Raw genomic sequence first — 41,382 nt, 5'->3', positions numbered from 1 at the left:
CAAGACGACGTATAGGGTCTGACGCCTGCCCGGTGCCGGAAGGTTAAAAGGAGGTGTGCAAGCACCGAATTGAAGCCCCGGTAAACGGCGGCCGTAACTATAACGGTCCTAAGGTAGCGAAATTCCTTGTCGGGTAAGTTCCGACCTGCACGAATGGCGTAACGACTTCCCCGCTGTCTCCAACATCGACTCAGCGAAATTGAATTGCCTGTCAAGATGCAGGCTTCCCGCGGTTAGACGGAAAGACCCCGTGCACCTTTACTACAGCTTCGCACTGGCATCAGGCACAGCATGTGCAGGATAGGTGGTAGGCTTTGAAGCAGGAACGCCAGTTTCTGTGGAGCTACCCTTGAGATACCACCCTTGCTCTGCTTGATGTCTAACCGCGGTCCGTTATCCGGATCCGGGACCCTGCGTGGTGGGTAGTTTGACTGGGGCGGTCGCCTCCCAAACAGTAACGGAGGCGCGCGAAGGTTGGCTCAGAGCGGTCGGAAATCGCTCGTTGAGTGCAATGGCAGAAGCCAGCCTGACTGCGAGACATACAAGTCGAGCAGAGTCGAAAGACGGCCATAGTGATCCGGTGGTCCCGCGTGGAAGGGCCATCGCTCAACGGATAAAAGGTACGCCGGGGATAACAGGCTGATGGTGCCCAAGAGTCCATATCGACGGCACCGTTTGGCACCTCGATGTCGGCTCATCTCATCCTGGGGCTGGAGCAGGTCCCAAGGGTACGGCTGTTCGCCGTTTAAAGAGGTACGTGAGCTGGGTTTAGAACGTCGTGAGACAGTTCGGTCCCTATCTGCCGTGGGTGTAGGATACTTGAGAGGAGTTGCCCCTAGTACGAGAGGACCGGGGTGAACGATCCACTGGTGGACCAGTTGTCATGCCAATGGCAGTGCTGGGTAGCTATGATCGGAAAGGATAACCGCTGAAGGCATCTAAGCGGGAAGCCCCCCTCAAAACAAGGTATCCCTGAGGACCGTGGTAGACCACCACGTCGATAGGCCGGAGATGTAAGCGCAGCAATGCGTTCAGTTGACCGGTACTAATTGTCCAATAGGCTTGATTTGATCCAGTGGAAGCGAGGTTCGCTTTCCTGACAGAAGCCAGCTTGGCTTGGACCTGATGGTCTTTTCTCGGTTTGGTGGTCATAGCACGAGTGAAACACCCGATCCCATCCCGAACTCGGCCGTTAAGCACCGTTGCGCTGATGGTACTGCGTCTTAAGGCGTGGGAGAGTAAGTCACTGCCAAACCTAGTAAAGACCATTCCCGTATCTCTCTGACGATGCGCCTCAGATCCTGTTTCTAGACGACCTGAGGCGCGACATGGTTGGCGCGGGATGGAGCAGCCCGGTAGCTCGTCAGGCTCATAACCTGAAGGTCGTAGGTTCAAATCCTACTCCCGCAACCAGATTGAGGGCCGTCCTGTTGGGGCGGCCCTTTTTTTGGTCACAAGCAGCCATGCGAGATCGCTCAAGGTGACAGGTGGGTTGCATTTCCGTGGAGAGCCGATGTTCAGCATCTCGTCCAAGGCCAGCAGCCCGTCGAGTTGCTGAGCTGAAAGTGGGTCGGATGGCGCTGCGGGCAGACGGTAGTCCGCCGAGGAGTACGGTTAATGTTCTTCATATGTTCTCAACCTGTGATACCATAGGGCCATGCAGATTCCATTTCCCTTTGAGGATCGTTCGAAGCGGCTGGCCAAACTTCACGAGACGCTTGCCCGATGTTTTGGTCCGATCGCTATTTCGTCGCCGTTTGATCCTGTAACCCAGCTTGTCTGGGGCATCCTGAGTGGACGGACCTATACAGAAGTCACCTTGGCTACGATCGACGCGGTGCGCGCCCGCTTCAAAACGTGGGAAGCCGTTCGCGATGCACCTGTGCGCGAGATCGAGTTGGCAATCCAGCCCGTGACGTTCTCTGAAGTGAAGGCGCCGCGGCTGAAAGAGGCCCTGGCACAGGTTTCGGCGGAACAGGGCCGGCTGTCGCTTGATCATCTCAAGCAGATGCCGGTGGACGCCGCGTTGTCATGGCTGGAAAGGCTACCGGGCGTGGGACGCAAGGCGTCCGCTGCGACGATCAACAACAGCAGCCTGCGAATGCGGGCACTAGTGATTGACAGCCATCACCTTCGGATTCTGAAGCGCTTGCGGCTGGTGAAGACCGCGGCGACGATCCGGGATGCCTATGAGATGATGATGGATGAGCTTCCACAGCATTGGGATGCGGTGATGCTGGATCATCACCATCAATACATGAAGCGTCTCGGGCAGACGATTTGCCGGCACGGGCTGCCCAATTGCCGGGCCTGCCCCCTGAGGACCTTGTGCCCGACCGGGCAAACGCCTCGCGAACGGAAGAGGGCAATACGGCAAGGGGCGCGCAGGCAACTCCCGGATCGGCCGATGGACCGGCGGATGCGACGCTAGTTGATCACCCCGATGACGATCACCATGACGATGGAATAGAGGGCGATCCCGCCACCGATCAGGAAATAGGGCCAGTTTCGCCCGACGGTGGCGGTCGCCATGCTGCGCATCTGGTGGATGAGGTCAGGCCAAGTGTAGCTTACGAAGTCACCCTGCGTGAAGACGGCCTTGATCCGCCCGTCTTCATCGACGACAGGAAGACGGCGGAAACGTTCGTTCGACATGATGCGCAGCCAGTCGACCATGTCGTCAGTTTCTCTGGCGAGGCGCGGTTCGGAGGTCATGATTTCACTGAGCTTGGTCGTCGTGGCGTCCCGTCCGGCGCCGACGATCTTTCGCATGATATCCCGTTCGGTGACGACGCCGATCACCTTCTCGTCGCCGTCACAGATAATGACTGAGCCATAGTTCTTGTCGCTCATGGCGGCGACGGCTTCGGAGACGGTTGCATCAGGTCCACGGGTCAGCGGCCGCGGCTTGGATTTATATTCGGGCCGATCCATCAGGCGGGTGCCTGGGCGTTCACCTTCTTCGGGCATGGGAGCCTCCCTACTGGTCACCGTGACGCAGTTACCTAGGTCAGGTTTTCCGGGTGGCAAAATGCGCCTCCTGTGCACCAGTGCACATCAGGCAGAGATTGCGCCGCTCGTTGAGGGGATTAGGGTGCCCGCAAGGGAGAGGAGCATCACCATGCCGCCGATCGTATCCGTGGACAGCCTAACCAAGACATACGGGTCGGGCTTCGAGGCGCTGAAGAGCGTGTCGCTGGCGATTGAAGAGGGTGAGATCCTTGCGCTGCTTGGTCCCAACGGGGCAGGCAAGACGACCCTGATCTCGACCATCTGCGGGATTACCGTCCCGACAAAGGGACGGGTGACGGTCGGCGGGCATGACATCCTTGAGGATTACCGGGCCGCGCGGAGTCTGATCGGATTGGTGCCGCAGGAGATCAACCTCGAGCCGTTCGAGCGGGTGATCGACACGGTGCGGTTTTCGCGCGGATTGTTCGGGAAGGCGCCGAACGATGTGGAGTTGGACCGGATCCTCGACAAGCTGTCGCTGACGGACAAGAAGACCTCGAAGATCATGGAGCTGTCGGGCGGCATGAAGCGGCGGGTGATGATCGCGAAGGCCTTGAGCCACGAGCCGCGGATCCTGTTCCTGGACGAGCCGACGGCGGGCGTGGATGTCGAGCTGCGGCGCGACATGTGGGAGACGGTGGCGGAGCTGAAGGCCGACGGCGTGACGATCATCCTGACCACCCATTACATCGAAGAAGCCGAGGCTATCGCGGATCGCGTGGGTGTTATCAACAAGGGCGAAATCTTGTTGGTCGAAAGCAAGGCCGAGCTGATGGCGCAGATGGGTCAGAAAGAGCTGAAGATCTCTCTCGCCGAACCCACGGAGGCGATCCCGTACATATTGGCGGAGTTCGATCTGCGCCTCAGCGACGGGGGGACCTGTCTGATCTACACCTATGACCGGCGGGCGGAGCGGACGGGGATCACCAAGCTTCTGTCAACGTTGCAGCAAACGCCGCTGGAGCTTGACGACATCCAGACGCAGCAAAGCTCTCTTGAAGATATCTTCGTGGGGCTGGTGAAGGAGCAGCAGGCATGAACCTTCAGGCGATCAAGGCCATCTACAAGTTCGAGATGGCGCGGTTCTTTCGCACGCTGACGCAGAGCTTCATCTCTCCCGTAATCTCGACGGCGCTTTACTTCGTTGTCTTCGGGGCGGCGATCGGTGGGCGGATTCAGGAGGTGGATGGCGTGGCCTATGGTGCGTTCATCGTGCCCGGGCTGATCATGCTGTCGGTGATGACGCAGGCGACGGCGAATGCCTCTTTCGGGATCTACTTTCCGAAGTTCATCGGGACGATCTACGAACTGTTGTCGGCGCCGGTGAACTTTATCGAGATCGTCATCGGTTATGTCGGTGCGGCGGCGACGAAGGCTCTGTTCATCGGGTTCGTGATCCTTGGGACGGCTTACTTCTTCGTCGACCTCGATATTCAGCGACCTTTGGTGATGGTGGCCTTCCTAGTGCTGACCTGTCTTAGCTTTGCGCTACTGGGGTTCATCATCGGAATCTGGGCGGGGAACTTCGAACAACTGCAGCTGATCCCGCTTCTGGTGATCACACCGCTCGTTTTCCTTGGCGGGTCGTTCTACTCGATCTCGATGCTCCCGCCGGTCTGGCAGACGATCACGCTGTTCAATCCGGTGGTCTATCTGATCTCTGGCTTCCGCTGGGCGTTCTTCGGGCAGGCCGATGTGAATATCTGGCTGTCGCTTCTGGCTATCGCCGGTTTCACCGTGTTGTGCCTTGGCGTCATCTGGTGGATCTTCAAAACCGGCTGGCGGATCCGTCAATAGCGGGCGGTTGTTCCTTCCGGGGCCGCGGCCTATGTGGGACGGGATGAGACGCTGGATCCCTTTCGTGAAGACGCCGCCTTCGGTGTCGGTCATTCGTTTGTCGGGCGCGATCGGGATCGGGTCCCGTGGCCTCGACGGTACTGTCATGCGCCCCGTGATCGAGAAAGCCTTTCGCGGGAAGCCAGAGGCCATTGCGCTTGAGATCAACTCACCTGGGGGAAGCGCTGTGCAATCCTCGCTGATTGCATCGCAGATCCGTCAGATGGCCGAAGAGAAGGAAATCCCCGTTGTTGCCTTCGTCGAGGATGTGGCGGCTTCGGGTGGATATTGGCTTGCGACAGCGGCGGACGAGATCTTTGTCGATCACAGTTCGGTCGTCGGATCGATCGGTGTGATCTCCGCCAGCTTCGGGGCACATGAGTTTATCGGCCGGTATGGGATTGAGCGCCGGGTTTATACGGCGGGCGAGAGCAAATCGATGCTGGATCCGTTCAAGCCCGAGAAGGAGGAGGATGTCGCCCGGCTGAAGCGCATCCTCGACGAGATCCACGAAACGTTCAAAGAGCAGGTCCGCAGGCGCCGGGAGGGCAAGCTGAACGGGGAGGACCTGTTCACCGGCGAGATCTGGGTGGGCCAGAGAGCTATCGAGGTTGGCCTTGCCGACGGGATCGGGCACCTCCTGCCGGAGATGAAGACGCGCTACGGCGACAAGGTAAGGATCCGGCGCTTCGGCCGGCGACGGCCGCTTCTGGGGCGCCTGGGGGCTCAGCTTGTGGATGACACCGCTGCGATGCTGGAAGAACGTGCGGCTTATGCGCGGTTCGGTCTCTAAGTGATCCTCAAGATCGTCACTCTGTTTCTGATCGGCATGGGCGTCCTCGCGATGTTCGGCCGGTTACGCCTGCCCGGTATGCGGTCGGCCAAGTGCAAGGCGTGTGGCCGTCCGCGGATCGGCCGCGGCCCCTGCCCTTGCGGGAAAGCCTGATCATGCTACCGGACGGCCCCATCCTCGACTGGTCGATGACGATCCTCGGGCTGTTTATCCTGATCCTCGCGGGGGACGCGCTGGTGAAAGGGGCGGTCAACCTGTCGCTGCGCCTCGGCGTTCCCGCGCTGATCGTGTCTCTGACGATCGTGGCTTTCGGGACGTCGGCGCCGGAGCTTCTGATCTCGATCAAGGCGATCCTGGATGGCGTTGCGGGCATTGCGCTGGGCAATGTCGTCGGCTCCAACACAGCAAACATCCTGTTGGTCCTCGGGGTACCTGCGCTGATCGCGACCATGCACACTTCGACGTGCGAGACGCGGCGAAGCTACCTTCAGATGATCTTTGCGTCGGTGCTTTTTATCGCACTTTGCTTCTTCGCGCCGATCACGTGGTGGCACGGGCTGATCCTCCTCGCTGGGCTTTCGATCATGCTTGGCAGCGCCTTTCGGGCAGCGCGGGCGCATCGCCGGGACGTCGCCAATGAAGTGCCGGACGAAGAAGACGAGGAAGTTGAGGGGGCGGATCCGTCCATGCCCGGCTGGCGGATTGCGATCTATCTGGTGCTCGGGCTCGCTGGCCTTCCGCTGGGGGCCGAGTTGCTGATCGATGGATCGATCAATATCGCGCGTACCTTCGGCCTGTCGGAAGAGGTCATCGGCCTGACGCTCGTTGCGATCGGAACGTCACTGCCCGAGCTTGCCACAACGGTCATGGCGGCAATCCGGCGGCAGGCGGACGTGGCGTTGGGCAACGTCATCGGGTCGAACATGTTCAACCTGCTGGCCATCATCGGGGTGGCGAGCCTGGTGGGGCCGATCCCCGTTGATCCAAAATTCCTGAGCTTCGATCTGTGGGTGATGTTGAGCGCATCGCTGCTGCTCATTCCGTTCGTGTTCCTGCGGCGGGATATCACGCGGCTCTGGGGGGCTGCGCTGACGGCGCTTTATGCGGCCTACCTCGTAATCGTGCTGGCCTCATGAGGGCGCTTGTCACAGGAGCGGGCCGGCGGCTGGGCCGGGCGATGGCGGAATATCTGGGTCGCCGCGGTTTCGACGTCGCGGTCCACTACAACGGGTCGCGTGACGGTGCCGACGCGGCGGTCAAGGCGATACTGGCGATGGGACGCCAGGCGATCGCGTTGCAGGCGGATCTGTTGGACGAGGACCAGACCGGGGTGCTGTTGGGGCAGGCGGCGGAGGCGCTGGGTGGGCCGGTCACCTGCCTGATCAACAACGCCTCGATCTTCGAGCCGGATACGATTGAGACGGCGACGCTGGAAAGCTGGAACCGGCATATCGGCTCCAACCTGCGGGCACCCTATGTGCTGATTCAAGCGCTGGCGGAGCAGATGCCGGAACCGGAGATCGACGCGAATGGCGAGCCGGTCGCGCGGGGGCTGGTGATCAACATGCTTGACCAGCGGGTGCGGAAGCTGACGCCGAATTTCTCGACCTACACGATCGCGAAGATGGGGCTTTGGGCGTTGACCAAGACGGCGGCGCAGGGGCTGGCGCCGCGGATTCGGGTGAATGCAATCGGCCCGGGGCCGACCCTGCAGGGCGACCGGCAGACCCGTGCGCATTTCGAGGCGCAGCGGCAGGCGACGATACTGGAGCGGGGGGCAGACCCGGAGGGAATCGTTGCGGCGCTAGGGTACTTCTTGGACGCGAGGGCTGTGACAGGGCAACTTCTTTGCGTCGACGGGGGGCAGCATTTAGCCTGGAAGACGCCGGACGTTCTGGGGCCAGAGTGAACTGACCAGTTTTGCACCGGCTCACCAATCCGTTACACTTCGTTCATAAAATCGTAATGTTTTCAGGTGTTTGCCTTTGGGCATAAAAAATGATCAAGAGAAACAATGGCTTAGATTATTGCTTAAAAAAAAGGCGGATCACAGAAATTGCGCCGAGATAAGGGAAAAACCGGCATTCCAAAAACTTGCCCACGTAGTTGTCCACAGAAGTCGTGGACTCTATTGCCCTTGTCACTCCTGCGTCAGGATTGCAGCGGCTGGTCGAGAATCATATCTCCGAGGCCATGGGGCATAACAACCATCTTTCCGCCGAGCAGGAGGCCTTTGGTACAGGGCCGAAGGGGTATGCGTGTATTGCAGCCTATGTGAAGCAGCTTGATGCGTCGCCGGGCGTCTACCGTATGCTCGATGAGCAGGCACGGGTGCTCTACGTCGGCAAGGCACGGAACCTGAAGGCGCGGGTGACGAGCTACTCCCGGCCGTCGAACCAGCATTCGGCGCGGATCACGCGGATGATCCGCGAGACGGCGTCGATGATGTTCCTGACGACGAAGACCGAGACCGAGGCGCTGCTTCTCGAGCAGAACCTGATCAAGCAGTTGAAGCCGAAATACAATGTGTTGCTGCGGGACGATAAGTCCTTTCCGAATATCCTGGTGGGCCGCGAGCATTCTTTTCCTCAGATCAAGAAGCATCGGGGAGCGAAAAAGGAGAAGGGGGATTATTACGGGCCCTTTGCGTCGGCGGGCGCGGTGAACCGGACGATCAATCAGCTGCAGAAAGTGTTCCTGCTGCGGAACTGTTCGGACGCGACCTTCGACAGCAGGACCCGGCCTTGTCTGCTTTATCAGATCAAGCGGTGTTCGGCGCCGTGTGTCGGGTATGTGTCGGAAGACGAGTATGCGGGGCTGGTGAAGGACGCGGACCGGTTCTTGCAGGGCAAGACGACAGCAGTTCAGGCGCAATTGGCGGACGAGATGCGGGCGGCATCCGAGGCAATGGAGTTTGAGCGTGCGGCGGCTTTGCGTGACCGGATTCGGGCGATGACGCAGGTGCAGTCGGCTCAGGGCATTAATCCGCAGGGGGTGGCCGAGGCGGACGTAATTGCGCTGCACCAGGGGGGCGGGCAGGCCTGTGTGCAGGTGTTCTTTATCCGGGCGAATCAGAACTGGGGGAACCGGGACTATTATCCGCGTGTCGGCGAAGATGTGGACGCGTCTGAGGTGATGCAGGCCTTCCTTCTGCAGTTCTACGGCGACAAGGAGCCGCCGCGGCTGGTGTTGCTGTCGCATGGTGTGGATGACGAGGACCTGGTTTGCGAGGCGCTCGCACAGAAGGCGGGGCGGAAGGTGGAACTGGCGGTTCCGCAACGGGGGGAGAAGGCGGAACTGGTCTCTCATGCCTTGCGGAATGCGCGGGAGAGCCTGGCGCGGAAGATGAGCGAGACGGCGACGCAGGCGAAGTTGCTGCGCGGCCTGGCGGAGGCGTTTGATCTGGCGGAGCCGCCGGGCCGTGTGGAGGTCTACGACAATTCTCACATCCAGGGGCAATATGCCGTTGGCGCGATGGTCGTCGCCGGGCCGGAGGGGTTCGAGAAGGGCCAGTACCGGAAGTTCAATATCCGGGGAGAGGAGCTGACCCCGGGCGACGATTTCGGGATGATGAAGGAGGTGCTGACCCGGCGGTTCAAGCGGCTGCTGAAGGAGGATCCGGACCGGCAATCGGGGACCTGGCCGGATCTGCTGTTGATCGATGGGGGCGCCGGGCAAGTGAGCGCCGTGCATGAGATCATGTCGGAGTTGGGCGTCGAGGACATCGCGATGATCGGCGTCGCGAAGGGAATCGACCGGGATGCAGGGAAGGAAGAATTCCACCGAACGGGAAAGCGGCCGATGGCGCTGAGGCATAACGATCCGGTTCTCTATTTCGTGCAGCGGCTGCGGGACGAGGCGCACCGGTTTGCGATCGGCACGCATCGGGCGAAGCGGGCGAAGGCGGTGGGTGCGACGCCGCTCGACGAGATTGCCGGTGTGGGGGCGGCGCGGAAGCGGGCGTTGCTGGCGCATTTCGGCTCCGCCAAGGCGGTGGGACGAGCCAACCTCGCCGATCTGAAGGCGGTGGACGGGATCTCGGAAAGTCTGGCGCAGAAGATCTACGACCATTTCCACGAGGGGTGAGGCTGCCAGATTGAGGCGCGCAAGCGCGCCTCGGTGTTCTGGCCGCCCGGCATCGCTGTTGCCTTTGCCCGATCGGTTGGTGTTCCTGGCGGAGCTGGCAGGTGCCTCCGGCGGGAGTATTGATGGCCAGATGAAGAGGTGATGCTGTCCCTTCCGTGTTTGGTGGGGAGGGGGTAGAGGGGGACATGACCTGGACTTTACCCAATGTGCTGACGACGCTGCGCCTTTTGGCGGCGCCGGGGCTCGTCCTGCTGTTCCTCTTTGTCTCGCGGCCCTTGGCGGATTGGCTGGCGCTGGTGTTTTTTGCCGGCGCGGCGGTGACGGACTGGTTCGATGGCTACCTCGCGCGGGCGTGGAAGCAGGAGAGCAAGTTTGGTGCAATGCTCGACCCGATTGCGGATAAGGTGATGGTGGCGATTGCGCTGTTGGTGCTGGCGTCGTTTTCGACGCTGGTCTTTTCGATCGTGCTGCCGGCGGTGCTGATCCTCTTTCGGGAGGTATTCGTGTCGGGCCTTCGGGAGTTTCTTGGGGCGACGGCGGGGACGCTGACGGTGACGAAGCTCGCCAAGTGGAAGACGACGGTCCAGATGGTCGCGATCGCGGCACTGTTCTTTCATGGGGTGATGTTTCACTACGCGGCTGAAGCGTCAGTGGGGATGGATCCGGAGACCATCACCGCTGTCCTTGAGGGCGGACTGGATCCGGCTGGTCTGCGCTGGAAGTCGGGCCTTCAGGACCTGGCGCGCTGGATCGGGATCGCGCTGTTGTGGCTGGCCGCCGCGTTGACGCTGATCACCGGATGGGACTATTTCCGGAAGGCGCTGCCGCATCTGAAGGAGGGCAAATGACACTGGATCTTCTTTATTTTGCCTGGGTCCGGGAGCGGATCGGGTTGCCTAAGGAGCGGGTCGAGACGGAGGCCGCGACCGTCGCGGACCTCGTCGATGAACTGCGGGGTCGCGAAGAGCGCTATGAGGCGGCGTTTGCGGATACGACGGCATTGAAGGTGGCGCTCGATCAGGAACTCGCGGAGTGGGGCAGCCCGCTGGAGGGCGTACGGGAGGTGGCCTTTTTCCCGCCAATGACGGGGGGGTGAGCGCTGTGAATGTGCGCCTCCAAGAGGAGCGGTTCGCGGCGGGGGAGGAGCTGGATGCTTTCACGGCTGCGCAGCGGGGCGCCGGGGCCGTCGTGAGCTTTACCGGGATCACGCGCGACGTCGCAGGCAGCCTGGCTCATATGGAGATCGAGCATTATCCCGGGATGACGGAACGGGCGATCCGCGGGATCGTCGACGAGGCCAAGGGGCGCTGGCCCTTGACCGGGGCGCTTGTGATCCACCGTTATGGGCGGCTTGCGCCGGAGGAGCCGATCATGATGGTCGCGACAGCCTCGGCCCACCGGGTTGCAGCGTTCGAGGCGGCGGAGTTCCTGATGGATTACCTGAAGTCGCGTGCACCCTTCTGGAAGAAGGAAGTGACGGCGGATGGCTCGGATTGGGTGGCTGCCAAGGACGAGGACGAAGCCGCGCTCGACCGGTGGTCCTAGGTGGTGCTGCTCTGGCGTTCGATATAGGCGCGCAGCTCTTCCGTTTCCTGGCGTGCGTCGCGGAGGCCGTCCATCGCCGCCCGTAGTTCCGCCTCGGTCTGGGTCAGCTGGTTTGTCATCTCGGCTTCGCGCTGCTGGAGGTAGGTAATCGCCTGATCGCGCGTTTCTTCTGCTTCGTGGAGAGACTGGGCGAGCCGGTCGAGTTCGCTGATTTCGGCCTGGCCGACACGGGTGAAGCGGTGGATGAGCCAGTTGGCAAACCAGCCGAGGCAGAACGCGACGAAGAGGATCACGGCCGTGGCGAAGATAAATTCAGTTCTGTTCATTCTCGGTTTCTTCCTCGGCGGGCGGATCTTCTGAGGGTGTTTCTTCTGTTGTCGCGCCTTCATCAGGTGCGGGGTCTGCTTGGTCGTTCGGCGCCGCTTCCGCCGGATCCGAGGCTTCCTCAAGGGGAGCTTCCATTTCCTCTAGCGCTGTCGTCTCTTCGGTCGATTCCGGTACGATGAGGCGGAATTCAATCCGTCTGTTGGCTTCGCGCCCTTCCTCGGTGCCGTTATCGGCAATGGGGTCGGCCTCGCCATAGCCGATTGCGGTGAAGCGGCGGGTCGGTACGCGACGTTCGCGCAGGGCGTTCAGGACTGCCTCTGCCCGTTCCTGGCTGAGCTGCTGGTTCATCACCTCGCGGCCCTGGCTATCGGTATAGCCAGCGACCTCGATCCGCTTGTCGGCGCAGGGCTGCAGGATGGCCGCGATATCGTCCATGATCGGCTGGGCGGTGCTGTCGAGCGTGGCCGAGCCGGGTTCGAAGGTGATCTTGACCTCTTCGACGACCGCTTCGATCTGTGCGATGCACTCCTCGGCCGTCGGCAGGCCGGCAATGGGATCGAGTTGTTCGACATAGGTGACGTCAATCTGGAAGTCCTGACCATCGCCGAGCTTCTCGGTCAGGAGCGCTGCAATCTGGGCGCTGGCCTGTTGATCGCCGGTATTGCCGCGGATCGTGATCAGATCGGGTTGAACGGTGACGGCGCCATTCGAAAGCTCTGCCAGCGCCTCGATCCCGGCGAGAACGCGGACGGACCAGCCTGACGGCAGGTCTTCGCTGATGCGGGTGCCCATCGCCAGGTCGGGGGCACCGAGGCGCGCGCGCGCATAGTTTTCAGCCGTCGTGTTCATCAACTCGTCGCTGACCTTGCCGCGGAGTTGCACGAGCCCCTCGGGAGAGCGAATGGCGATGAATTCCGGGATCTCGACGGAAGCGTCGGGCGGTTCGGGGAGGACGGCCGTCAAGGCGTAGACCTCAGGCAGGGCGTTCTCGAACTCTCCAACGACATTGTCGAAGAGGCCTTGAGCCGTTCCTTCCGCGGCGACGAGCGAAACGTCGGTATCCGTGAAGGTCAGCGCGCCGCCGCCCAGATCGCCGAGTGCGGCGATGCCCATTGCGACGGCTTCGCCCCAGGTTTGGGAGGGCATACCGAGCCCCTCGGTACAGGCGCGAGTGCCTTGCCAGCCGATGGCCCTGGCGGCTGCTTCGATCATCTCTTCTGTGGTGTCCCCGTCAACGGAGCATGCATCGAAATGCGGGCCACGGTCGTCGATCACGAAGCGGAGCGTGAAGGGCGTGATGACCGGGCGGGGCGCGGAAATGTCGAGTGCGACCTCGATGTTCTCGGGAACGCGGCGGCGGAGCTGGTTTTCATATTCGCGTTTCTGCTGGGGGCTTTCGCTGATCGCGGTCGCTTCCACTCGGCCAGCTTCGACCGAAATCTTGGAGCGCGGCAGTGTGTCGAGCGCGCGGAGCGCGTAGGTCAGGGCGGGTTGCCATCCTTCGGGGGCGGGGTAGTCCGCCGTTTCCAGAAGATCGGTGACGGGCAGGCCGTCCGCCGCGCTGGCGACTTCTTCGAGGATCGCATCACGATCGTCGGATGCGGGGATCAGGCCGATCAGAGAGATCTCTGAAGTGTTTCGCAGGATTTCGATCGAGAAGCGCGGCGGTTCGATGGCTGCGGCATCTGCGACGAACATTTCATTCCGGACGCGCGCTGCATCGACGACCTTGGAGGCCGTGGTGATTGCGCGAAACATCGTCGCTTCAGTAGGCGCGGTGCCTTCGATGATGACTTGCAAGCCGTCAGTTTGAACGGACGCCCAGTCGAGCCCTTCGAGGGTCATTTCGCGGTTCACGGAGGAGGCGGACAGATCCTCGACCGTTTCCACCGTAAGGCGCGCGGCGAGAAGCGATCCGCCGGCGGCGGTGCCGAAGACGGCAAGCATGATCAGGGCTGAGGACAGACGCATCTCGTCGATCGGATGGTTTCGGATTGCGCCTATCTAGGCTGCGGGAGAGGGGGGTGCAATCAGGCCGCGAGGGCAGCGGCGAAAAAGAGCACGGGGATGAAGCCTGTCGTCCGGTTCAGGCGGAATAGGTACAAGAGCTTCGGATTGTCTTCCGCATCGAACTGACGCAGCTGAAAGGCGAGATGCCAGCCCATTGCCCAAGGCCCGCAGAGCGCAAGGAGCAGGGCGGCGGGCGGCTTTTCGATTGCGACGCTGAGGACGGCGAGGGCCATCAGGGTCACTGTGATGATGAGGAACCGGCGAAGCCATGCCGGTGTCTTGTCGCCGAAGAGACGGGCGGTGGATTTGATGCCGATCAGCGCGTCATCTTCTGTGTCCTGATGGGCGTAGATGGTGTCGTAGAAGAGCGTCCAGGAGATGCCCGCGAGATAGAGGATGATCGCGGGGAGATGGAGTGCGCCCGCATGTGCCGTCCAAGCCAGGAGGGCGCCCCAGTTGAAGGCGATGCCGAGGAAAACCTGAGGCCACCAGGTGAAGCGCTTTGCGAAGGGGTAGATTGCGACGGGGATGAGTGCGGCGAAGCCGAGCAGAATTGCGGGTGGATTGAAGGTCAGCAGGATGAGGAGCGCGAGGAAGGACTGGACCAACATCCAGATCAGTGCGGCGCGGACGGTGACCTGGCCGGCCGGAATGGGCCGGGACTGGGTCCGGGCGACGGAGGCATCGAAGTCGCGGTCGGTGATGTCGTTCCAGGTGCAGCCCGCGCCACGCATCAGGAAGGCCCCGATGGCGCAGCCCGTGGCGATCCAGGCGTCGTGCCAACTGGCGTCTTCGGTCGCGAGCATTGCGAGGGTCAGGCCCCACCAGCAGGGCAGCAGCAGAAGCCATGTGCCAATGGGACGGTCGGCCCGGCTGAGACGCAGGAAGGGGCGCGTGGACTCGGGCGCATAACGGTCGACCCAGTTGCCGGGCACCGCATCGGCGACCGTGCCGCCCGTCTCTGGTTTCTCCCCGGCCTCGGTCATAAAGATGTGTCCATGGCTTCTGCGATCCGTCTCTTTGTAGATCACCCTCTTAGAGAGGGGCAACGGGTCCCGCTGACGCGGGATCAGGTGCATTACCTGACGCATGTGATGCGGCAGCCGGTCGGGGCAGAGGTTTTCGTCTTCAACGGCAAGGACGGTGAGTGGGCGGTTTTGCTGGATGAGGTAGGCAAACGGTCGGGTGTTCTGGCGGTTACGCAGCAGACCAAGCCGCTTATGCCGCCTCCGGACCTTTGGCTGCTCTTTGCGCCGATCAAAAAGGCCCGGACGGATTTCATTGTCGAGAAGGCGACTGAGTTGGGGGTTGCGCAGATCATTCCCGTTCAGACGGAACGGACGAATTCCGAGCGGATCAGGCGGGACCGGTTGCAGTCTCATGCGGTCGAGGCAGCGGAGCAGTGCGGGGGTACGTACGTGCCCAAGGTGACGGAGCTTCAGAAGCTGTCTGTCGTGCTCGATGACTGGCGCGCCGATCGCGCGCTTTACTTCTGCGATGAAGAGCTTGCGGGACATGGTGGCGTCGCCTTCGCCGAGAGAGCACCAGGCGAGCCGGCCGCGATTCTTATCGGTCCCGAAGGTGGCTTCACGACGGGGGAGCGGGAACGGATCGGCCGTATCGCCCGCCCGGTTTCGCTGGGTCCTCGCATCCTGCGGGCAGACACGGCCGCTGTCGCCGCCTTGGCTTTGTGGCAGGCGCGCCAAGGGGATTGGATGTGATCCGCCCGGAGATCCTGGAGATCCTGCGCCGCTGGCGTGAGCCCCTTCTGGCGGGTGGGGCTTTGCTTTTGGGTCTTTGGTTCATCGCGCTGCCGGGGGTCGGGTTGACCATTGTCGGCGGAGCGCTGTCGGTTGCGGCGGTTGGACTGTTGATTCCGGCGATCCGGCGGGTGCGGTTGCAGCAGGGGCAGGACGGGGCCGGGGTGGTGGAGATTACCGAGCGGCAGTTGACCTACCTGGCGGCAGAGGGTGGCGGCTTGCTGTCGCTTGACCTGATCACCGATGTTCGGCTGGCAGATCGCGTCTGGCATCTGGCTGACAGTGCAGGAAACCGAATTGCCGTTCCGGCGGACGCGCGGGGTGCGGATGCGCTTCTCGATGCGCTTCTCGTCTTGCCCGGCATTGATGCCGGGCGGGTTGCCCGCGCGCTTCAGGACGGGGGCGATCACATTCTCTGGCGGCAGGATCCGGCGGACACGCCCGCATTGACACCCCCGGCCTGAGCGGCCACCTACGGGCGACGTCGCGGCAACGATCGGAGCGCCTTCCATGTCCATCCCTCAATCCGGCGGCGGTCCCATCGAACGTCATGAGCAACTGGCGGAGTATCTAGCCTCAGGCTGCAAGCCGAAGGAGGCGTGGCGGATCGGGACCGAGCACGAGAAGTTCGGGTATTGCCGCGATACGCTGAAGCCGCTGCCCTATCACGGGGAGCGCTCGATCCGGGCTATTCTGGAGGGGTTGCGCGAGCGGTTCGGATGGGAGCCGCTGCTTGAGGGCGACAATATCATCGGGCTGCAGAAGGACGGAGCGAATGTCTCTCTTGAGCCGGGGGGGCAGTTGGAGCTTTCGGGCGCCCCCCTCGAGACGATCCACGAGACCTGCGACGAGGTGAACGCGCACCTGCGCGACGTGCAGGCAGTGGCGGACGATATCGGGGCCGGATTTATCGGGCTCGGTGCCGCGCCGCATTGGCGACACGAGGACATGTCGATGATGCCGAAGGGGCGGTATCGGCTGATGACCGAGTATATGCAGACGGTTGGAAGCCACGGTCTGCAGATGATGTACCGGACCTGCACGGTGCAGGTGAACCTCGACTTCGCGTCCGAGCCGGACATGGTGAAGAAGCTGCGGGTCGCTTTGGCCTTGCAGCCCGTCGCGACGGCTCTGTTCGCGAATTCACCCTTCCTGGAAGGCAAGCCGAACGGGCACAAATCCTGGCGGTCGCGTATATGGCGCGATTTGGATCCAGCCCGGACCGGGATGCTGCCGTGGGTCTTCGAGGATGGGATGGGGTTCGAGCGCTGGGTGGACTATGCGCTCGATGTGCCGATGTACTTTGTCTATCGCGACGGTAACTATGTCGATGCAACGGGGCAGTCGTTTCGGGATTTCCTGAAGGGCGAGCTGCCGGCCTTGCCGGGGGAGAAGCCGACGCTGTCCGATTGGGCGGATCACCTGACGACGATCTTCCCCGAGGCGCGGATCAAGAAATTCATCGAGATGCGCGGGGCCGATGGCGGGCCATGGCGGCGGTTATGTGCGCTACCGGCACTATGGGTCGGGTTGCTTTATGACGATACCGCTCTGGACGCAGCTTGGGATCTCGCGAAGGGCTGGGATGCCGAGACGCGGGAGGCCTGGCGGGTCGAGGCGAGTGTTCAAGCACTTGACGCCAAGGTTGGTGGTCAGAAGATGCACGACCTTGCGCGTGAGGTGTTGCACATCGCGGATGCCGGACTTCGCGCACGAGCCCGTCCGGGTGCCGGCGGACTGGTTCCTGACGAGAGTCACTTCCTGAATGCACTGAAAGAAAGCGTCGAGACGGGGCGTGTCCCAGCCGATGAGCTTCTGGCGAAATACGAGGGGCCTTGGAAGCAAGATGTGACGCAGGTCTTTGCAGAGTACAGCTACTAGGCTTGACCCAGACGCTCAGGTCGACCCAACCTCTTCACGCATTTGCGATAGGAGGGTCTTGCGATGCGTGATTTCTTCATCAACGCGTTGGAAAAACTGATTGCGGTTGTGATTGTGTTGCTCAGTCTGGGCGTTCTTGCTGCCTCGATAGGGATCATGTTTGCCCCAGCGCAACCCGGTCAGCCATCGGGAGTTCTTCCAGGATTGCTGGTTCTGGTCCTTGGGGCGGTTTACGTGCTGTTTGTCGGCGGCTTCATGTATCTGGGGCTGGGCATCTACCAGAACACCCGGAAGACCGCCGAAGCTGTTGCCAAGCTCGTTGAGCGTGGCGCTGTTTAAAGTGGAAGAAGTCCAAGCACGAAGGCGCGGACTTTAGCTTCCGGCATTTCGCAAGGTTTGAGCACCGGGCCCGACGCCAGGCGGTAGAGGTTTGCGCTGATGTATCCCGCTCCGCCGAGTTCGTGCGCAACGATCTTCTGGCTCCGTCCATTGGCGAAGCGGGTTTCTCGAATGATCCATCGGCGCCCCTTGTACATCCCTTCGAAGCTGCCTTCGGGGAGGGCGTCGAAGGCCACGATGAACGGATCACTCAGCTCTTGGCTCCAATCTTGGGCTCGGTTCCTTCGCGCAGACGTTTGATGTTGGCGCCGTGGCGCCAGTAGACGAGGGCGGCGAGGACGATCAGGAGGACGATCCCATCCGTGTATCCCGTGAGGAGAGCGAGAACCGGGGCCAGTCCGGCGGCCAGAAGTGCGGAGAGTGATGACCAGCGCGTGATGACCGCCGTCAAGAGCCAGATCGCACAGGCTGCGAGTGCGGTTATCCAGGACAGAGCGAAGAGAACGCCAAGAAAGGTCGCCACCCCCTTGCCGCCCTTGAAGCCAAGCCAGACCGGGTAACAGTGGCCGATGAATGCGGCAAGCGCGGCGATCTGGGCTACGTCCTCCCCCGCGATGGCGCGTGAGACGAGAACAGCGACAGCGCCTTTGAAGGCGTCGAGGATGAGCGTCGCCGCGGCTGCGCCCTTGTTGCCAGTCCGCAGGACGTTGGTCGCGCCTATGTTTCCGGAGCCGATATTGCGGAGATCTCCGAGGTTCATGGCCTTGGCGATCACCATGCCGAAGGGAATGGAGCCTGCAAGATAGGCGAAAGTCGCGACGAGCAGATAGAGGAAGCCGTTGTCGAAATCAGGCATGTTCCCTCCGATAAACCTCGCGGCCCGCCACCCACGTACCGAGGATGCGCCCCTCCATCCGCTGGCCGTCGAAAGGCGTATTCTTTGACTTCGAGTGTAACTTGAAGCGGTCGAGGACGAAGGGAGCGTTGGGATCGAAGAGCACGAGGTCGGCGAGAGCGCCGGGGGTCAGGGACCCGCTGTCGAGGCCAAGGAGCCGTGAGGGGTTGAATGAGAGTGCGCGCCAGAGCGTTGGTAGATCCAACTGGCCCGAATGATAGAGACGCATCGCGGCGGGGAGAAGGGTTTCGAGGGCAACAGCGCCGCTGGCCGCTTCTTCGAAGGGCAGGCGCTTGCTCTCTTCGTCTTGTGGGGTGTGCATCGAGGAGATGACGTCAATCAGGCCGCTTGCGACGGCGTCGATGGCGGCGAGACGATCGTCTTCGGAGCGGAGCGGTGGTTTGACCTTGAAGAAGGTTCGGTAGTCGCCGACGTCGAGCTCGTTCAGTGTCAGATGGTGGATCGAGACACCTGCCGTGACGTCGAGGCCATTCTTTTTGGCGCGCTCCAGCGCCGGCAGGGCGCGCGCGGTTGTGATCTGATCGGCGTGGTAGCGGACACCTGTCATTTCGACGAGGGCGATGTCTCGGTCGAGGGCCATCCGCTCCGCCATAGGCGAAACGCCGGGAAGCCCCCTAAGCGAGGCGAACTTGCCTGAGGTCGTGGCCGCGCCACGGCTGAGACCCGGTTCCTGGACATGGGAGACAACCAATGCGCCAAGCGCACGCGCATAGGTGAACGCCCGGCCTGCGACCTTGGTATCCGCGACAACGCGATCTGCATCCGAGAAGGCGATGGCGCCGGCATCCATCAGAAAACCGATCTCGGTCATCTCGCGACCACTGCGCCCCTTGGTTAGGGCCGCCATCGATAGGACGCGGACGGGGCTGTCCTCCGCCGCACGGCGGGCGACGAATTCGAGGACTTCGGGGGTGTCGATGGCGGGGAGGGTATCCGGGCGGGTGACGATGGTAGTCACGCCGCCAGCCGCAGCGGCACGGCCAGCGCTGGCAAAGCTTTCCTTGTGCCGCTCGCCCGGTTCGGAGACCTTCACCCCGATATCAACGATCCCGGGTGCGAGGCATTTGCCGCCGCAGTCGATGACCGTTGCGCCTTCGGGTTCGGTTTCGACGATAAGGCCGTTGTCGATGAAGAGGGAGCCATCGCGCTCTTCCCCGGTTTCCGGGTCGATCAGGCGGGCGTTGTGGAAGGCCGTCTTCACGCGCGTTTTCCGTTCTCAGATGCAGCCTTGCGAGCCATCGCGGCAACCTGGTCCGCCCCGTCGATGAAGCGGAAGCCGGAGCTGTTCAGAAGCTTTGTGAAGAAGAACCAGTAGCGGGACAAGGCCGACAAGCGTCGGCCGGTTTCCATCGGGATGCGGGTGGCTCCACGTCGTTTGTCGGTCAGGTAGACGCTGCCGAACTTGAGGTCATGATCAACTCGTAGCGATCGATTCAAGTCGTAGGTATAGGCCCCCATAAGGGGGGAGGCGTCGAGGATGATCGCCCGGCGGTCAGTTAAGCGGTAGAAGGTCTGCTGGCGGTGCAGCATGTCCACATAGGGCACGCCGAGCAGGAAGTAGAGCGCATGGGCGAGGACGTAGAGAAAGCAGAACAGGAGCCAGGCCGCCACGAGCCCAGGGGTGCCATTGAGGTCGACGAAAAGCCCGAGAGACAGCATGATGAGCATGAACGTACCGAGCATTCCATAAAACAGATGGAGCGGCCCGTACCGGAAGCTGGTATCCGGGCGGCCTTCCCACAATGTCGTCTCGCCAGGAAGGTAAGGGATATTGAAGCCCGGTGCCGTCTTCATTGCGCTACCCAGACCATGAGCCCAACGAGCAGGAAAAGAACCAGAAGGGCGAAGGTAGCAACGCGCCCGCCGATCTTGCCATGAGACCGTGCTGATGCATCACCCTTGAGCGTGCCTTCCGCCGCGTCTGACCGGAGAGGTTCCACCGGCGTCGCTGTCCGCGGACCCGAATAGCGGCCAATAAAAGTCAGCTCTGGCCCCGGATTAAGGTTTTGAGCAACACCTTGGAAAGCGGTAGCGTGGACCAGAACGACATGACCTTCAAGCGCGTCGAGACGCGCCTTGTCGGTAAGAACCTGAGCCGCTTCTGCCCCATGTCCTTCTATCAGAAGGCCGGACAGTTCCAGGCCGGCAATTTCTTTCAGCGCGACGATGTCGACGCCGTTCGGATCGAGCGTTGTCGCGCCAAGCGCGTCTTTAAGGGGCCAGTTTTTCTGGTTGCCTTCCGTGAAAGTGGGGACGTCTTCCGACGGCAGATTCAGGGCGAAAACAAAAACCGTATCGTGGATATGGGGTGCGATCTCGAGCGAGCCGGTCATTTCTGGTCTCCTGTCCTGGCGCTGATGACCTGTCGGACAGGCTGCGCCTCCCGCAGGTAACGCAGGAGGAGGATCTTTCCGTTCCGGTCGCGGAGCTGAAGCGCCGTTCCCTCGGGTTTCATTCCCTTGATCTCTGCACGGCTCGACCCGGCGAGAACTGTCTTCTCACCGCGCTCAAGCATATCTCTTGAGATGCTCAAAGCTCACGCCACGACCACCTTAGGCTGGCTGCGTCGCGCGCGCATCAGAAGGTCCATCGTGGCCATCCGGACGGCGACGCCCATCTCAACCTGTTCCTGGATGACAGAGCGGTTGATGTCGTCGGCAATCGTTCCGTCAATCTCTACCCCGCGGTTCATAGGCCCCGGATGCATAACGATGGCGTCTGACTTGGCGTATGACAGCTTGTCGCTGTCGAGACCGTAGCGGTGGTAGAACTCGCGTTCTGAAGGGATGAAGCCGCCGTCCATTCTTTCTTTCTGAAGGCGTAGCATCATCACGACATCCACGTCCTTGAGCCCTTCCCTCATGTCGTCGAACACTTCGACGCCGAACTCAGCGATCCCCGTGGGCATCAGCGTTGGCGGGCCGATCAAGCGAACGCGGCTTTCCATCTTGTTGAGCAGCAGGATGTTCGAGCGCGCCACGCGGCTATGGGCGATGTCGCCGCAGATCGCGACGGAGAGGCGATGCAGCCGTCCCTTAGTCCGTCGGATCGTCAAGGCATCGAGAAGCGCCTGTGTGGGGTGTTCGTGTCGGCCGTCGCCCGCGTTCAGGACGGCGCAGTTAACCTTCTGGGCGAGCAGGGCAACCGCACCGGAATGGGGATGTCTGACGACGAGCAGATCGGGGTGCATGGCATTGAGGGTCAGCGCCGTATCGATCAGCGTCTCTCCCTTCTTGATGGACGACGCCTGCATCGGCATCGACATCACGTCGGCGCCGAGGCGCATCCCCGCAATCTCGAAAGACGCTTGGGTGCGGGTCGAGTTTTCGAAGAACATATTGACGAGCGTAAGACCGGCAAGCGCGTCGCCATGCTTTTGTCCCGACCGGTTCAGACGAACGTAATCATCGGCGAGGTCAAGAAGCGTTGTGATCTCGTCCGGAGCCAGATGCTCGATCCCGAGAAGGTGACGGTTGCGAAAGGTCATGCTTCCTCATCACACTTTTTGTCGCAGTGGTCCACGGGTTGAGGGGGTGGGCCGAGCGGACTATCTGCGCGCACAGTCCGTTAGAGGAAGGTGTGTATGCTTATCGTGATTTCCCCTGCGAAGACGCTGGATCTGGAGGCCGGTTCCGGTCCCGCGATGACGGATCCGGTCTTTGCTCAAGACGCCTTGCGCCTTGCTAAGCGGGCGCGCCAGCTTTCGCTGGCGGAACTGAAGCGGCTGATGGGGCTGAGCGACGCGCTGGGCCGTCTGAACAGGGAGAGGTTTCGAGCATTTGAAACCACACCAAAGGCGGAGGCGCTGACGCCCGCCGCGTTGACGTTTGCTGGGGATACATATCAGGGTCTTTGGGCACGAGACTTTTCCGATGATGAGTGGGCTGTCGCGCAACGAAGGTTACGCATCCTTTCGGGGCTCTACGGTCTGTTGCGGCCACTCGACGGGATACAGCCCTACCGGCTTGAGATGGGGGCAAAGCTGCAGAATCGCCGGGGTCGTAACCTCTATTCCTATTGGGGAGATCAGATCGCACAGCATCTGAACGCGGAGGCCGATGCGCTGGGCACTGATATTCTGCTCAACTGCGCGAGCCAGGAATACTTTCGAGCGGTGGATCGGGTGTCGCTCAAGCTTCGGGTCATTACGCCTGTCTTCCTCGAAGAGCGTGAGGACGGGGACAAGGTCATCAGCTTCTTTGCTAAGCGGGCGCGGGGCGCCATGGCCCGATTTGCGATTACCGGAGGTGTCTCCCGCCCTGAGCATCTGCTGGAGTTCGAGGGGCTCGGTTACCGGTATCGGCCGGACCTCTCCGAGGAAGACGCGCCTGTCTTTTCGAGATCGAGTGAACCCGGATAAAGTTCGAACCGCGTTAGCGGTTCGCGCCTGGTACCCAGAGCACGTCCGCCCGCCCATCGTCATTCGCGATGCGGGCGGCAACGAAAAACCAGTCGGACAGCCGATTGAGATACGTGATCGCCGCCTCGTTGACAGCTTCCATCGTCGCAAGCTCCATCGTCAGGCGCTCGGCCCGCCTTGTCACGGTGCGGCAGAGGTGTAGGTGGGCAGCTAAGGGTGAGCCGCCTGGCAGGATGAAAGAGCGCAGCGGTTCCAGTGCATCGTTCATCTCGTCGATCTCCCGCTCCAGACGTTCGACCTGAGATGAGGCCATGCGCAGGGGCGGGTACTCGGCCTCAGCGTCCCTTTCCATGTCGGGCCGGCAGAGGTCTGCGCCGAGGTCGAAGAGGTCGTTCTGGATCGCGGCGAGTTGCGAGTCCGTTGTTTCGGCCGTATGCAGCCGTGCGAGCCCGACTGTCGAATTGACCTCATCGACTGTTCCATACGCCTGAACGCGAAGCGAGTGTTTTGCCACGCGTACACCGTTGCCAAGCGCCGTCTCACCCGCGTCTCCGGTTTTTGTGTAGATCTTGTTGAGAACGACCATCTCAGGCTCCGCTGCGGCGAATGAAGACAAAAAGCAGGATCAGTGCGACAGCGACGAACTGGGCATAGATTCTGTAGCGCATGAGCTTATTGGCCCGCTTGGCGTTTTCGACACCGCCTTTGCCGAAGGTGCCGATGCCGCGGGCGAGGATCAGGGCAACAAGGAGGACTGCCGCCAGTACGACGAGAAACAGAGGGTCTTGGAACATTGGGTTTCTTTTCTTCTTTTGGTCCCTACGAAGGTAGTCTGGGAAAGCGAAGCGGAAAGCCTAGAGACGCCCTGCGATCGCATCGACGGCACGGGTGGGCAGCAGGCGTTTGAAGGCTGCCATCATGTAGGTTGGCGTTGTAACCAGGTACCTGGGCCTCGGGTTCGGAGCCTCCAGAGCATGAATCAGCTTTTTCGTCACGGCCTCGGGTGGGAGTTCAAACGTGTCAGGACCATTCGACCCGTAGAGACGCTTGAGCAATGTCTCCTCATACTGGTGCGCGCGGGCGGAGCCCTTCCAGTCCACCCATTTCTCGAAGTGGGGGATCGAGTTTTCGCGGATCTTTGTCGTGATCGGGCCAGGTTCAATGAGGATCACATGGATGGGTGTGTCGCGCATCTCGAGCCTGAGTGTGTCGGTCAGGCCTTCCATCGCGAACTTCGTCGCGTTGTAGGCGCCGCGCCAGCGGAGTGCGGAGAAGCCGAGCACGGATGAGTTGTTGATGATCCGCCCGTGTCCCTGCTGTCGCATTGCGGGGATGACTGCGCGGGTCAGCTGATGTGGACCAAAGAGATTGGCGTCGAAGATCGCCCGCAGGGCGTCTCGGGGCAGATCCTCTACAGCGCCAGGGATGGCGTGAGCCCCATTGTTGAAGAGCGCGTCGAGGCGACCGCCTGTGGCCTCAAGAACCTCGGAGACGGCCTGATCGATAGTGTCGGGCTTGGTGTGGTCGATGAGTGGAGCTTCAAAGCCGTTGGCGCGCAGGGATTCGCAGTCCTCAATCCGCCGGCAGCTGGCAAAGACCCTCCAGCCGCGTTTGCGAAGACCGTGTGCGGCATCAAGACCGATGCCGGACGAGCATCCGCTAATCAGGATTGATCGATCACTCATTCTGCCAAAGTCCCTTTCTTTGTTTTGCCTGCCCAGTGCGCGTGATGCTCATGCGTGTGCATCAATGCAAGGGCAAGGGGCCGCTGTCTTGTCAGAAAGGGATTTTCAGCTTTGGGAGGAGACGCGAACGGTTTAGCGGTCGCCGTCTTTGCGCAGAAGTCCGTACTTGCGAAGCTTCACATAAAGCGATTGCCGCGAGAGGCCCAGCATCTCTGCCGCGGCCACACGATTGTTTCCAGTCAACTCTACAGCCGCCTCGATGCACATCTTTTCGACAACGTCCGTGGTGTCGGCCACGATTTCCTTCAACGTGGCTGAGCCGAGCAGTTCCATGACGGAGCGTGTGTTGGTATCGGCAGCACCTCTTTGCGGGACGCGAACGGCGTCGATGCGGGCAGCGTCTCGTACGACGAGGCCGATCACCGGATGTCCGTTTTCGCCTAGAACACTCGCCGAGATCTCAACCGGTCGCTCGGCATCGAATGCGCCGGTCAGCTTGGTTGCATACATCTTCATCTTACCGGTGCGCTGCGTGTTTTCCAGAAGAACCCGCAGGTCGACGCTTCCCCGGGCAAGGAATTCGGACAGCGACCTGCCCTTTACCGATAGACCATGGGCAATGTCGGTTAGTCCAAGAAACGCATCGTTGGCGGCGAGGATGTTGCCCGACTTGTCGCAGAAAACGATCGCTTCGGCGCCGTCTTCATAAAGCGACATCGTATGTTCGGCGACCGGATCGGCGCCGCCGCCAAGAAGCTTGGGATCCTCTATCCGGCAGAGGATAAGGCGTTCGCCACTCGCCCGGAAGACCCGGGGCACAAGGACCAACTCCCCCCCTTGTTTTGCGGTCTTCACGGAAACGGATCGCGGTGTGTCGGACAGAGCAGCCGAAGTCAGCTCGTCCATGAGCACGGCGCGACGTGAGTCTTCGAATTGCTGGATGAAGCTCGCCTCGCGAAGCGCATCACGCGACAGCCCCAGACGTTTCGAGGCAGCTGGGTTTGCATCGATGATCCGGCCAGCCGGAACGGTGACAAAGACGATGGCCTCCCGGGTCGTCTCCATCAGTGCGCGATGCCTCGTTTCGGCGTCGCGCTGCGCCTCGTAGTCCATTTCAAGCGCGAGCTGCGCCTTCACGAGTTGCTGCTGCAACTCGGCTATGGGGCGCAGATCGCGCCCGAGCATGAGAATGGCGCCCTCCGGTCCGATCCGGTGAAAACTGTATCGGACCGGAAACTCCCAATCCCGCCGATCATCGGAATGATTGAGTTCGACCGATCGGATCGGGCCTTGCTGCCCAAGAAAATCTTCGAGGCGGTTGTCGAACTTCGGAATGCTTTCGCTTGTCAGAAGCGCCCGCAGGTTCTGCCCCTCCCAGTGATGCAGGCCCGACAGCTCTTTCTCGCTGGGATCTACCAACACTGACAGGATCGCCCCATCTTCGGAGATGACCAGCGCAATATCGGCAACCGAAGCAATGATATCGCCCAGGATTTCGGGGCCGATCAACGGGATGGATCCGCTCGACCAATATTTTGCACCGCGAGATGTCATGGCGGAGTGCCCGGTTTCGCGGCGCACTTCATCATTCAACGACCGCTGTCGTTGTGGGCCGGCATCTTTTGGGGACTGGACAGACCGCAATACTCAAGTGCCTCGTTCAAATCGCTCGTAACGTAGTCAGCACCAGTTAGTGTCCTAACGTCCAATTTCTGCTCAAGCACGGTGCCTCCGACGATAACAGGTGGAGGTTCCGAAACTGCGTCTTTCACTTTTTCCACAAGTACCCGGAGCGGTTCAAGTCTGTCGCCGCTTGAGGCAGAAATCATGACAACGTCGTAGGTAGTCTGCCTGATCAAATGCTCAAGCTTATCTGGCTGCATCCCGATGAGAAGGCGCACAGCATATCCTCTCCTGCGAAGTTGACCTGACAGAATGACAGCGCCCAGCGTGTGGTAGACCTCGTGAGCAACGATGATGAGCGAGGCTGGCGCGTTTGGCTCGGCAAGCTCTTGGGCGGACCATTCAGCGCCAAGTGTCCGAAGCAAGCCCTGCAGACGAGACGCGCCAATCGTGACGGCCGCGAAACTGGTCTCATCTGCGCACCAAGCTTCGCCCAGGCGTCGCGCAGCCTCAGGGACGTAGAAATCCGAAATATCGACGGGCGAGATACCGCTATCCAGCATCCGGTCGCGCACCTCGAACATCATGTCGGGAGCGTCGCGTTGGACGGCGTCTGTGAGTTCTGACACGAAACGCTCAATCAGACTGCCGCTCTGTTTCCTGGATGCCACGACAGACAATGCTTCGCTTGCAAGAGAATCGACAGATGCGCTTCCCGGTTCGGCGCTCTGTGCAGCGCCACGTTTGGGGTGGTCGGACATCGCGATGCCTCCGTGGCACGAGAAGGCCGCAACGAGGCTGATACGGCACAAACTCCCCTTCAACAGATTTATTGTCGGTGACGCGCCACCGAATGTCAAAGAAAACTGACAGAACCGTCAGGTTTGGCCCGCCGATCCAAAACCAGGCTGGATTTGAAGGCCGTTTTAGCCTCGCGGACCTCTATCAATTCCATCGAGTGACGTTTCAAAGTGTAAATCAAAGTTGACACTCTTGAGTGACGCTACGTATTCTTCACGCATGCTCACCGCCCGTTCCCCTGCTCTGTCAGATTCGCGCAAGGCTCGCCCGCTTTACTCGGTTGAGGAGCGTGCCCGCCGTGATGCGAGTATCTGGACACTCGTTCAGGGGGTGCTGGCGCCGCTGCAGTTTGTAGTATTTCTGGTTTCGCTGGTGCTCGTGCTGCGGACGCTCGCGACCGGGGATGGCTATACTGCCGCGACCGTATCGATCCTGGCTAAGACTGCCGTTCTTTATGCAATCATGGTGACCGGCGCGATCTGGGAAAAGGAGGTGTTCGGGCAATACCTCTTTGCGCCCGCCTTCTTCTGGGAGGACGTCGTCAGCTTCGGCGTGATCGCGCTGCACACGCTATATGTCTTGGCGCTCTTCGGCGGTTGGGCGGGAGAGCAGGCGCTTCTCTACATCGCGCTTGCGGCCTATCTTGCCTATGTCGTCAATGCCGCCCAGTTCCTTTGGAAACTCCGCCTTGCGCGGAGCGAGGCGGTCGCGTGACTGAACTGGCCCCCCCACCCGTCACGGGATGCCGGGGGGCGCCGATTCTAAAGGAGCGTGGCCAGCGCGAGGTCTTTTGCGGGCTGACCGGGATCGTCTGGTTGCACCGCAAGATGCAGGATGCGTTCTTTTTGGTCGTCGGCAGCCGCACTTGCGCGCATCTTCTGCAGTCGGCGGCCGGCGTGATGATCTTTGCCGAACCTCGCTTCGGCACAGCGATCCTTGAAGAGACAGATCTGGCGGGCTTGGCTGATGCCCATGAAGAGCTGGACCGGGAAGTGGCGCGGCTTCTCTCCAGGCGACCGGATATCCGGCAGCTTTTCCTTGTCGGATCCTGCCCTTCCGAAGTGATCAAGCTGGATCTTTCTAAGGCGGCAGAGAGGCTGAGTGCCCAATATGCCCCGCGGGTTCGGGTGCTGAATTTCTCGGGTAGCGGAATCGAGACGACGTTTACACAAGGTGAGGACGCTTGCCTTGCCTCCATGGTCCCCGTCCTGACCGAGACACAGGAGCGGCAGCTTCTGGTCGCCGGGGCATTGCCCGATGTCGTCGAAGACCAGATGCTGGATCTTCTGGAAGCGCTCGGGATCGGGCCCGTCGTGACTTTACCCGCACGGTCGGCAGAGCGTGATCCGGCAATCGGACCGAACACTGTCTTTGCACTGGCTCAGCCATTTCTCGGAGATACTCATGCGGCGCTGACCCGCCGTGGCGCCCATCACATCGCAGCGCCCATGCCATTCGGCGAAGAGGGGACGACTGCCTGGCTCGCCGCCATCGCCCGCGAGTTCGGTGTGTCGGAGGAACGTTTTGATGCCGTTACTGAGGCTCCGCGCGCCCGTGCCCGGCAGGCCCTTGCGCGTGTCTCGGAGCCGTTGAAAGGTCGATCGGTCTTCTTCTTTCCCGACAGCCAGCTTGAAGTGCCGCTTGCCCGTTTCCTGACGCGCGAGTGTGGGATGGAGGCTGTCGAGGTCGGCTCTCCCTTCCTTCATGAGGCGATCGTCGGGCCGGATCTCGACCTTTTGCCCGCTGGCCCACAGATCTCCGAGGGGCAGGATGTCGATCGCCAGCTTGACCGGGCCCGTGCGGCCCGTGCGGATCTGACTGTCTGTGGCCTTGGTCTCGCCAATCCGCTGGAAGCAGAGGGGCTGACGACGAAATGGGCGATCGAGCTCGTCTTCACGCCGGTCCATTTCTATGAACAGGCGGGAGATCTGGCCGGGCTCTTCGCCCGCCCGCTGCGCCGCCGTGACGCCTTGCGGCTGGAGGCGGCGGAATGAAGCTGTCGGTCTGGACATATGAGGGCCCGCCCCATGTCGGCGCGATGCGGGTCGCAACGGCGATGAAGGATCTGCATTTCGTCCTCCATGCACCGCAGGGCGACACCTATGCCGACCTCCTCTTCACGATGATCGAGCGGCGCGATCACCGCCCGCCCGTCACCTACACGACCTTCCAGGCCCGCGATCTGGGCAGCGATACCGCAGCGCTGTTCCGAGATGCTTTGCGGGACGCCTATGACCGCTTCCAGCCGCAGGCGATGATCGTCGGTGCCTCCTGCACGGCGGAACTGATCCAGGACGATCCCGGGGGGCTCTCAGAGACCGCGGGTTTGCCCTGCCCGATCATTCCGCTGGAACTGCCGTCCTATCAGCGCAAAGAATGCTTCGGCGCGGATGAGACGTTCTTTCAGATCGTCCGCGCGCTGAGCTGCCCGCAGGAGCGGCAGGCGATGACCTGCAACATCCTTGGGCCGACGGCTTTGGGGTTCCGGCATCGCGACGACGTAGCTGAGATCAAGAGGCTCCTTGAAGAGCTTGGCGTCACGGTCAATGTCATTGCCCCGCTCGGCGCAACTCCGGCTGACATCACCAGGCTGCCTGCCGCTGAGTTCAACGTCCTGCTCTACCCGGAAACAGGGGAAAGTGCCGCGCGCTGGCTGGAGCGAGAGCATGGCCAGCCCTTCACGAAGACCGTGCCCATAGGGGTCGGCGCCACGAGAGAGTTCGTGGCGGAGATCTCAAGGATCACGGGCCGCGACCTGACGCTCGACGAGGCGCGGTTGCGCCTGCCCTGGTGGTCCCGCTCCGTCGATTCGACTTACCTCACGGGCAAGCGCGTGTTCCTTTTCGGAGATGCGACCCATGTGATGGCGGCCGCTCGCGTCGCTCGCGACGAGATCGGGTTCGAGGTCGTGGGCATGGGCTGCTACAATCGCGAGTTCGCGCGGTCTTTGCGTGTGATGGCCAAGGATTACGGCGTCCCGGCCCTCATCACTGACGATTACCTCGAGGTAGAGGCCGAGATTGAGCGCCTCGCACCGGAGATGATCCTCGGCACCCAGATGGAACGCCATATCGGCAAGCGTCTTGGGATCCCCTGCGCGGTGATTTCGGCGCCGGTCCACGTTCAGGACTTCCCCGCGCGGTATTCGCCGGTGATGGGGCTCGAGGGGGCTAACGTTCTGTTCGACACCTTTGTGCATCCGCTCGTCATGGGGCTCGAAGAGCACCTGCTCGCAATGTTCCGGGAGGATTTCGAGTTTCACGATGCTGCCGGGCCATCGCATCATGGTCATAATACCGTGCGGATCGAGAGTGCGGATGCCTCCGGCGGGAGCATTTCCGGCCAAGTGAAAACGGATCGGGCGGAGCGCCGGGACCCAACTTGGACCGCGGTCGAAGGGGCCTCGATGGCTCCTGAGGGCGAGCCCGCTTCGGAAGTAATCTGGCTGTCAGAGGCCGAGAAAGAGCTGCGCAAGGTGCCGTTCTTCGTGCGAGGCAAGGCCAAACGAAACACCGAAGCCTTCGCAGCCGAGCGCGGGCTTTCCGAGATCAGCCGCGAAACGCTTTATGATGCAAAGGCCCATTATGCGCGATGAGGTAATTCGCCCTTACCGCATCTGCGTGATCACGCTCGATGCCCATGCCGCAGGCCCCGCCGCGCGGGCGGTCCCTCAACTTGCGTCCGATTTTCCGGGACTCGAGGTTGATGTCTTTGCTGCCGCTGAATGGGCGGAGCGGCCTGAATCGCTGGAAGCCGCCAAAGCTGCAATTGCCTCGGCTGATATCGTTGTGACAGCGCTTCTCTTCCTCGATGAGCATATCCGCGCGATCCTGCCTGATCTTGCTGCTCGCAGGGACACCTGCGATGCGATTGTCGGTCTCGTCTCGGATGCCCAGATCGTCAGCCTCACCCGGATGGGCGATCTCGACATGAGCAAACCCGCCTCGGGCGCGATGGCGCTGCTGAAGCGGTTGAAGCCCAAGACCAAGAGCGCGTCCAGTGGTGCCAGCCAGATGCGGATGCTGCGGCGTTTGCCAAGGATACTGCGGATGATCCCGGGCAAGGCCCAGGATCTGCGGGCATGGTTCCTGGCGATGCAATACTGGCTTGGCGGGTCGGACGACAATATTCGCGAAATGATCCGCTTCCTGATCTCGCGCTATGGTCGCGCCGAATGGCGTGGTACGGCTGCTGCACTCCCGGTCGAGTATCCAGAGCTTGGCCTTTACCACCCCGATTTGCCGGGACATCACATCACAACTGAACCTAAGGAGCTGCCGGGCGGCGAAGGACCAGTCATCGGCCTTCTGATGCTGCGGTCTTACATCCTCGCCTCAGACACGGCGCATTACGACGCAGTGATCCGGGCGTTCGAAGCGCGCGACGTGCGTGTGATCCCTGCCTTTGCTGGCGGCCTCGACGGGCGGCCGGCGATCGAGACTTATATGGGCGGGATCGATACGCTGGTCTCGTTGACCGGGTTCAGTCTTGTCGGCGGACCTGCCTACAATGACAGCGATGCGGCGGTCGAGATCCTGTCAAAACTCGATGTCCCCTATATTTCTGCCCAACCCTTGGAATTTCAGACGCTGGCACAATGGAGCGAGAGCGCGCAGGGCCTCGGGCCGGTCGAGACGACGATGCTCGTCGCTTTGCCCGAAATCGACGGTGCCGTCGCGCCAACAGTCTTTGCGGGGCGGCACGGTGGCGCGGGGTGCGATGGTTGTTACCTTCGGTGCCGCGCAATAGCGGCAAACAAGGAAATGGCTCCATGCCCCGGGCGGATCGAAGCGCTGGTGACCAAGGCGATGCGGGTCGCCTCGCTGCGCCGGAAAGCGAACGCGGACAAGACCATCGCGATCACGCTCTTTGGGTTCCCACCGAATGCGGGGGCCGTCGGCACCGCAGCTTACCTTTCCGTTTTCGAAAGCCTTTACAACACTCTGCATTCTATGGCGGTCGAGGGATATGATCTCGATCCGCCCGAAAGCGTTGATGCGCTGCGGAAGGCGGTGCTTGATGGAAATGCCGAGCGCTTTGGTCAGCAGGCTAATGTTGTCGCGCATTTTTCTGCGGACGAGATGGTCAGAGGCAATCCATGGCTTGAGGAGGTCGAGGCGGCCTGGGGGCCGGCGCCAGGCAAGCATCAGGCCGATGGTCGCAGCGTTTTCGTTTTAGGGGCGCAGTTCGGGAGGGTCTTTGTCGGAGTGCAGCCGGCCTTCGGCTATGAAGGCGATCCGATGCGGCTTCTCTTCGAGAAGAGCTTTGCGCCGACCCATGCCTTTGTCGCCTATTACCGATGGATCCGGGAAGTCCTGCAAGCCGACGCAGTTCTGCATTTCGGCATGCACGGGGCGCTCGAATTCATGCCGGGCAAGCAGGCCGGGCTGTCCGGTGCGGATTGGCCGGAGCGGCTGATCGGTGATCTGCCGAACATCTATCTCTATGCGGCTAACAATCCGTCAGAGGCGACGCTGGCCAAGCGCCGGTCGAATGCGGTGACGGTCACGCACCTGACGCCGCCTTTGACGAAGGCGGGGCTTTACAAGGGCCTGGCCGAGCTCAAAGACAGCGTGCGGCGCTGGCGCGAGACGCCGAATGAAGAGGATCGCACGGAACTTGAGGCGTTGATCCGGGATCAGGCGGCAGCGGTTGATTTGAAGGGCTGCGATCCCGAGCGGCTTTGGCTTGTGCTGCTTGAGACCGAAAATGCGCTGATCACGGACGGGCTGCATGTCGTCGGCCAACCGCTTAGTCCCGCCGCGCGGGCCGATGCCGTGCGGTTGATGGAGGGGCACAGCGATGAGGCCCGTTCAAGGGCCGAAGAGCGGCTGGCGGAAGAGACAGAGCTTGACGGGCTGATGCGGGCGCTGTCGGCGCGGTATATCCCTCCGGTGCCGGGCGGGGATCTGATCCGCAACCCGGAGATTCTACCAACGGGCCGAAATATCCACGCCTTTGACCCGTTCCGGATGCCGACAGCCTTTGCGATGCGGGACGGCGCGAAGCAGGCGCAAGCGCTGCTTGACACTTATGGAGATCTGCCGCGGACCGTGGCGCTGGTCCTTTGGGGATCCGACAATATCAAAAGCGACGGCGGCCCCATCGCGCAGGCCTTGTCATTGATCGGGGCCGAGCCGCGGTTCGACGCCTACGGACGACTCTGCGGTGCGGACCTAGTACCGCTGGAGCGGCTTGGCCGACCCCGGATAGACGTCGTCATGACGCTCTCAGGGATCTTCCGGGACCTCCTGCCGTTGCAGACGCGCATGCTGGCCGAAGCCGCTTGGAAAGCGGCAAGCGTGGACGAACCGTTGGCGCAGAATTTCGTCCGGTCTCACGCCCTCGCCTATACGGAACGAACAGGCTGTTCGTTGCAGGAGGCGGCCCTGCGCGTCTTCTCGAACGCCGAAGGTGCCTATGGGTCGAACGTAAATCAGTTGGTTGACGCATCGGCCTTCGGCGATGAGGACGAACTGGCCGATGCCTATCAGGCGCGGAAGAGCTTTGCCTACGGAGTTGACGGGAAGGCGGCCGCCTCCCCGGAGCTTTTGCAGGCGGCTCTGGCTGAGGTCGATCTTGCATATCAGAACCTCGAAAGCGTCGAGCTTGGCGTGACGACGGTTGATCATTACTTCGACACCCTCGGCGGGATCGCCCGTGCCGTACGGCGGGCGAAAGGTGGAGCCGAAACGCCTATCTATATCGGCGATCAGACGCGCGGCGGTGCCAAAGTGCGGACGCTGGCGGATCAGGTAGCGCTGGAGACCCGGGCCCGCTCGCTGAACCCGCGCTTCTATGAACCGCTTCTGAAGCATGGACATGAGGGCGTGCGTCAGATCGAGGCGCATATCACGAATACTGTCGGATGGTCGGCGACGACCGGGCAAGTGGAGCCTTGGGTTTATCAGCGGCTGTCCGAAACCTTCGTTTTAGACGATGCGATGCGGGAGCGGCTGTCGAAGCTGAACCCGCAAGCCTCGATGCGCATGGCCAACCGGCTCATCGAAGCCTCGGATCGGGAATACTGGCAGCCCGACGAAGCGACACTCGCCGCGCTTCAGCAGGCCGCGGATGCGATCGAGGACCGGATGGAGGGTGTGTCTTGAGAGAGGCAGGGCTGAAAATCCTGCCGCGCCTGCGGCGGGCCAGAGGCGTGGCTGTGCCGCGCCAGGTCTCCTTTTCCGGTGTTGCGCTGGACGACCGGGCGGTGCCGGGGGCGCTGCCCCCCGGCCCTGCGGGCCTTCCCCCGAAGTATTTTTGGCAAGATGAGGAGGAGCGCTGGCCTCTTCCGGAAAGGGAGGCGGCATGAGCCCGCTCGACACGAAAGCCCCGCCGGTTCTGCGCGGGCAGGATGGCGAGGGATCGGTGCAGGTGCATCAGGATGCCTCGATGAAGATTGACGGGGCGAAGGTCTTTTCGGTCTATGGGAAGGGCGGGATCGGGAAGTCGACGACCTCGTCGAACCTGTCTGCCGCGTTTTCCACGATGGGCAAGCGTGTGCTTCAGATCGGGTGCGATCCGAAGCATGATTCGACGTTCACGCTGACCGGATCTCTGGTGCCGACGGTGATCGATACTCTCAAGGAGGTCGATTTCCACGCTGAAGAACTACGCCCCGAGGACTTCGTTCATGAGGGCTGGGGCGGGGTCATGTGCGTCGAGGCCGGGGGCCCCCCGGCCGGGACGGGATGCGGCGGCTACGTTGTCGGGCAGACCGTGAAGCTCCTGAAGCAGCATCATCTGCTCGAGGACACGGATGTTGTCATTTTCGATGTTCTAGGCGACGTAGTTTGCGGTGGTTTTGCCGCCCCGCTGCAGCATGCTGACCGCGCGGTGATCGTAACGGCCAACGATTTCGACTCGATCTACGCGATGAACAGGATCATCGCGGCGGTTCAGGCCAAGTCCAAAAACTACAAGGTGCGGCTTGCCGGATGCGTCGCAAACCGCAGCCGCGAGACGGATGAGGTGGACCGGTACTGTAAGACTGTCGGTTTCAACCGGATCGCGCATATGCCCGATCTCGATGCGATCCGCCGTTCACGACTGAAGAAGAAAACGCTCTTCGAGATGGATGCGGACGAGGATATCCTTGCCGTACGGGCCGAGTATGTCCGGCTGGCGCAACAGCTGTGGGACGGGACGGAGCCTTTGGCGCCGGCACCGATGGAAGACCGCGATATCTTTGAACTGTTGGGGTTCGACTGATGACTGCGCCCCTGCCCCATATCCGGCCGTCCGGTGGCTACGGTGAGACCCGCGCAAGGGTCGAGGACTACTTCGATCGGACGGCAACGGCTGTCTGGGAGCGGTTGACGTCGGACGCTCCGGTCTCGCGGGTACGGGCAACGGTGCGGGCCGGGCGCGAGCGAATGCAGGGTATTCTGCTATCAGCGCTCGGGGAGGATCTTGCCGGCAAGCGCGTGCTTGATGCTGGCTGCGGCACCGGCACACTGGCAATCGCTCTTGCCGAACGCGGCGCGGAGGTGGTGGCTGTCGATCTCTCGGCATCTCTCGTTGAGATCGCGGAGCGGCGATGCCCGGACCCCTTGCGGGAGCGGATCACGTTCGCCGCCGGGGATCTGCGGGATGTCGGCCATGGTGATTTCGATGCGGTCATCGCGATGGACAGCCTGATCTACTATGGGGCCGAGGATCTGGCGCGGATCGTCGGTGATCTTGCCACGCGGACGGCGGAGCGCGTCGTCTTTACCGCGCCGCCAAAGACCATGGCACTGATGGCGATGTGGCGGATGGGCAAGCTCTTTCCGCGGAGTGACAGGGCGCCTGTGATGGTGCCGCAAAGCCATGGGCGGCTCTCAGCGGCATTGACGGCGGAGCGGTTGCCAAATCTGCGGGAAATCGAGCGGGTTTCATCGGGCTTCTATATCTCGACGGCCTATGAGGTGCGGCCATGATGCGGCAGGCAATCAAGGGCATGTCGCTGCGGCTTCTGCCGTTCTCGGATGCGGCGTCGGACGCTCTGCCGATCGGGCAGTTGCTACGGCTGTCGCTCTTCCAAATCTCGGTCGGAATGGCGGCGGTTATGCTGCTTGGCACGCTGAACCGAGTGATGATCGTGGAGCTAAGCGTGCCGGCCATCGTCGTTGCGACGATGATTGCGATCCCGGTGCTGGTCGCGCCGTTCCGGGCGATCCTGGGGTTCCGGTCGGACACTTATCGCAGTGCCATTGGATGGAAACGCATCCCGTATCTCTGGTTCGGGTCGCTCTGGCTCTTCGGCGGTCTCGCGATCATGCCGATGGCGCTGATTGTGCTGTCGGGAGATCATGCAACGGGACCGGCGTGGGCTGGCGAGGTCGGTGCGGCTCTGGCGTTCCTGCTGACTGGTCTTGGGATGCATATGACGCAGACCGCGGGGCTCGCGCTGGCTGCGGACCGGGCAACGGATGAGACGCGGCCGCGGGTTGTGGCGCTGCTTTATGTGATGTTCCTGATCGGGATGGGGGTGTCGGCCCTGATCATTGGTGGGTTGCTGCGGGATTTCAGCCAGTTGCGGCTGATCCAGGTGGTTCAGGGCGCGGCAGTCGTCGTGATCATCCTGAATGTCGTGGCGCTCTGGAAACAGGAGCGGTTGGCGCCGATGAGCCGGGAAGAGCGCGAGGCGCCCCGGCCGGACTTTAGGGAAACCTGGGCGTCCTTTGCGGCGGGCGACACGGTGCGCCTTCTGGTCGTCATATTCCTTGGGACGATGGCCTTCAACATGCAGGATGTGCTGTTGGAGCCTTATGGTGGAGAGATCCTCGGGCTATCTGTCTCTGCGACGACCCTGTTGACGGCGGCTTGGGCGGCAGGAGCTCTTGCCGGGTTCGGGTTTGCCGCGCGCCGGTTGGCACTTGGCCGGGACCCGCATCGCCTGTCAGCCGGAGGGCTGCTGATCGGGCTTGTCGCGTTCAGCGCGGTGATCTTTGCGGCGCCGCTATCAGCTCCGGTGCTGTTCTTTGCAGGGGCTACAGGCATCGGCCTTGGCGGTGGGCTCTTCGCTGTAGCGACGCTGACTGCAGCGATGGCGCTGCCTGTGCGGGGACATGCAGGGCGCGGATTGGCGTTGGGCGCTTGGGGTGCTGCGCAGGCGACGGCAGCGGGTCTGTCGATCTTTCTTGGCGGTGCTATCCGTGATGGCGTGACCGCGCTCACTTCAAACGGCGCTTTGGGCGAGACGCTTGCGACCCCGGCGACGGGATACTCTGCGGTTTATCACCTCGAGCTTCTGCTTCTTTTCATCACGCTGATCGCGCTCGGGCCGCTGGTGCGGCACCGGGTGCCTGAGGCGCAGGCGGACAGGCCATTCGGCCTTGCCGACTTCCCGACCTAACCAACGGAGGACACGATCATGGTTGGTGTGGAATTTTTCGGAAACTTCGATCTGGCGAGCGCCGCGATCTGGCTCTTCTGGATATTCTTTGCGGGGCTGATCTATTACCTGCAAACCGAGAACATGCGAGAGGGGTATCCTCTCGAAGACGATGACGGGAACATCGCGCCGAACCAGGGGCCGTTCCCGCTGCCGAAGCCGAAAACCTTCATCCGGCCGCATGGGCAGAGCGACATCACCGTTCCGGACATGGCCCCTGATGGGCGCGATCTGGCGATGGTACGGACCTCCGCTGCGGCAGGCTCGCCCTATGTACCAACGGGCGATCCGATGGCAGACGGCATCGGGCCGGCGTCTTGGGCGCCACGCGAGGATGTGCCGGAGATGGATGGCCACGGACATCCAAAGATTCGTCCGCTCTCGCACCTTCAGGACTTTGCGATCAGCGCCGGGCGTGACCCGCGCGGGCTGCCGGTCCAGGCGGGTGATGGAGAGGTCATCGGCCGCGTCGTTGACATCTGGGTCGACGTGCCCGAGCAGATGGTGCGTTTCCTGACCATCGACCTGAATCCGGAGGGCACCGGTCGCGCGCGGCTCGCTCCGATTCACATGTGCCGGATCAAGAGTGACAGGGTGAAGATCCGCTCGCTCTTCGAGCACAACTTCGAAGGCATCCCGCAGACCGCATCGGACGGTCAGATCACCAAGCTCGAAGAAGAGAAGATCATGGCCTGGTATGCGGGCGGGACGCTCTATGCCACGCCGAAGCGCCTCGAGGCGCAGTTCTGAGGACGCCCAAGCGGCGGCCTCGCCAGCCGCCGCGATAGGGATCGCGAGAGGGGGACCACGCGATGAGCCACGATGACTTCAAATTCGAACCGGTGCGAGGGCTGCCCGAAGCGCTCCCCCCCGGGGAGGTGATCCTCTGGCAGGGAGAACCTGCGCCCTGGCGGCTCGCCCGGGAGTCGCTGGCGCTCTATTGGGTTGCCGGGTACTTTGCGCTGCTGGCGGTGTGGCGGGTCGGAGTGTCCTCGACCGAAATGCCGTTGGTGCAGGCGCTTCCACAGGCGATCCCGTTCGTGGTCGTCGGCGTCGTCGCTTGCGCGATCCTCTATTTGCTGGCGCTGATCCAGGCGAAGTCGACCGTTTACACGCTGACAAACAAGCGGGTCGGAATGCGGATTGGCGCTGCACTGACGATGACGCTGAACCTTCCCTACACCCAAATTGAAGATGCAGGTTTGGACCTTCGTCCATCTGGGCACGGAACAATTGCCTTCGCACTGAAGGGAGATACCCGCTTCAGCTACATCCTTTGCTGGCCGCACGTGAAACCCTGGCGGATCAGGAAGGTCGAGCCGGCCCTGCGCTGCATTCCAGATGCGCAGCGTGTGGCCGAGATATTTGCAGAGGCGGCGGAGGCGCGGGTGGCAGAGCCGAAGCTGACGCTCGTCCAGCCCACCGCCATGGCAGCGGAGTGAGAGCAATGAGCAACCTCGAAGCCCAGATGAAACTACGCGATAAGGAAATGGTGCCGCGGATCCTCGTACGCGCCATGTTCGCGCTGATGGTCGCATCGCTCGCGCTCGTCTCGTACGCAACGCTGACGGACAGGCCGAAGGTTGGCACGCTGCCGGCAAGCACTGTCGCGAAAGAGGTGATCGTCACGCTCGACATGAGCGAACGCGAGCGGGTCATCGTCCTTGATACGGCAGGCGCCGAGCTGGCCCGGTCCGACGATACGCGCATGGGATTTCTTGGCGTGATCGGCCGCGCTGTGGACCGCGAGCGGGTGACCCACGGTGCCGACCGTTCGGCCCCTGTTCGCGTGGCGCGGCTTGAGAACGGACATATCGCAATCTTCGATGACGAGACCGACTGGTCCGTCGAGCTTGTTGGTTACGGGAAAGATAACGTCGCGGCTTTTGCGGCGCTGGTTGACTGAGATCAAGGCGGCGGCCAGCCACCGCTGCCTTTTAGGCATCAGAGGAGGGAACCTGATGGGACTGCTGACAAGAGAGACTGAGAAGGCCCCCTGTACTGTGACGGTAAGCCACCGGTTCGATGAACTCTCGGCGCATGTGCGCTTTGACAATGGCGCGGTCGTCCATCCGGGCGACAGCGTGCTGGTCCACGGCCCCGAGATCATGGCGCCCTACGGCGAGATCGTGGAAGAGCAGCGCGAGGCGACAATCACCCGCGCCTCGAAGCTAGAGCAGCTCTGGACCCGGGCGACGGGCGACTTCGAGTTCATGGAACTTTGCGAATTCTCCTTCTCTGAGGAGGTGCTGTCATGAACGTCCAGGCCAAGAAGCACTCCGCCGATGCCACGACTGCCGAGGAAGGTCTCGCTGCCGACAACATGGCGATGCCGGTCGACAGCAAGATGGCGACCGAGGTCGCGATGCAGAACACGCTGCTGACGCCGCGGTTCTATACGACCGATTTCGATGAGATGGATGCGATCGATGTCACTCCGGTCCGCGAGGATTGGGACAAGCTGATCGCCCGTATGCAGTCAGATCCGAACAAGGGACATTTCAAGAAGAACGAGGATTGGGATCAGATCGATTGGGACGGAATGGACCCGGGCCTCAGACGGGAATTCATCGATTTCCTGATCTCCTCCTGCACCGCCGAATTCTCAGGCTGCGTCCTCTACAAGGAAATGAAACGGCGCGGATCCAATTCGGACATCACGACGCTGTTCCAACTGATGGCGCGGGACGAGGCGCGGCACGCTGGTTTCATCAACGATGCGCTGCGTGAAGCGGGGATTGCGGTGAATTTGGGCTTTCTGACGCAGAAGAAGAAATACACCTACTTCCGGCCGAAGTTCATCTATTACGCCACCTACCTCAGCGAAAAGATCGGCTATGCGCGCTACATCACGATTTTCCGGCACCTGGAGGCCCATCCGGAGCACCGGTTCCACCCGATCTTCAAGTGGTTCAAGGAGTGGTGCAATGACGAGTTCAGCCATGGCGAGGCTTTCGCGCTTTTGATGAAGACCGATCCGAAATTGACCTCGGGTGGCAACAAGCTCTGGATCAAGTTCTTCCTTACGGCGGTCTACTCCACAATGTGGGTGCGCGATCATCAGCGGCCCGCCTTCCACGAGGCGCTCGGCGTCGATCCGGAATGGTACGGGCAGGAGGTCTTCCGCAAGACATCGGAGATTTCCAAACAGGTCTTCCCGCTGACGCTCGACATCGACCATCCGCGCTGGATCCCGACGCTGAAGCGACTTGAGGCGGCAAACCGGCAGATTGCCAAAGCAAAGGCGCAGGGCGGCATCGGTAGTGCGCTCGACCGGGTCGCGGGCAGCGCCAAGGCAGCCGCGGCCTTCCTGTCGCTTTACACCATTCCAGCGGTCAAGAACGACGTGCCTGTCGAGACGCGTCTGGAGCCGGCGTATTGATCCAGCGCCCGCTCCTCCTCGTCCCGGCCTTGTGCCGGGACCTCCTCCCGGAAAGAGGCACCGGTTCAAGACCGCTGGACCGTGGGGTGCGGGTGTGAGCGGGCTGCCCTGGATCGCGGCGCTTTCGGCGCTGTTTCTATGGTGGTTCTCGACCGGGATCATTCTGCTGATCGTCCGCCGCGCCGACCGCCTGGGCGGTTTCGCGCACATGCGCGCCCTCATCCTGATGGTGCCAGTGCTGGTCATCGGCGTTTTTGGCATAGCCCTCTCGGTTGGCATGCGGGATATTGCGGGCGCCTATCTCGGTTTCCTTTCAGCACTCGCAATCTGGGGCTGGGTCGAGCTCGCTTTTCTGACCGGCATCATCGCCGGGCCGCAGAAGGCCCCCTGTCCGCCAGGCCTTTCTGGCATCCCGCGCTTCGCTCGCGCTTGGGAGACGATTGCCTGGCATGAGATGGCCTTGACGGCCGGGTTGCTTCTGATCGTCGTCCTGTCTGACGGTGCAGCCAATCAGGTCGCGCTCTGGACCTATCTCACCCTCTTCGTTGCGCGCATCTCGGCCAAGCTGAATCTCTTCTTCGGTGTCCCCTACATCACGACCGAATTCGTGCCGCGCCGCCTGTCGCATCTTCTAAGCTACTTCCGGCG

44 protein-coding genes, 1 tRNA gene and 2 rRNA genes (2 of these 47 cut by a window edge) are annotated in these 41,382 nt (G+C 61.8%); 31 read left to right on the top strand and 16 right to left on the bottom strand.

Annotated features, from left to right (window positions below):
• The 4 genes from AADZ90_RS01865 to AADZ90_RS01850 all read left to right on the top strand — a co-directional run.
• A 23S ribosomal RNA gene (locus AADZ90_RS01865) occupies positions 1 to 1,070 on the top strand; it begins 1,757 nt to the left of the window's first position.
• Positions 1,071 to 1,140: 70 nt separating this feature from the next.
• Positions 1,141 to 1,255: ribosomal RNA gene (gene rrf / locus AADZ90_RS01860) — 5S ribosomal RNA — on the top strand.
• A gap of 81 nt (positions 1,256 to 1,336) precedes the next feature.
• Positions 1,337 to 1,413: transfer RNA gene (locus AADZ90_RS01855), tRNA-Met, on the top strand.
• Between the two features lie 244 nt (positions 1,414 to 1,657).
• A complete protein-coding gene (locus AADZ90_RS01850; RefSeq protein ID WP_367309457.1) occupies positions 1,658 to 2,431 on the top strand; it encodes an endonuclease III domain-containing protein in 774 nt (257 codons plus the stop codon).
• Here AADZ90_RS01850 and AADZ90_RS01845 read toward each other — a convergent pair.
• A complete protein-coding gene (locus AADZ90_RS01845; RefSeq protein ID WP_367309458.1) occupies positions 2,428 to 2,970 on the bottom strand; it encodes a CBS domain-containing protein in 543 nt (180 codons plus the stop codon). The two genes, AADZ90_RS01850 and AADZ90_RS01845, sit on opposite strands and share 4 nt — an antisense overlap.
• Before the next feature lie 151 nt (positions 2,971 to 3,121).
• Between AADZ90_RS01845 and AADZ90_RS01840 the strand changes: the two genes are divergently transcribed.
• The 9 genes from AADZ90_RS01840 to AADZ90_RS01800 all read left to right on the top strand — a co-directional run bounded on the left by AADZ90_RS01840 (position 3,122) and on the right by AADZ90_RS01800 (position 11,272).
• Positions 3,122 to 4,051, top strand: coding sequence for an ABC transporter ATP-binding protein (locus tag AADZ90_RS01840; protein ID WP_367309459.1), 930 nt, complete (start codon positions 3,122 to 3,124; stop codon positions 4,049 to 4,051).
• Positions 4,048 to 4,809: an ABC transporter permease gene (locus AADZ90_RS01835; RefSeq protein ID WP_367309460.1), complete on the top strand. Its 762-nt coding sequence runs from the start codon at positions 4,048 to 4,050 to the stop codon at positions 4,807 to 4,809. Before AADZ90_RS01840 ends, AADZ90_RS01835 begins: the two co-directional genes overlap by 4 nt.
• A gap of 43 nt (positions 4,810 to 4,852) precedes the next feature.
• Complete coding sequence (locus tag AADZ90_RS01830) at positions 4,853 to 5,641, top strand: S49 family peptidase (protein ID WP_367309461.1); 789 nt, start codon at positions 4,853 to 4,855, stop codon at positions 5,639 to 5,641.
• Between the two features lie 155 nt (positions 5,642 to 5,796).
• Positions 5,797 to 6,777 (top strand): calcium/sodium antiporter, encoded by a 981-nt coding sequence (locus AADZ90_RS01825; RefSeq protein WP_367309462.1) that lies wholly within the window; start codon positions 5,797 to 5,799, stop codon positions 6,775 to 6,777.
• On the top strand, positions 6,774 to 7,550 hold the full coding sequence (locus AADZ90_RS01820) for an SDR family oxidoreductase (RefSeq protein WP_367309463.1): 777 nt from the start codon (positions 6,774 to 6,776) through the stop codon (positions 7,548 to 7,550). Before AADZ90_RS01825 ends, AADZ90_RS01820 begins: the two co-directional genes overlap by 4 nt.
• A gap of 284 nt (positions 7,551 to 7,834) precedes the next feature.
• Entirely contained in the window at positions 7,835 to 9,727 is a 1,893-nt protein-coding gene (gene uvrC, locus AADZ90_RS01815) for an excinuclease ABC subunit UvrC (RefSeq protein WP_367309577.1), read from the top strand.
• 185 nt (positions 9,728 to 9,912) lie between these two features.
• Entirely contained in the window at positions 9,913 to 10,575 is a 663-nt protein-coding gene (gene pgsA, locus AADZ90_RS01810; protein ID WP_367309464.1) for a CDP-diacylglycerol--glycerol-3-phosphate 3-phosphatidyltransferase, read from the top strand.
• The gene (gene moaD / locus AADZ90_RS01805; protein ID WP_367309465.1) at positions 10,572 to 10,823 is read left to right on the top strand and encodes a molybdopterin converting factor subunit 1; all 252 of its coding nucleotides are present in this window, start codon (positions 10,572 to 10,574) and stop codon (positions 10,821 to 10,823) included. Before pgsA ends, moaD begins: the two co-directional genes overlap by 4 nt.
• Positions 10,824 to 10,828: 5 nt before the next feature.
• Complete coding sequence (locus AADZ90_RS01800) at positions 10,829 to 11,272, top strand: molybdenum cofactor biosynthesis protein MoaE (RefSeq protein WP_367309578.1); 444 nt, start codon at positions 10,829 to 10,831, stop codon at positions 11,270 to 11,272.
• Here the strand turns inward: AADZ90_RS01800 and AADZ90_RS01795 are convergent.
• Genes AADZ90_RS01795 through ubiA form a run of 3 tightly spaced genes read right to left on the bottom strand, consistent with a single transcriptional unit; the run spans position 11,269 to position 14,595 of the window.
• Positions 11,269 to 11,598 carry a hypothetical protein gene (locus AADZ90_RS01795; protein WP_367309466.1) on the bottom strand — a complete coding sequence of 110 codons (330 nt, stop codon included), beginning with the start codon at positions 11,596 to 11,598 and terminating at the stop codon, positions 11,269 to 11,271. The genes AADZ90_RS01800 and AADZ90_RS01795 overlap by 4 nt on opposite strands.
• Positions 11,585 to 13,570 carry an OmpA family protein gene (locus AADZ90_RS01790; RefSeq protein WP_367309467.1) on the bottom strand — a complete coding sequence of 662 codons (1,986 nt, stop codon included), beginning with the start codon at positions 13,568 to 13,570 and terminating at the stop codon, positions 11,585 to 11,587. Before AADZ90_RS01790 ends, AADZ90_RS01795 begins: the two co-directional genes overlap by 14 nt.
• A gap of 59 nt (positions 13,571 to 13,629) precedes the next feature.
• Complete coding sequence (ubiA, locus tag AADZ90_RS01785) at positions 13,630 to 14,595, bottom strand: 4-hydroxybenzoate octaprenyltransferase (RefSeq protein WP_367309468.1); 966 nt, start codon at positions 14,593 to 14,595, stop codon at positions 13,630 to 13,632.
• Between the two features lie 12 nt (positions 14,596 to 14,607).
• Between ubiA and AADZ90_RS01780 the strand changes: the two genes are divergently transcribed.
• The 4 genes from AADZ90_RS01780 (at position 14,608) to AADZ90_RS01765 (ending at position 17,589) form a co-directional block, all read left to right on the top strand.
• The gene (locus AADZ90_RS01780) at positions 14,608 to 15,330 is read left to right on the top strand and encodes a 16S rRNA (uracil(1498)-N(3))-methyltransferase (protein WP_367309469.1); all 723 of its coding nucleotides are present in this window, start codon (positions 14,608 to 14,610) and stop codon (positions 15,328 to 15,330) included.
• Positions 15,327 to 15,833, top strand: a complete 507-nt coding sequence (locus AADZ90_RS01775) for a hypothetical protein (protein ID WP_367309470.1) — start codon at positions 15,327 to 15,329, stop codon at positions 15,831 to 15,833. The genes AADZ90_RS01780 and AADZ90_RS01775 overlap by 4 nt, the downstream gene beginning before the upstream one ends.
• 46 nt (positions 15,834 to 15,879) lie before the next feature.
• Positions 15,880 to 17,250 carry a glutamate--cysteine ligase gene (locus AADZ90_RS01770; protein WP_367309471.1) on the top strand — a complete coding sequence of 457 codons (1,371 nt, stop codon included), beginning with the start codon at positions 15,880 to 15,882 and terminating at the stop codon, positions 17,248 to 17,250.
• Between the two features lie 63 nt (positions 17,251 to 17,313).
• Complete coding sequence (locus tag AADZ90_RS01765; RefSeq protein ID WP_367309472.1) at positions 17,314 to 17,589, top strand: hypothetical protein; 276 nt, start codon at positions 17,314 to 17,316, stop codon at positions 17,587 to 17,589.
• Here the strand turns inward: AADZ90_RS01765 and AADZ90_RS01760 are convergent.
• The 7 genes from AADZ90_RS01760 to AADZ90_RS01730 are packed head-to-tail and all read right to left on the bottom strand — an operon-like array spanning position 17,586 to position 21,992.
• Positions 17,586 to 17,825 carry a hypothetical protein gene (locus tag AADZ90_RS01760; RefSeq protein ID WP_367309473.1) on the bottom strand — a complete coding sequence of 80 codons (240 nt, stop codon included), beginning with the start codon at positions 17,823 to 17,825 and terminating at the stop codon, positions 17,586 to 17,588. The genes AADZ90_RS01765 and AADZ90_RS01760 overlap by 4 nt on opposite strands.
• A 14-nt stretch (positions 17,826 to 17,839) precedes the next feature.
• Positions 17,840 to 18,445, bottom strand: a complete 606-nt coding sequence (gene plsY / locus AADZ90_RS01755) for a glycerol-3-phosphate 1-O-acyltransferase PlsY (protein WP_367309474.1) — start codon at positions 18,443 to 18,445, stop codon at positions 17,840 to 17,842.
• Positions 18,438 to 19,706: a dihydroorotase gene (pyrC, locus tag AADZ90_RS01750; protein WP_367309475.1), complete on the bottom strand. Its 1,269-nt coding sequence runs from the start codon at positions 19,704 to 19,706 to the stop codon at positions 18,438 to 18,440. The genes plsY and pyrC overlap by 8 nt, the downstream gene beginning before the upstream one ends.
• Positions 19,703 to 20,299 (bottom strand): hypothetical protein, encoded by a 597-nt coding sequence (locus tag AADZ90_RS01745; protein ID WP_367309476.1) that lies wholly within the window; start codon positions 20,297 to 20,299, stop codon positions 19,703 to 19,705. Before AADZ90_RS01745 ends, pyrC begins: the two co-directional genes overlap by 4 nt.
• On the bottom strand, positions 20,296 to 20,838 hold the full coding sequence (locus AADZ90_RS01740; protein WP_367309477.1) for a hypothetical protein: 543 nt from the start codon (positions 20,836 to 20,838) through the stop codon (positions 20,296 to 20,298). Before AADZ90_RS01740 ends, AADZ90_RS01745 begins: the two co-directional genes overlap by 4 nt.
• Positions 20,835 to 21,020 carry a hypothetical protein gene (locus AADZ90_RS01735; RefSeq protein WP_367309478.1) on the bottom strand — a complete coding sequence of 62 codons (186 nt, stop codon included), beginning with the start codon at positions 21,018 to 21,020 and terminating at the stop codon, positions 20,835 to 20,837. The genes AADZ90_RS01740 and AADZ90_RS01735 overlap by 4 nt, the downstream gene beginning before the upstream one ends.
• A gap of 21 nt (positions 21,021 to 21,041) precedes the next feature.
• Positions 21,042 to 21,992 (bottom strand): aspartate carbamoyltransferase catalytic subunit, encoded by a 951-nt coding sequence (locus tag AADZ90_RS01730; RefSeq protein ID WP_367309479.1) that lies wholly within the window; start codon positions 21,990 to 21,992, stop codon positions 21,042 to 21,044.
• A gap of 96 nt (positions 21,993 to 22,088) precedes the next feature.
• On the opposite strand from AADZ90_RS01730, the gene yaaA reads away from it, so the two are divergent.
• Complete coding sequence (yaaA, locus tag AADZ90_RS01725; protein ID WP_367309480.1) at positions 22,089 to 22,865, top strand: peroxide stress protein YaaA; 777 nt, start codon at positions 22,089 to 22,091, stop codon at positions 22,863 to 22,865.
• A gap of 13 nt (positions 22,866 to 22,878) precedes the next feature.
• Here yaaA and AADZ90_RS01720 read toward each other — a convergent pair whose 3' ends face one another.
• From AADZ90_RS01720 to AADZ90_RS01700, 5 genes are all read right to left on the bottom strand, one after another.
• Entirely contained in the window at positions 22,879 to 23,451 is a 573-nt protein-coding gene (locus AADZ90_RS01720) for a cob(I)yrinic acid a,c-diamide adenosyltransferase (protein WP_367309481.1), read from the bottom strand.
• Position 23,452: 1 nt separating this feature from the next.
• On the bottom strand, positions 23,453 to 23,659 hold the full coding sequence (locus AADZ90_RS01715; RefSeq protein WP_367309482.1) for a twin transmembrane helix small protein: 207 nt from the start codon (positions 23,657 to 23,659) through the stop codon (positions 23,453 to 23,455).
• Positions 23,660 to 23,719: 60 nt separating this feature from the next.
• Complete coding sequence (locus AADZ90_RS01710) at positions 23,720 to 24,550, bottom strand: SDR family NAD(P)-dependent oxidoreductase (protein ID WP_367309483.1); 831 nt, start codon at positions 24,548 to 24,550, stop codon at positions 23,720 to 23,722.
• 132 nt (positions 24,551 to 24,682) lie between these two features.
• Positions 24,683 to 26,059: a transcriptional regulator PpsR gene (gene ppsR / locus AADZ90_RS01705; RefSeq protein WP_411996919.1), complete on the bottom strand. Its 1,377-nt coding sequence runs from the start codon at positions 26,057 to 26,059 to the stop codon at positions 24,683 to 24,685.
• 80 nt (positions 26,060 to 26,139) lie between these two features.
• Positions 26,140 to 26,934: a cobalamin B12-binding domain-containing protein gene (locus AADZ90_RS01700; protein ID WP_367309485.1), complete on the bottom strand. Its 795-nt coding sequence runs from the start codon at positions 26,932 to 26,934 to the stop codon at positions 26,140 to 26,142.
• Between the two features lie 259 nt (positions 26,935 to 27,193).
• On the opposite strand from AADZ90_RS01700, the gene bchF reads away from it, so the two are divergent.
• From bchF to puhE, 13 genes are all read left to right on the top strand, one after another.
• A complete protein-coding gene (gene bchF, locus AADZ90_RS01695; RefSeq protein WP_367309486.1) occupies positions 27,194 to 27,688 on the top strand; it encodes a 2-vinyl bacteriochlorophyllide hydratase in 495 nt (164 codons plus the stop codon).
• Positions 27,685 to 28,968 carry a ferredoxin:protochlorophyllide reductase (ATP-dependent) subunit N gene (locus tag AADZ90_RS01690; protein ID WP_367309487.1) on the top strand — a complete coding sequence of 428 codons (1,284 nt, stop codon included), beginning with the start codon at positions 27,685 to 27,687 and terminating at the stop codon, positions 28,966 to 28,968. The genes bchF and AADZ90_RS01690 overlap by 4 nt, the downstream gene beginning before the upstream one ends.
• Positions 28,965 to 30,569, top strand: a complete 1,605-nt coding sequence (gene bchB, locus AADZ90_RS01685) for a ferredoxin:protochlorophyllide reductase (ATP-dependent) subunit B (protein ID WP_367309488.1) — start codon at positions 28,965 to 28,967, stop codon at positions 30,567 to 30,569. Before AADZ90_RS01690 ends, bchB begins: the two co-directional genes overlap by 4 nt.
• Positions 30,559 to 34,083, top strand: a complete 3,525-nt coding sequence (locus AADZ90_RS01680; RefSeq protein WP_367309489.1) for a cobaltochelatase subunit CobN — start codon at positions 30,559 to 30,561, stop codon at positions 34,081 to 34,083. The genes bchB and AADZ90_RS01680 overlap by 11 nt, the downstream gene beginning before the upstream one ends.
• Positions 34,084 to 34,282: 199 nt before the next feature.
• Positions 34,283 to 35,185: a ferredoxin:protochlorophyllide reductase (ATP-dependent) iron-sulfur ATP-binding protein gene (gene bchL, locus AADZ90_RS01675; RefSeq protein WP_367309490.1), complete on the top strand. Its 903-nt coding sequence runs from the start codon at positions 34,283 to 34,285 to the stop codon at positions 35,183 to 35,185.
• Positions 35,185 to 35,895: a magnesium protoporphyrin IX methyltransferase gene (bchM, locus tag AADZ90_RS01670; protein WP_367309491.1), complete on the top strand. Its 711-nt coding sequence runs from the start codon at positions 35,185 to 35,187 to the stop codon at positions 35,893 to 35,895. The genes bchL and bchM overlap by 1 nt, the downstream gene beginning before the upstream one ends.
• Positions 35,892 to 37,313 (top strand): MFS transporter, encoded by a 1,422-nt coding sequence (locus AADZ90_RS01665; RefSeq protein WP_411996918.1) that lies wholly within the window; start codon positions 35,892 to 35,894, stop codon positions 37,311 to 37,313. The genes bchM and AADZ90_RS01665 overlap by 4 nt, the downstream gene beginning before the upstream one ends.
• 18 nt (positions 37,314 to 37,331) lie before the next feature.
• Complete coding sequence (puhA, locus tag AADZ90_RS01660; protein WP_367309493.1) at positions 37,332 to 38,102, top strand: photosynthetic reaction center subunit H; 771 nt, start codon at positions 37,332 to 37,334, stop codon at positions 38,100 to 38,102.
• Between the two features lie 62 nt (positions 38,103 to 38,164).
• Positions 38,165 to 38,794, top strand: a complete 630-nt coding sequence (gene puhB, locus AADZ90_RS01655; protein WP_367309494.1) for a photosynthetic complex putative assembly protein PuhB — start codon at positions 38,165 to 38,167, stop codon at positions 38,792 to 38,794.
• A 5-nt stretch (positions 38,795 to 38,799) separates the two neighbouring features.
• Positions 38,800 to 39,258: a photosynthetic complex assembly protein PuhC gene (gene puhC, locus AADZ90_RS01650; RefSeq protein ID WP_367309495.1), complete on the top strand. Its 459-nt coding sequence runs from the start codon at positions 38,800 to 38,802 to the stop codon at positions 39,256 to 39,258.
• A 55-nt stretch (positions 39,259 to 39,313) separates the two neighbouring features.
• Positions 39,314 to 39,610, top strand: a complete 297-nt coding sequence (locus AADZ90_RS01645; RefSeq protein WP_367309496.1) for a hypothetical protein — start codon at positions 39,314 to 39,316, stop codon at positions 39,608 to 39,610.
• The gene (gene acsF / locus AADZ90_RS01640; RefSeq protein WP_367309497.1) at positions 39,607 to 40,734 is read left to right on the top strand and encodes a magnesium-protoporphyrin IX monomethyl ester (oxidative) cyclase; all 1,128 of its coding nucleotides are present in this window, start codon (positions 39,607 to 39,609) and stop codon (positions 40,732 to 40,734) included. Before AADZ90_RS01645 ends, acsF begins: the two co-directional genes overlap by 4 nt.
• Before the next feature lie 94 nt (positions 40,735 to 40,828).
• On the top strand, positions 40,829 to 41,382 hold the 5' portion of the coding sequence (gene puhE, locus AADZ90_RS01635; protein ID WP_367309498.1) for a putative photosynthetic complex assembly protein PuhE. Its footprint extends 253 nt past the window's final position; only the first 554 of its 807 coding nucleotides appear in the window; its start codon is at positions 40,829 to 40,831; its stop codon lies off the right edge, out of view.

Origin of the sequence: Aestuariibius violaceus, from assembly GCF_040779325.2 — a bacterium.
Lineage (GTDB): Bacteria > Pseudomonadota > Alphaproteobacteria > Rhodobacterales > Rhodobacteraceae > Aestuariibius > Aestuariibius violaceus.
The sequence above is the reverse complement of the archived record's forward strand: the minus strand, read 5'-3'. Positions and strand labels throughout refer to the sequence as shown.

What these genes read in the sequence shown, in the direction of transcription:
- AADZ90_RS01850 (WP_367309457.1), top strand. Translation starts at nt 1,658, where the DNA reads ATGCAGATTCCATTTCCCTTTGAGGATCGTTCGAAGCGGCTGGCCAAA.
- AADZ90_RS01845 (WP_367309458.1), bottom strand. Translation starts at nt 2,970, where the DNA reads ATGCCCGAAGAAGGTGAACGCCCAGGCACCCGCCTGATGGATCGGCCC.
- AADZ90_RS01840 (WP_367309459.1), top strand. Translation starts at nt 3,122, where the DNA reads ATGCCGCCGATCGTATCCGTGGACAGCCTAACCAAGACATACGGGTCG.
- AADZ90_RS01835 (WP_367309460.1), top strand. Translation starts at nt 4,048, where the DNA reads ATGAACCTTCAGGCGATCAAGGCCATCTACAAGTTCGAGATGGCGCGG.
- AADZ90_RS01830 (WP_367309461.1), top strand. Translation starts at nt 4,853, where the DNA reads ATGAGACGCTGGATCCCTTTCGTGAAGACGCCGCCTTCGGTGTCGGTC.
- AADZ90_RS01825 (WP_367309462.1), top strand. Translation starts at nt 5,797, where the DNA reads ATGCTACCGGACGGCCCCATCCTCGACTGGTCGATGACGATCCTCGGG.
- AADZ90_RS01820 (WP_367309463.1), top strand. Translation starts at nt 6,774, where the DNA reads ATGAGGGCGCTTGTCACAGGAGCGGGCCGGCGGCTGGGCCGGGCGATG.
- uvrC (WP_367309577.1), top strand. Translation starts at nt 7,835, where the DNA reads ATGGGGCATAACAACCATCTTTCCGCCGAGCAGGAGGCCTTTGGTACA.
- pgsA (WP_367309464.1), top strand. Translation starts at nt 9,913, where the DNA reads ATGACCTGGACTTTACCCAATGTGCTGACGACGCTGCGCCTTTTGGCG.
- moaD (WP_367309465.1), top strand. Translation starts at nt 10,572, where the DNA reads ATGACACTGGATCTTCTTTATTTTGCCTGGGTCCGGGAGCGGATCGGG.
- AADZ90_RS01795 (WP_367309466.1), bottom strand. Translation starts at nt 11,598, where the DNA reads ATGAACAGAACTGAATTTATCTTCGCCACGGCCGTGATCCTCTTCGTC.
- AADZ90_RS01790 (WP_367309467.1), bottom strand. Translation starts at nt 13,570, where the DNA reads ATGCGTCTGTCCTCAGCCCTGATCATGCTTGCCGTCTTCGGCACCGCC.
- ubiA (WP_367309468.1), bottom strand. Translation starts at nt 14,595, where the DNA reads ATGACCGAGGCCGGGGAGAAACCAGAGACGGGCGGCACGGTCGCCGAT.
- AADZ90_RS01780 (WP_367309469.1), top strand. Translation starts at nt 14,608, where the DNA reads ATGGCTTCTGCGATCCGTCTCTTTGTAGATCACCCTCTTAGAGAGGGG.
- AADZ90_RS01770 (WP_367309471.1), top strand. Translation starts at nt 15,880, where the DNA reads ATGTCCATCCCTCAATCCGGCGGCGGTCCCATCGAACGTCATGAGCAA.
- AADZ90_RS01765 (WP_367309472.1), top strand. Translation starts at nt 17,314, where the DNA reads ATGCGTGATTTCTTCATCAACGCGTTGGAAAAACTGATTGCGGTTGTG.
- plsY (WP_367309474.1), bottom strand. Translation starts at nt 18,445, where the DNA reads ATGCCTGATTTCGACAACGGCTTCCTCTATCTGCTCGTCGCGACTTTC.
- AADZ90_RS01745 (WP_367309476.1), bottom strand. Translation starts at nt 20,299, where the DNA reads ATGAAGACGGCACCGGGCTTCAATATCCCTTACCTTCCTGGCGAGACG.
- AADZ90_RS01740 (WP_367309477.1), bottom strand. Translation starts at nt 20,838, where the DNA reads ATGACCGGCTCGCTCGAGATCGCACCCCATATCCACGATACGGTTTTT.
- AADZ90_RS01735 (WP_367309478.1), bottom strand. Translation starts at nt 21,020, where the DNA reads ATGCTTGAGCGCGGTGAGAAGACAGTTCTCGCCGGGTCGAGCCGTGCA.
- AADZ90_RS01730 (WP_367309479.1), bottom strand. Translation starts at nt 21,992, where the DNA reads ATGACCTTTCGCAACCGTCACCTTCTCGGGATCGAGCATCTGGCTCCG.
- yaaA (WP_367309480.1), top strand. Translation starts at nt 22,089, where the DNA reads ATGCTTATCGTGATTTCCCCTGCGAAGACGCTGGATCTGGAGGCCGGT.
- AADZ90_RS01720 (WP_367309481.1), bottom strand. Translation starts at nt 23,451, where the DNA reads ATGGTCGTTCTCAACAAGATCTACACAAAAACCGGAGACGCGGGTGAG.
- AADZ90_RS01715 (WP_367309482.1), bottom strand. Translation starts at nt 23,659, where the DNA reads ATGTTCCAAGACCCTCTGTTTCTCGTCGTACTGGCGGCAGTCCTCCTT.
- AADZ90_RS01710 (WP_367309483.1), bottom strand. Translation starts at nt 24,550, where the DNA reads ATGAGTGATCGATCAATCCTGATTAGCGGATGCTCGTCCGGCATCGGT.
- AADZ90_RS01700 (WP_367309485.1), bottom strand. Translation starts at nt 26,934, where the DNA reads ATGTCCGACCACCCCAAACGTGGCGCTGCACAGAGCGCCGAACCGGGA.
- bchF (WP_367309486.1), top strand. Translation starts at nt 27,194, where the DNA reads ATGCTCACCGCCCGTTCCCCTGCTCTGTCAGATTCGCGCAAGGCTCGC.
- bchB (WP_367309488.1), top strand. Translation starts at nt 28,965, where the DNA reads ATGAAGCTGTCGGTCTGGACATATGAGGGCCCGCCCCATGTCGGCGCG.
- AADZ90_RS01680 (WP_367309489.1), top strand. Translation starts at nt 30,559, where the DNA reads ATGCGCGATGAGGTAATTCGCCCTTACCGCATCTGCGTGATCACGCTC.
- bchL (WP_367309490.1), top strand. Translation starts at nt 34,283, where the DNA reads ATGAGCCCGCTCGACACGAAAGCCCCGCCGGTTCTGCGCGGGCAGGAT.
- bchM (WP_367309491.1), top strand. Translation starts at nt 35,185, where the DNA reads ATGACTGCGCCCCTGCCCCATATCCGGCCGTCCGGTGGCTACGGTGAG.
- AADZ90_RS01665 (WP_411996918.1), top strand. Translation starts at nt 35,892, where the DNA reads ATGATGCGGCAGGCAATCAAGGGCATGTCGCTGCGGCTTCTGCCGTTC.
- puhA (WP_367309493.1), top strand. Translation starts at nt 37,332, where the DNA reads ATGGTTGGTGTGGAATTTTTCGGAAACTTCGATCTGGCGAGCGCCGCG.
- puhB (WP_367309494.1), top strand. Translation starts at nt 38,165, where the DNA reads ATGAGCCACGATGACTTCAAATTCGAACCGGTGCGAGGGCTGCCCGAA.
- puhC (WP_367309495.1), top strand. Translation starts at nt 38,800, where the DNA reads ATGAGCAACCTCGAAGCCCAGATGAAACTACGCGATAAGGAAATGGTG.
- AADZ90_RS01645 (WP_367309496.1), top strand. Translation starts at nt 39,314, where the DNA reads ATGGGACTGCTGACAAGAGAGACTGAGAAGGCCCCCTGTACTGTGACG.
- acsF (WP_367309497.1), top strand. Translation starts at nt 39,607, where the DNA reads ATGAACGTCCAGGCCAAGAAGCACTCCGCCGATGCCACGACTGCCGAG.